At 61.2% G+C, this 54,520-nt stretch carries 64 protein-coding genes and 1 tRNA gene (1 of these 65 cut by a window edge); 34 read left to right on the top strand and 31 right to left on the bottom strand.

What is annotated here, in order from left to right:
• The 3 genes from IT775_RS13610 to IT775_RS13600 form a co-directional block, all read right to left on the bottom strand.
• A protein-coding gene (locus tag IT775_RS13610; RefSeq protein WP_212701665.1) for a microcin C ABC transporter permease YejB crosses the window boundary here: on the bottom strand, window positions 1-170 show its start. It extends 919 nt beyond the left edge of the window; 170 of the gene's 1,089 nt are visible here — the first part of the coding sequence; the start codon lies at window positions 168-170; its stop codon lies off the left edge, out of view.
• A gap of 9 nt (window positions 171-179) precedes the next feature.
• Complete coding sequence (locus IT775_RS13605; protein WP_343231148.1) at window positions 180-2,093, bottom strand: extracellular solute-binding protein; 1,914 nt, start codon at window positions 2,091-2,093, stop codon at window positions 180-182.
• Window positions 2,094-2,262: 169 nt separating this feature from the next.
• A complete protein-coding gene (locus tag IT775_RS13600; RefSeq protein ID WP_212701664.1) occupies window positions 2,263-2,787 on the bottom strand; it encodes a c-type cytochrome in 525 nt (174 codons plus the stop codon).
• Window positions 2,788-2,906: 119 nt separating this feature from the next.
• On the opposite strand from IT775_RS13600, the gene IT775_RS13595 reads away from it, so the two are divergent.
• Entirely contained in the window at window positions 2,907-3,740 is an 834-nt protein-coding gene (locus tag IT775_RS13595) for a prephenate dehydratase (protein WP_212701663.1), read from the top strand.
• A gap of 114 nt (window positions 3,741-3,854) precedes the next feature.
• Here the strand turns inward: IT775_RS13595 and IT775_RS13590 are convergent, their stop codons facing one another.
• The 5 genes from IT775_RS13590 to IT775_RS13570 form a co-directional block, all read right to left on the bottom strand.
• On the bottom strand, window positions 3,855-4,412 hold the full coding sequence (locus IT775_RS13590) for a F0F1 ATP synthase subunit B (protein ID WP_212701662.1): 558 nt from the start codon (window positions 4,410-4,412) through the stop codon (window positions 3,855-3,857).
• Window positions 4,413-4,417: 5 nt separating this feature from the next.
• Window positions 4,418-4,984: a F0F1 ATP synthase subunit B' gene (locus IT775_RS13585; protein WP_212701661.1), complete on the bottom strand. Its 567-nt coding sequence runs from the start codon at window positions 4,982-4,984 to the stop codon at window positions 4,418-4,420.
• Window positions 4,985-5,064: 80 nt separating this feature from the next.
• The gene (locus tag IT775_RS13580; protein WP_136340256.1) at window positions 5,065-5,289 is read right to left on the bottom strand and encodes a F0F1 ATP synthase subunit C; all 225 of its coding nucleotides are present in this window, start codon (window positions 5,287-5,289) and stop codon (window positions 5,065-5,067) included.
• 53 nt (window positions 5,290-5,342) lie between these two features.
• Window positions 5,343-6,101 (bottom strand): F0F1 ATP synthase subunit A, encoded by a 759-nt coding sequence (locus tag IT775_RS13575; RefSeq protein WP_212701660.1) that lies wholly within the window; start codon window positions 6,099-6,101, stop codon window positions 5,343-5,345.
• A gap of 2 nt (window positions 6,102-6,103) precedes the next feature.
• The gene (locus IT775_RS13570) at window positions 6,104-6,433 is read right to left on the bottom strand and encodes an AtpZ/AtpI family protein (protein ID WP_212701659.1); all 330 of its coding nucleotides are present in this window, start codon (window positions 6,431-6,433) and stop codon (window positions 6,104-6,106) included.
• 252 nt (window positions 6,434-6,685) lie between these two features.
• On the opposite strand from IT775_RS13570, the gene IT775_RS13565 reads away from it, so the two are divergent.
• Window positions 6,686-7,024: an ArsR/SmtB family transcription factor gene (locus IT775_RS13565; protein ID WP_212701658.1), complete on the top strand. Its 339-nt coding sequence runs from the start codon at window positions 6,686-6,688 to the stop codon at window positions 7,022-7,024.
• A gap of 103 nt (window positions 7,025-7,127) precedes the next feature.
• On the opposite strand, the gene IT775_RS13560 is transcribed toward IT775_RS13565, so the two are convergent.
• The 3 genes from IT775_RS13560 to IT775_RS13550 form a co-directional block, all read right to left on the bottom strand.
• Window positions 7,128-8,009 (bottom strand): DMT family transporter, encoded by an 882-nt coding sequence (locus IT775_RS13560; protein WP_343231147.1) that lies wholly within the window; start codon window positions 8,007-8,009, stop codon window positions 7,128-7,130.
• Window position 8,010: 1 nt separating this feature from the next.
• On the bottom strand, window positions 8,011-8,886 hold the full coding sequence (locus IT775_RS13555; RefSeq protein WP_212701657.1) for a LysR family transcriptional regulator: 876 nt from the start codon (window positions 8,884-8,886) through the stop codon (window positions 8,011-8,013).
• A gap of 138 nt (window positions 8,887-9,024) precedes the next feature.
• Window positions 9,025-9,237 carry a hypothetical protein gene (locus tag IT775_RS13550; RefSeq protein WP_212701656.1) on the bottom strand — a complete coding sequence of 71 codons (213 nt, stop codon included), beginning with the start codon at window positions 9,235-9,237 and terminating at the stop codon, window positions 9,025-9,027.
• Between the two features lie 358 nt (window positions 9,238-9,595).
• Here IT775_RS13550 and IT775_RS13545 point away from each other — a divergent pair, with 358 nt between their 5' ends.
• From IT775_RS13545 to rimM, 11 genes are all read left to right on the top strand, one after another.
• Window positions 9,596-10,192: an FMN-dependent NADH-azoreductase gene (locus IT775_RS13545; protein ID WP_212701655.1), complete on the top strand. Its 597-nt coding sequence runs from the start codon at window positions 9,596-9,598 to the stop codon at window positions 10,190-10,192.
• A 303-nt stretch (window positions 10,193-10,495) separates the two neighbouring features.
• A complete protein-coding gene (locus IT775_RS13540) occupies window positions 10,496-11,719 on the top strand; it encodes a hypothetical protein (protein WP_212701654.1) in 1,224 nt (407 codons plus the stop codon).
• 204 nt (window positions 11,720-11,923) lie between these two features.
• A complete protein-coding gene (ffh, locus tag IT775_RS13535) occupies window positions 11,924-13,447 on the top strand; it encodes a signal recognition particle protein (RefSeq protein ID WP_212701653.1) in 1,524 nt (507 codons plus the stop codon).
• A gap of 4 nt (window positions 13,448-13,451) precedes the next feature.
• Window positions 13,452-14,009, top strand: a complete 558-nt coding sequence (locus IT775_RS13530; RefSeq protein ID WP_212701652.1) for a GNAT family N-acetyltransferase — start codon at window positions 13,452-13,454, stop codon at window positions 14,007-14,009.
• Window positions 14,006-14,530 (top strand): GNAT family N-acetyltransferase, encoded by a 525-nt coding sequence (locus tag IT775_RS13525; RefSeq protein WP_212701651.1) that lies wholly within the window; start codon window positions 14,006-14,008, stop codon window positions 14,528-14,530. Before IT775_RS13530 ends, IT775_RS13525 begins: the two co-directional genes overlap by 4 nt.
• Entirely contained in the window at window positions 14,527-15,129 is a 603-nt protein-coding gene (locus IT775_RS13520) for a GNAT family N-acetyltransferase (RefSeq protein ID WP_212701650.1), read from the top strand. Before IT775_RS13525 ends, IT775_RS13520 begins: the two co-directional genes overlap by 4 nt.
• Window positions 15,122-15,418, top strand: coding sequence for a chorismate mutase (locus IT775_RS13515; RefSeq protein ID WP_212701649.1), 297 nt, complete (start codon window positions 15,122-15,124; stop codon window positions 15,416-15,418). The genes IT775_RS13520 and IT775_RS13515 overlap by 8 nt, the downstream gene beginning before the upstream one ends.
• A 43-nt stretch (window positions 15,419-15,461) precedes the next feature.
• On the top strand, window positions 15,462-15,842 hold the full coding sequence (rpsP, locus tag IT775_RS13510) for a 30S ribosomal protein S16 (RefSeq protein WP_212701648.1): 381 nt from the start codon (window positions 15,462-15,464) through the stop codon (window positions 15,840-15,842).
• Between the two features lie 17 nt (window positions 15,843-15,859).
• Window positions 15,860-16,489 carry a 5,6-dimethylbenzimidazole synthase gene (gene bluB / locus IT775_RS13505; protein WP_212701647.1) on the top strand — a complete coding sequence of 210 codons (630 nt, stop codon included), beginning with the start codon at window positions 15,860-15,862 and terminating at the stop codon, window positions 16,487-16,489.
• Between the two features lie 125 nt (window positions 16,490-16,614).
• Window positions 16,615-17,322 carry a dienelactone hydrolase family protein gene (locus tag IT775_RS13500; RefSeq protein WP_212701646.1) on the top strand — a complete coding sequence of 236 codons (708 nt, stop codon included), beginning with the start codon at window positions 16,615-16,617 and terminating at the stop codon, window positions 17,320-17,322.
• An 81-nt stretch (window positions 17,323-17,403) separates the two neighbouring features.
• Window positions 17,404-17,916: a ribosome maturation factor RimM gene (rimM, locus tag IT775_RS13495; RefSeq protein WP_212701645.1), complete on the top strand. Its 513-nt coding sequence runs from the start codon at window positions 17,404-17,406 to the stop codon at window positions 17,914-17,916.
• Here the strand turns inward: rimM and IT775_RS13490 are convergent.
• Window positions 17,908-18,201 (bottom strand): hypothetical protein, encoded by a 294-nt coding sequence (locus IT775_RS13490; RefSeq protein ID WP_212701644.1) that lies wholly within the window; start codon window positions 18,199-18,201, stop codon window positions 17,908-17,910. The two genes, rimM and IT775_RS13490, sit on opposite strands and share 9 nt — an antisense overlap.
• 8 nt (window positions 18,202-18,209) lie before the next feature.
• Window positions 18,210-18,860, bottom strand: coding sequence for a phosphotransferase (locus tag IT775_RS13485; protein ID WP_212701643.1), 651 nt, complete (start codon window positions 18,858-18,860; stop codon window positions 18,210-18,212).
• Between the two features lie 88 nt (window positions 18,861-18,948).
• On the opposite strand from IT775_RS13485, the gene trmD reads away from it, so the two are divergent.
• From trmD to IT775_RS13455, 6 genes are all read left to right on the top strand, one after another.
• The gene (gene trmD, locus IT775_RS13480; RefSeq protein WP_212701642.1) at window positions 18,949-19,782 is read left to right on the top strand and encodes a tRNA (guanosine(37)-N1)-methyltransferase TrmD; all 834 of its coding nucleotides are present in this window, start codon (window positions 18,949-18,951) and stop codon (window positions 19,780-19,782) included.
• A 64-nt stretch (window positions 19,783-19,846) separates the two neighbouring features.
• Complete coding sequence (locus IT775_RS13475; RefSeq protein ID WP_212701641.1) at window positions 19,847-20,164, top strand: MafI2 family immunity protein; 318 nt, start codon at window positions 19,847-19,849, stop codon at window positions 20,162-20,164.
• A 103-nt stretch (window positions 20,165-20,267) separates the two neighbouring features.
• Window positions 20,268-20,603 (top strand): YegP family protein, encoded by a 336-nt coding sequence (locus tag IT775_RS13470; protein ID WP_212701640.1) that lies wholly within the window; start codon window positions 20,268-20,270, stop codon window positions 20,601-20,603.
• Between the two features lie 308 nt (window positions 20,604-20,911).
• Window positions 20,912-21,295, top strand: a complete 384-nt coding sequence (gene rplS, locus IT775_RS13465; RefSeq protein ID WP_212701639.1) for a 50S ribosomal protein L19 — start codon at window positions 20,912-20,914, stop codon at window positions 21,293-21,295.
• An 11-nt stretch (window positions 21,296-21,306) separates the two neighbouring features.
• Window positions 21,307-21,528 (top strand): 50S ribosomal protein L31, encoded by a 222-nt coding sequence (gene rpmE / locus IT775_RS13460; RefSeq protein WP_212701638.1) that lies wholly within the window; start codon window positions 21,307-21,309, stop codon window positions 21,526-21,528.
• Between the two features lie 386 nt (window positions 21,529-21,914).
• On the top strand, window positions 21,915-22,724 hold the full coding sequence (locus IT775_RS13455) for a division plane positioning ATPase MipZ (RefSeq protein ID WP_212701637.1): 810 nt from the start codon (window positions 21,915-21,917) through the stop codon (window positions 22,722-22,724).
• Window positions 22,725-22,778: 54 nt separating this feature from the next.
• On the opposite strand, the gene IT775_RS13450 is transcribed toward IT775_RS13455, so the two are convergent.
• Window positions 22,779-23,225: a MarR family winged helix-turn-helix transcriptional regulator gene (locus tag IT775_RS13450; protein ID WP_212701636.1), complete on the bottom strand. Its 447-nt coding sequence runs from the start codon at window positions 23,223-23,225 to the stop codon at window positions 22,779-22,781.
• 69 nt (window positions 23,226-23,294) lie between these two features.
• On the opposite strand from IT775_RS13450, the gene hmgA reads away from it, so the two are divergent.
• The 8 genes from hmgA to IT775_RS13410 all read left to right on the top strand — a co-directional run bounded on the left by hmgA (window position 23,295) and on the right by IT775_RS13410 (window position 31,847).
• Window positions 23,295-24,650 (top strand): homogentisate 1,2-dioxygenase, encoded by a 1,356-nt coding sequence (hmgA, locus tag IT775_RS13445; protein WP_212701635.1) that lies wholly within the window; start codon window positions 23,295-23,297, stop codon window positions 24,648-24,650.
• 49 nt (window positions 24,651-24,699) lie between these two features.
• Complete coding sequence (fahA, locus tag IT775_RS13440; RefSeq protein ID WP_212701634.1) at window positions 24,700-25,956, top strand: fumarylacetoacetase; 1,257 nt, start codon at window positions 24,700-24,702, stop codon at window positions 25,954-25,956.
• A gap of 12 nt (window positions 25,957-25,968) precedes the next feature.
• The gene (locus tag IT775_RS13435) at window positions 25,969-26,919 is read left to right on the top strand and encodes an MBL fold metallo-hydrolase (protein ID WP_212701633.1); all 951 of its coding nucleotides are present in this window, start codon (window positions 25,969-25,971) and stop codon (window positions 26,917-26,919) included.
• A 118-nt stretch (window positions 26,920-27,037) separates the two neighbouring features.
• The gene (locus tag IT775_RS13430; protein ID WP_212701632.1) at window positions 27,038-28,648 is read left to right on the top strand and encodes an FAD-dependent oxidoreductase; all 1,611 of its coding nucleotides are present in this window, start codon (window positions 27,038-27,040) and stop codon (window positions 28,646-28,648) included.
• 4 nt (window positions 28,649-28,652) lie between these two features.
• Window positions 28,653-28,862 (top strand): DUF2783 domain-containing protein, encoded by a 210-nt coding sequence (locus tag IT775_RS13425; protein WP_212701631.1) that lies wholly within the window; start codon window positions 28,653-28,655, stop codon window positions 28,860-28,862.
• 145 nt (window positions 28,863-29,007) lie between these two features.
• On the top strand, window positions 29,008-30,423 hold the full coding sequence (locus IT775_RS13420) for a pyridoxal phosphate-dependent decarboxylase family protein (RefSeq protein WP_212701630.1): 1,416 nt from the start codon (window positions 29,008-29,010) through the stop codon (window positions 30,421-30,423).
• Window position 30,424: 1 nt separating this feature from the next.
• Window positions 30,425-31,189 carry an aldolase/citrate lyase family protein gene (locus tag IT775_RS13415; RefSeq protein WP_212701629.1) on the top strand — a complete coding sequence of 255 codons (765 nt, stop codon included), beginning with the start codon at window positions 30,425-30,427 and terminating at the stop codon, window positions 31,187-31,189.
• Between the two features lie 7 nt (window positions 31,190-31,196).
• Window positions 31,197-31,847: a GntR family transcriptional regulator gene (locus tag IT775_RS13410; protein WP_212701628.1), complete on the top strand. Its 651-nt coding sequence runs from the start codon at window positions 31,197-31,199 to the stop codon at window positions 31,845-31,847.
• 63 nt (window positions 31,848-31,910) lie between these two features.
• On the opposite strand, the gene IT775_RS13405 is transcribed toward IT775_RS13410, so the two are convergent.
• Window positions 31,911-32,600, bottom strand: a complete 690-nt coding sequence (locus IT775_RS13405) for a type 1 glutamine amidotransferase (RefSeq protein ID WP_246525581.1) — start codon at window positions 32,598-32,600, stop codon at window positions 31,911-31,913.
• A 100-nt stretch (window positions 32,601-32,700) separates the two neighbouring features.
• Between IT775_RS13405 and IT775_RS13400 the strand changes: the two genes are divergently transcribed.
• From IT775_RS13400 to IT775_RS13390, 3 genes are read left to right on the top strand one after another with little or no spacing between them, the layout of a single operon-like run.
• Window positions 32,701-33,957, top strand: a complete 1,257-nt coding sequence (locus IT775_RS13400) for a cytochrome P450 (protein WP_212701626.1) — start codon at window positions 32,701-32,703, stop codon at window positions 33,955-33,957.
• 10 nt (window positions 33,958-33,967) lie between these two features.
• Window positions 33,968-35,257: a type I glutamate--ammonia ligase gene (locus IT775_RS13395; RefSeq protein ID WP_212701625.1), complete on the top strand. Its 1,290-nt coding sequence runs from the start codon at window positions 33,968-33,970 to the stop codon at window positions 35,255-35,257.
• Between the two features lie 11 nt (window positions 35,258-35,268).
• The gene (locus IT775_RS13390; RefSeq protein WP_212701624.1) at window positions 35,269-35,583 is read left to right on the top strand and encodes a 2Fe-2S iron-sulfur cluster-binding protein; all 315 of its coding nucleotides are present in this window, start codon (window positions 35,269-35,271) and stop codon (window positions 35,581-35,583) included.
• Here IT775_RS13390 and IT775_RS13385 read toward each other — a convergent pair whose 3' ends face one another.
• From IT775_RS13385 to pgsA, 3 genes are read right to left on the bottom strand one after another with little or no spacing between them, the layout of a single operon-like run.
• On the bottom strand, window positions 35,584-36,027 hold the full coding sequence (locus IT775_RS13385) for a molybdenum cofactor biosynthesis protein MoaE (protein ID WP_212701623.1): 444 nt from the start codon (window positions 36,025-36,027) through the stop codon (window positions 35,584-35,586). It abuts the gene before it with no gap.
• A 1-nt stretch (window position 36,028) separates the two neighbouring features.
• Window positions 36,029-36,274, bottom strand: coding sequence for a molybdopterin converting factor subunit 1 (gene moaD, locus IT775_RS13380; RefSeq protein ID WP_212701622.1), 246 nt, complete (start codon window positions 36,272-36,274; stop codon window positions 36,029-36,031).
• Window position 36,275: 1 nt separating this feature from the next.
• The gene (gene pgsA, locus IT775_RS13375; RefSeq protein WP_212701621.1) at window positions 36,276-36,938 is read right to left on the bottom strand and encodes a CDP-diacylglycerol--glycerol-3-phosphate 3-phosphatidyltransferase; all 663 of its coding nucleotides are present in this window, start codon (window positions 36,936-36,938) and stop codon (window positions 36,276-36,278) included.
• A gap of 132 nt (window positions 36,939-37,070) precedes the next feature.
• Between pgsA and IT775_RS13370 the strand changes: the two genes are divergently transcribed.
• Complete coding sequence (locus IT775_RS13370) at window positions 37,071-37,400, top strand: hypothetical protein (RefSeq protein ID WP_212701620.1); 330 nt, start codon at window positions 37,071-37,073, stop codon at window positions 37,398-37,400.
• 101 nt (window positions 37,401-37,501) lie between these two features.
• Here IT775_RS13370 and IT775_RS13365 read toward each other — a convergent pair whose 3' ends face one another.
• The 9 genes from IT775_RS13365 to IT775_RS13325 all read right to left on the bottom strand — a co-directional run bounded on the left by IT775_RS13365 (window position 37,502) and on the right by IT775_RS13325 (window position 47,914).
• On the bottom strand, window positions 37,502-39,688 hold the full coding sequence (locus tag IT775_RS13365; protein ID WP_212701619.1) for an ATP-binding protein: 2,187 nt from the start codon (window positions 39,686-39,688) through the stop codon (window positions 37,502-37,504).
• Window positions 39,685-40,227 carry a hypothetical protein gene (locus IT775_RS13360; protein WP_212701618.1) on the bottom strand — a complete coding sequence of 181 codons (543 nt, stop codon included), beginning with the start codon at window positions 40,225-40,227 and terminating at the stop codon, window positions 39,685-39,687. The genes IT775_RS13365 and IT775_RS13360 overlap by 4 nt, the downstream gene beginning before the upstream one ends.
• 144 nt (window positions 40,228-40,371) lie before the next feature.
• Complete coding sequence (gene uvrC, locus IT775_RS13355; RefSeq protein ID WP_212701617.1) at window positions 40,372-42,237, bottom strand: excinuclease ABC subunit UvrC; 1,866 nt, start codon at window positions 42,235-42,237, stop codon at window positions 40,372-40,374.
• Window positions 42,238-42,531: 294 nt separating this feature from the next.
• Entirely contained in the window at window positions 42,532-43,314 is a 783-nt protein-coding gene (locus tag IT775_RS13350; protein WP_212701616.1) for an SDR family oxidoreductase, read from the bottom strand.
• A 21-nt stretch (window positions 43,315-43,335) separates the two neighbouring features.
• Window positions 43,336-44,283: a calcium/sodium antiporter gene (locus IT775_RS13345; RefSeq protein ID WP_212701615.1), complete on the bottom strand. Its 948-nt coding sequence runs from the start codon at window positions 44,281-44,283 to the stop codon at window positions 43,336-43,338.
• Window positions 44,284-44,454: 171 nt separating this feature from the next.
• A complete protein-coding gene (locus tag IT775_RS13340; protein WP_212701614.1) occupies window positions 44,455-45,252 on the bottom strand; it encodes a S49 family peptidase in 798 nt (265 codons plus the stop codon).
• Window positions 45,253-45,347: 95 nt separating this feature from the next.
• Complete coding sequence (locus IT775_RS13335) at window positions 45,348-46,532, bottom strand: cation:proton antiporter (RefSeq protein WP_246525579.1); 1,185 nt, start codon at window positions 46,530-46,532, stop codon at window positions 45,348-45,350.
• Window positions 46,533-46,539: 7 nt separating this feature from the next.
• The gene (locus IT775_RS13330; protein WP_212701613.1) at window positions 46,540-47,190 is read right to left on the bottom strand and encodes a GntR family transcriptional regulator; all 651 of its coding nucleotides are present in this window, start codon (window positions 47,188-47,190) and stop codon (window positions 46,540-46,542) included.
• Between the two features lie 31 nt (window positions 47,191-47,221).
• The gene (locus IT775_RS13325; RefSeq protein WP_212701612.1) at window positions 47,222-47,914 is read right to left on the bottom strand and encodes a M48 family metallopeptidase; all 693 of its coding nucleotides are present in this window, start codon (window positions 47,912-47,914) and stop codon (window positions 47,222-47,224) included.
• Between the two features lie 116 nt (window positions 47,915-48,030).
• Here IT775_RS13325 and IT775_RS13320 point away from each other — a divergent pair, with 116 nt between their 5' ends.
• Window positions 48,031-48,351 carry a TIGR02300 family protein gene (locus tag IT775_RS13320; RefSeq protein ID WP_212701611.1) on the top strand — a complete coding sequence of 107 codons (321 nt, stop codon included), beginning with the start codon at window positions 48,031-48,033 and terminating at the stop codon, window positions 48,349-48,351.
• A gap of 91 nt (window positions 48,352-48,442) precedes the next feature.
• Window positions 48,443-48,518 (top strand) — tRNA-Ala (locus IT775_RS13315).
• Between the two features lie 105 nt (window positions 48,519-48,623).
• Here the strand turns inward: IT775_RS13315 and IT775_RS13310 are convergent.
• The 3 genes from IT775_RS13310 to IT775_RS13300 all read right to left on the bottom strand — a co-directional run bounded on the left by IT775_RS13310 (window position 48,624) and on the right by IT775_RS13300 (window position 50,020).
• The gene (locus IT775_RS13310; protein ID WP_212701610.1) at window positions 48,624-48,800 is read right to left on the bottom strand and encodes a hypothetical protein; all 177 of its coding nucleotides are present in this window, start codon (window positions 48,798-48,800) and stop codon (window positions 48,624-48,626) included.
• Entirely contained in the window at window positions 48,801-49,178 is a 378-nt protein-coding gene (locus IT775_RS13305; RefSeq protein ID WP_212701609.1) for a hypothetical protein, read from the bottom strand.
• A gap of 227 nt (window positions 49,179-49,405) precedes the next feature.
• The gene (locus IT775_RS13300) at window positions 49,406-50,020 is read right to left on the bottom strand and encodes a hypothetical protein (RefSeq protein ID WP_212701608.1); all 615 of its coding nucleotides are present in this window, start codon (window positions 50,018-50,020) and stop codon (window positions 49,406-49,408) included.
• A gap of 127 nt (window positions 50,021-50,147) precedes the next feature.
• On the opposite strand from IT775_RS13300, the gene IT775_RS13295 reads away from it, so the two are divergent.
• Window positions 50,148-50,489, top strand: coding sequence for a helix-turn-helix transcriptional regulator (locus IT775_RS13295; protein WP_212701607.1), 342 nt, complete (start codon window positions 50,148-50,150; stop codon window positions 50,487-50,489).
• Window positions 50,490-50,596: 107 nt separating this feature from the next.
• Here IT775_RS13295 and upx read toward each other — a convergent pair whose 3' ends face one another.
• Window positions 50,597-54,409: an anti-phage protein Upx gene (gene upx, locus IT775_RS13290; protein ID WP_212701606.1), complete on the bottom strand. Its 3,813-nt coding sequence runs from the start codon at window positions 54,407-54,409 to the stop codon at window positions 50,597-50,599.
• Between the last annotated feature and the right edge of the window lie 111 nt (window positions 54,410-54,520).

Genomic DNA, 54,520 nt, shown 5'->3' with positions numbered 1-54,520 from the left:
TCACCGCCCCCGGCAATGCCTTCGAAAACGTCGCCCTGTCCCCGGACCTGGGCGATGATCTGTTCGACCGGTCCGCCCGGCACGAACTGCACCAGCGTGAAGTTGATCACCATGATCCCGATCAGCGTCGGAATCACCAGCAACAGGCGGCGAAGAATATAGGCTCCCATGTTGCTGCCTTACCGGATTGCCCCGGCGTCTTTCAACGCCTGATATTTTTCTGGGTTGAACCACCACAGACCCATTTCCCCCAATGCGGTTTTCGGCGGGGTATCGGTGTAGGGACGGTCATACATGTCGAAATAGGCGATGTTATGCACCGGCTTGTACCATTGCGGCACCCAGATATGCATCGCCCGTAAAACCCGGTCCAGCGCCTTGACCGCCGTTGTCAGTTCTTCGCGCGACTTGGCGTTTTCGATCACCCTGATCAGCGCATCGACCGCTTCGTTCTGCACCCCGGCGATGTTGTTGGAGCCCTGCACATCGGCGGTTTCCGATCCGAAGATACCGCGCAGTTCGTTGCCCGGCGTCTGCGACATCGAATAGCGGCGCACGGTGATGTCGAATTCGAAATTCTTCTCGCGCTCCTGCAGCTGCGCATTGTCGATACGGTTGTAGACGGCTTCAACCCCCAGCCGCTTCAGGTTCTCGACAAATGGATTGAAGATGCGCTCAAAAGACGGGCTGTCGTTCAGCATCTCGACTCTGAGCCGTTCGCCCTTGGCGTTCACCCGGATGCCGTCGTCGCCCACGGTCCACCCGGCATCCTCCAGCAGCTTTCCGGCCCGGCGCAACACCCGGCGGTCGGCCACTTTGTCGGGCTTGGACACGGCGGGCACGAAGGCCGGTTCGGTGAACACGGTTTCCGGCACGAATTCGCGCAGCGGCTCCAGCAGCGCCAGTTCGGCCTCCGACGGCATGCCTTCGGCCTGCATGTCCGAGTTTTCCCAGAAACTGTCGGTGCGCTCGTACAGCCCGTAGAACAGGCTTTCGTTCGACCATTCGAAGTTGAACGCCATCGAAATCGCTTCCCGCACGCGCGGGTCGGCAAAGATCGGTCGGCGCAAATTGAACCACCAGCCCTGCGTCCCCGCCGGCCGGCCATCGGGCAGCGTTTCCACCTTCACCCAACCCTTCTCGATCGCCGGGAAATCATAGGCCGTCCCCCACAGCAGCGACAGGAATTCCTCGCGGTAGCTATAGGCGCCGCCCTTGAACGCTTCGAAAGCCGAGGTGTAATCGGTGTAGTATTCCACGGTCAGGACATCGAAATTGTTCTGACCGACATTCACGTTCAGGTCCTTGGCCCAGTAATCGTCGCGCCGCTTGTAGCTGACCGACCGGCCCGGATCGACCGCCAGCAATTCGTAGGCCCCCGATCCCAGTGGCGGCTCCAGCGTGGATTCGGCGAAATCCCGGGTTGCGTAGTAGGCCTTGGAAAAGATCGGCAGGCCGCCGACGGTCGTGACCAGTTCGCGCAGCGGGCCGTCCGGGTCGAAGGTGTATTTAACCGTGGCGTCGTCCAGCGCCTCGACATTCTGGATGTCCTTCAGCAGGACCTTGTAGACCGGCACGCCCTTGTCGCGCAGCACCTCAAAGGAAAACACCACGTCCTGCGCGGTGATGGCGGTGCCGTCCCAGAAACGCGCTTCGGGCCGGATGTGAAAAGTCACCCATTCGCGGCTTTCTGGATATTCCAGCCAATCGGCGACGAGGCCATAGGCAGCGTCCGGTTCATCCAGGTTCCCGGTCAGCAGGCTGTCGAAGAACACCGAGGATAGCGCAGCCGCGTTGCCCTTCAGGACATAGGGCGACAGGCTGTCGAACGTTCCGAAGGCCCAGGTCGAAAATTCTCCGCCCTTGGGCGCGTCGGGATTGACGTAATCGAAATGGGAAAATCCGGCGTCATATTTAAGATCCCCGAAGGCGGAAATGCCATGCGAACGGATAATCTTCTCCTCTGCCCGCAGCGGCAGCGCCAAGAGCGTCAGGCACAACACCAACATCATCGTCAGCGCGTGCCGCAGGTTCGGCAGCGGGGCGGCTTTCAGGGCGGATCGTTTCGCTTCTTCACGGCGGGTTCGGATCATCTCGGTCGCTCCTGCGGGGATTTCTTTGTTTTCCAGCCAAGCTATAGGGACCGCAGAGAGGTTCAAGACAAGAATTCCTGAACAATCCGTGAATTCCTCCATTCGCCAAAGAAAAAGCCGCCGCCCGGGCGGGCAACGGCTTCAAAGCTCATCTCGGCAGCGGTCGGACTTAGTCGTCCAGGCTGTCCAGATAGGCCACCAGGTTGGCGCGGTCCGTGATCTTCTTCAGGCCCGAGAACGACATCTTGGTGCCGGGCGCGAAGCCTTTCGGGTCGGCCAGGAAGTGGTCCAGGTTTTCCGGTGTCCAGACATCGGCGACTGCAACCAGCTTACCCGAATAGCCGAAACCCTCCATCGCCCCGACATTCCGGCCGACGACGCCGTAAAGGCTCGGGCCGGTCGCGTTCGCGCCTTCCTCAAGCTTATGGCAGGCCTTGCACTTCGAAAAGACTTTGGCGCCCTTGTCGACATCAGCTTCGGCCAGCAGTTCTTCGAAGCTGGGGCCTTCCTCAACGGCCGCGCCGCCTTCGCCTTCGGATTCGCCGGTATCAATGACATAGGCCTGTTCATGGCCTTCGCCGTGGCCGCCTTCCATCGAATAAAGCGTCTCTGCCGCCCAATTGCCGAGCAGGAACACCAGGAGCGTGCCGCAGAGCGCGCCACCAGCCTTCGTAAGGGTCATCGTATCAAGCATGGGAGCCCATCCGTTTCGTGTCTGTCGGCGCGTATGTATCCGCTTCCCCTTGTCTTGTGCAAGGTGTAGTTTGCGCGACCAGACGCCTAAGTGGCGCAAAGTGACAGGAAAAACAACATATGACCAAGCGGATTGCATTCCAGGGCGAACCCGGCGCCTATTCCCACGAAGCCTGCCACCAGGCCCGCCCCGATATGGAAGCATTGCCCTGCCGCACCTTCGAAGACGTGATCGGCGCGGTCCGCAGCGGCGAGGCCGAGCTTGCCATGCTTCCGATCGAGAACTCCACTTATGGCCGGGTCGCCGATATCCACCGTCTGCTGCCGGAAAGCGGCCTGCATATCGTCGACGAAACCTTCGTGCGGGTGCGGATCGCCCTGATGGCGAATCCCGGCGTTACACTGGATCAGATCAAGACGGTGCGCGCGCATCTGGTTCTGTTGCCGCAAAGCGCGAATTTCCTGAAGCTGCACGGCATTCACGGCGAGGCCTACGCCGACAGCGCTGGCGCAGCGGCGGACCTGGCAGCAAGCGGCGCCACCGATCTTGGGGTTCTGGCCTCTGAATTGGCCGCCGATATCTACGGGCTGAACGTTCTGGCGCGCGATATCGAGGATCATGGCCACAACACCACGCGTTTCCTTGTCATGTCGCGCGACCCCAATCACGACCGACGCGGCGACAGGGGGATGGTCACAACCTTCGTGTTCCAGGTGCGCAACATTCCCGCAGCGCTTTACAAGGCAATGGGCGGGTTTGCCACCAACGGCGTGAACATGACCAAGCTGGAAAGCTACATGGTCGGGGGGTCCTTCACTGCGACCCAGTTCTATGCCGATGTCGAGGGCCATCCCGACGATCCGAACGTCAAGCTGGCGCTGGAAGAACTGGAATACTTCACCACCCACCTGAAGATCTTGGGCGTCTACCCGGCCGAACAGCGCCACCACTGAGCCCGGCACGACGCCTGCATCCGGACGGCCGGCAAACGCCGGCGGCTCCTCCGAAACGAAAACACCCCGCCAATGGCGGGGTGTTTTGATTCTGATGGATTGCGAAGCGGCTTATTAGTGCAGCTTGGCGTCCACTTCCGCGATCGCCGCGTCGATCAGCTTGTTGCCTGCGGCTGCGGTCATCTTCTTGGCGATCACGTCATTGGCTGCGCCAATGGCGATCCCGATCGCTGCATCCCGAACATCCTTGACAGCGGATGCTTCGGCCGACGCGATCTGGTCCTGTGCTGCCTGCAATCGGCGAGCAATGGTTTTTTCCAGTTCGGCCTTGGCCTGTTCGGCGAAGATGGCGGCCTCGTCCTTGGCATGCGCCACGATACGATCGGCCTGTTCCTGAACTTCCTGCTGCTTGCGCTCGTAGGAGGCCAGGACAGCCTGTGCCTCTTCACGCAGGGCGCGGGCTTCGTCCAGTTCCGACTTGATGCCTTCGGCGCGCTTGTCCAGCATTCCACCCAGCAGCCCCGGCACTTTGAAATAGACCAGAACCGCAAGAAACAGGATGAACGCCAGCAACACGATGAAGTTCGTGTTGTGCAGCGAGAAGAACGGACCCGAAGCCGCGAAGGCGGGGCTGGCCGCGGTCAGGGCGAAAAGAATTGCCAGTTTACGCATATCCCTTACCCCTTGATCCGGGCAGCCACGGCTGCGTCGACGGTTTTGGCATCGGCTTCGCTGCCCAGGGCGGCGATGATTTCAGCGGCGGTATCGTTGGCAACATCCTTGATGCTGTCCAGCGCACTGGCGCGGATTTCTCCGATGGCTTTTTCGCTTTCGGTCAGCTTGACAGCAATATCGGCGTCGGCCTTGGCGGTCGCCGCGTCAAGTTCAGCTTGCATTGCGGCCTTGGTTTCTGCGGCGATGCGCTGCGCCTCGGCACGTGCCTCGGCCAGAGCCTTGTTGTAAGCCTCTTCCGCTTCGACCGCTTTCGCCTTCAGCTCTTCAGCCTTGGCGATGTCATTTGTGATGGTCCCCTGACGCTCGGCCAGAACCGCAGCAATGCGGGGCAGCGCGATGCGCGACAGGACGAAATAGATCACGACCAGCGTGACCAGAAGCCAGAAAATCTGGTTGCCCCAGTTCGTAAAATCCAGCTGCGGCATGCCCGGTGCAGAAGCAGCTGCTTCATGCGCCGCTTGGGCGGCCTCAGCGGCGTGTTCTGCGGCTTCGTGCGTTTCAGTCGCCATGACGTCCTCCTTGGGAACTTCCGGTTACACCGGGCGGGCGCGCTGCGCCCACCCGGCCGTAAGGATGTGTTCCGTAAGGATTAGACGGCGAACATCAGCAGCAGAGCGACGAGGAACGAGAAGATCCCCAGAGCTTCTGCAAACGCGATGCCGATGAACAGGGTCGCGGTCTGCGACGCGGCTGCCGACGGGTTGCGCAGAGCGCCTGCCAGGTAGTTACCTGCAACGTTGCCAACACCGATTGCGGCTGCGCCCGAACCGATTGCTGCCAGGCCTGCGCCGATGTGTGCCAGATCGCCTTCCATGATGTATCTCCTTACGATTGGAAGTTGGATAGATAGAGTTCTTGGGTTTGACCTTAGTGCGACGGATGCAGCGCATCCTTCAGATACACGCAGGTCAGAATGGTGAACACGTAGGCCTGGATGAAGGCCACCAGGACCTCGAGACCGTACATGGCGGTGATCGCGACCACCGAAACCGGGCTGACGACAGCGATCGCTGCGAAACCGGCGAAAACCTTGATCACCGCGTGGCCTGCCATCACGTTGCCAGCAAGACGAATGCTGTGGCTGACGGGGCGCACGAAGTAGGAAATCAGTTCGATCACGGCCAGGATCGGGCGCAGCGCCAGCGGTGCCGAGCTGACCCAGAACAGGCCGAGGAAACCAACACCGTTCTTGACGAAACCAACGATGGTCACGGTCAGGAAGACCAGCAGCGCCAGCACCACGGTGACGGCGAAATGCGAGGTGGTGGTGAAGCTCATCGGGATCAGGCCAAGGAAGTTGGCGAAAACAATGAACATGAACAGCGTCATGATGTAGGGGAAGAACTTCAGCGCGTCCTTGCCGGCGACGTCTTCGACCATCTTGTAGACGAAGCCGTAGGCCAGTTCGCCCACCGACTGGCTGCGCGACGGGATCATGGCGCGGCGCGAGGTGCCCAGCACCATCATCGCGATCACGGCCAGAACGGCGATGGCCATCCACAGGGTCACGTTGGTGATGGTGTACCACTCGATCGTGTCGCCGCCGAACAGCGGCTTGACGATGAACTGATCCATCGGGTGGAAAACCAGACCACCGGTTTCAGCGCCATGTGCTTCGCTTGCCACGTCTATGCCCTCTCGTCCTTCTCGGCCTCTTCGGCCAATGTCTGTTCCTGGATTTCCCTGGAGGTACGGATCATCGTCTTGATCCCCGCCGCCAAGCCCAGCAATGTGAAAATGACAAGGAAGATCGGGATCGTCCCGAACAGGCTGTCCAGCCCGTATCCTATGCCAAACCCGATCCCGAGACCGGAAACCATTTCGATCACCATGCGCCAGGCCTGATTGGCCATCGAATAGTGTTCGTCCGCGCGGGGCTTGGGTGCCTGGGCCTTCTTGGCCGCTGCGATCTTGTCCTCAAGCTGCTTGAGCTGCTGCTTTTGGTCGGGATCGGTCACGCGCAAAACCCCCTGCGGATAGTCGCCGACTTGCTATGCCGTGGGGGGCACCGAGTCAAGCGCGCAAAACGCGCCGCCCCGACATTGATAACACATTGTTTTAACGATTATTTTTGGCAACGCAAGAATACAGACGGCGCGCCCGGATATGCCTGTTAGCGCCATCGGGGGCGAAAACCCATATTCAACCATCCGGTTGATCTTTGCTTGAGCGCAGTTGACCGCCGCGCTGGGCGCGCCTAGGCAAGGCGCATGAGCACACCCGCCGACCTAGACACCGTATTCGCCGCGCTGGCCGATCCGACCCGTCGGCGGATCCTGTCGATGCTGCTGGAGGACGACATGGCGGTGACCGACGTGGCCGCCCCGTTCGAGATGTCTCTGGCGGCGATTTCAAAGCACCTGGTGATCTTGGCCAATGCCGGGCTTATCAGCCAGGAAAAGCGTGGCCGGGTGAAATGGTGCAAGCTGGAACCCGATGCGTTGCGCGATGCAAGTATCTGGATGCAGGGCTTCGGCCAGTTCGAAGCGATCAACCTCGATGCATTCGAACGGTTTCTGGAACGCGAACTGGGCGAAGGCGAAGGCTAGAACCGCGCCCTGTAAACCGGCAACGCGACGGGAAAGGCCGGCAACGCGCCGGCGGGCCGACTGCAATGTCTGCCCTCTCCCGGATGCGATTGCCGCCGTAACGCTAGTGTTCGTTGCGCAGCAACAGCAGCAACGCCACCACCGTCAGTATCACGCCCCCCAGCACCCAGACCGTCGGCACGCCGTGACCAAGCGCAAGTTCCCAGATCAGCACCCAGCTGGGGGTCAGGTAGGTATAGGCCATGACCTTCGCCGCCGGCAGCCGGAGCGTTGCATACTGCGCCAGAACGAAGGTCATCGCGCTGGCGAAAACCGCCGTGTAAAGAATGGCGGCCCAGACGACCCCCGGCAGCGCGGTCCAGTCGGTCGCCGTTATGTCGCCCCAGCCGACAATGGTGATCGCGCCGCAGCACGCCAGAAGTGTGCCGAAAGTGAAGGCCATCGCCGATTCGCCCCGGTTCAGCATCCGCACCATCGGGATATAGATCGCATGGGCGGCACAGCCCCAGAAATAGATCACCTCGCCCTGCCCGACCTGGAACCGTAGCAACGCGGCCACGTCGGCGCGGAAGATGACCCAAAGCGCGCCCGCCCCGCCGATGCTCAGCGCCAGCGCCATGCGCGAGGTGGTCACCTGCCGCAGCAGGACAAAACCCGCCAGCGCGCTCATGATCGGGGTCAGGGTGAACACCGCCGCGGCCGAAACCGGCTGCGCGGTCTTCAGCCCGTAAAACATCAGCACGAAGTAGGTGGCGAAAACCCCGCCGAGCACGAGGTAGCGCCAGGGCGCCCGGAAGGTACTGCGCGGAATGCCGGTGCTCAGCCCCCCCGCCGCGCCGACCAGCAGGGCGGCGATGGCGAATCGGACGGCATTCAGCGCCATCGGCGTGATGTGATCCATCGCCAGCGAGCCAAGCGAAAACGACCCGGCCACGAGGGCCGAGAACATCAGCATGGCCAGATGGCCGCGGGCAGCCTGCGTCACGTCATTGCCACTCCTTGGCCCGTTCCTTCAGGAATTTGACGAAGGCCTGGACCTTGGTGGTGCGATGCAGGTCGACATGGGTCACCAGCCACAATGCGCTGCGCCAGTCGTCGCGGTCGGTGCAAATCTCGACCAGCTCGTCATGTTTCGACGCTTCCCATTCGGGCAAGAAACCGATGCCAATCCCCTGCAACACGGCAAAGACAAGGGCACGCGGGTCGACGCTGCGGAAGATGATGTTTTCCTCCGGCACGCTTTCCCACAGCCATTTGAAATAGGGGGCGCGGGAATCGCGGTTGTCCGATCCGACAAACAGGTGCCCCTCGAAGTCGGACGGGCAATCGGGCATCCCCATTCTGTCGATGTAGGACTGCGTCGCGTAAAGCGCGGTGCGTTGTTCCAGCAGCGGCTGAACCACGTTGTCGGGTTCTTCCGGTGCGCGACCGGCGCGGATCGCGACATGCGCTTCGCCGTATTCCAGCCGGAACAGGCGGTCACCGGTTAGAAAGCGCAGGATGACGTCGGGATAGGCGAGCCGGAAATCGGCCATCACCGGCATCAGCAGCGGCGACACAGCGGAGAGCGAAGTGACGACCAGTTCGCCCGACACCTCGTCGCCCTGCCCCTTGATGCGCCCTGACAATTGGTTGAACTGATCGTCGGTGGCCTGCGCCACCCGCATCAGGTCCTGCCCGGCCTCGGTCGGGGTGTAGCCGCGCGCATGACGCTGGAACAGCTTGACGCCAAGCTGGGCCTCCAACGCATCGATATGTCGGATCACCGTGGCGTGGTGCACGCCCAGAACCTCGGCCGCGCCGCTGACCGTTCCCATACGCGCCACTTGGTAGGCGGTGCGGATTTCATCCCAGTTTTCCATGGAAGACCGTCCCGATCAGATCATTGCCCCGGCTGTGCCCGGCAGGTGACACCATCACCCAGGCGATCACAACCACTTGCGGATAAAAAAAGCGCACCCAGAGCGGGCGCGCTTTTTCGATTCTCTATGTCGAACGACTTATTCGGTCGTAGTCGACGAGCTCGAAGCAGCCAGAGCCGCTGCAGCAGCCACTGCGGCAATGGCGACCGCGCCGCCACCCAGGCCGAAGCTGCCAACCGGCGGCGGGGCCAGGACATCATCATCCTCAGGAGCAGCAACCGGGCTGCCAGCAGTAGCTGCGAGCGGCGAAAGTGCGAGGAGTGCGGCAACCGCAACAGTCGTAAATTTCATGGGAAACCCCCTTCTAGAATAAAACCTCGCCCCAAATAACCCTTCGGAGGTGGGAGTTGTCAATAACAAGCAGGGTACAATTTTCGCTAGCCCACAAACTATTGCACTATTGCAATACACCTTTGCGCCGATCGCACAGAACCCGGGCAGTTGCTCATTCGGCCACCCTCATACCCCCCTGGACAGACCGGTCCCGAATCCGGTCGGCGCGGCCGCCCTTTCCTCTACGCGCGTCGCCGAGAATCGCTCGATCTATGCATTTGCGCACGCTTTCAATGCATTTTTTCGCAATTCCCACGGATTTCGCACACTCGTATTTATTGGCGGCGAAACACACACCGGAAACAGGACAACTGACATGACCCATTCCATTCTGCATATCGACACCAGCATCAAACCCGAAGGTTCGATGTCCAAATCCCTGACCAGCGACATCGTCGCCCGTCTGCGCGCTGCCCATCCCGAATCGTCGGTGACCTATCGTGATCTGGCCGCGCATCCGCTGCCGGAAACCGATGCCGCCTGGTTCGCCGCGATCTCGGTCCCGGCCGAAGACCGCAGCCCCGAACAGACCGACATCGCGGCGCTGTCCGACCGTCTGATCGCCGAGGTCCGGAATGCCGACACCATCGTGATCGGTCTGCCGGTCTACAATTTCAACGTGCCCAGCCAGCTGAAAACCTGGATCGACCTGCTGGCGCAGCCCGGCGTCACCTTTCGCTATACCGAAGACGGGCCGGAAGGGCTAATCCAAGGCACCCGCGCAATCATCGCCTATGCCTCGAACGGCACCCGGATGGGGTCGGAGATCGACTTCGCCTCGGCCTACATGCGCCACATCCTGGGCTTCTTCGGCATCACCGATGTGCAATTCGTCGCCTCCGACCACTTCGCCATCGACGCCGAAAGCTCGGTGAAGGCGGCCAATGACGGCATCGCCGGACTGGCGGCGTAATCCGCCCCGCAAAACGGCAAGCCCGGCAAAACGGGCTTGCCGACGCGGCTGAGCGCCGCCATGGGGGCGCGCCCCTCCATCCACCAATCCCCTTCCAGCGTCGTGCGCTCCAGCGCGCGCCCTGCCCGCGCAGATGCTGCAGCCGCCGGTGCGGATGCACGATCGCCGGCACCGCACCCATCTGCTTCCATACATCCGGCATCGTTCCCCCGCGCGGCCCGACGTCCGGGATTCCTGACTATCTAAGGTTGCCGATCTTGCCTATCGTTCCACAACACCCCTAGCCGCAATAAGACCGGTCACATGTTTGTCGTTGCAGATACCGAAGAATTGGTGGCGGATGGCGTCATCACCACCGACCAGGCCAAGGAGATCAAACGGCGCGCCCGCGACGCGATGATTTCACTCGCCGTGAACACGGTGCTCTGCCTTGGCATCTTGGCTGCGACGGCCGGGTTCGTCTTCTGGCTGGCCGATCCGATCGCGGTACTGCTGCTGGGGTCGGCGCTGCTGGCAGGAGGGATCGCCATCCTGTCGCGTGGCGCCGACATGTTCCGCATGTTCGGCAATGCGGCCGCCCTGATCGGCGCCGGCATGTTGATCGGGGGCGGCGCCGCCGAATTGCTGAGCCATTACGAAGACAGTGCGGGATGGATCATGACGGCCGCGGGGGCGGTCACCACCGGCCTGTCCGGATATGCCCTGACCCGCGAAAGCGCCGCTGCCGGTTTCGTGGTCGGGGCCATCCTGCTGATGGGAGTCGCGCTGCACCTTTTCGGGCTTGGGTTCCTGCTGGATCAGCACGACCTGTTCGGCGCGGGCAAGGCCGCCTTCTTCCTCTATGCCTTCGCCGCGATCGCGGCGGCGGGCTGGTTCACCGACATCCGGCTGATCACTGCGCTATCCATCATTCCCTTCGCCCAGGCGCTGGATACCGGGACCGCCTACTTTCATGCCGCATACGTGTTCTATTCACCTGAACCGACGCTTTCGATCCTGCAAATGACGGCGCTGATCGCGCTCTGTCTCTGGGTCGCGGCCCCCAGCCCGCAACGGCTGGCGCGCCATACCGGTATTCTCGCGATCCTTGCCTTCGTGGTGGCCAACATGTCCGCATTGGTCGGGTCGCTCTGGGGCGATGTGGTGGGGGAAACGATCTGGGGGCCCGAATATTTCGATTTCTCCGACACGGGCCCCGACAGCTACCCAAGCCAGTCGGATCGCTACTTGGCCGCGAAGGAAGCCTTTCGCGCCTCGACGCTGGAGATTTCCGCAAACGTCTTCTCGGTGCTGTGGGCCATCACGCTCGTGGCGATCGTGTTCTGGGCCGCGCACCGCAACAAACGCGGCCTGTTCAACGCCGCGATGACTTTTGGCGCGATTCATGCCTATACCCAGTTCTTCGAAAACTTTTCCGATGAACCGCTGGCCTATGTCATTGGCGGGTTGGCGGCGATTCCGCTGGCTTGGGGCATGTGGCGGCTGAACGGGATGATGATCGCCAGATCCGCGGCCCCATCCGCCTAGCGGTTTTCAACTGTGAAACTTGACTCTGGCGCCCCCCGCATCTAAACGCAGCCTCAATTCCGGGAGTCTGTCATGCTTCCGGTCCTTTGCATTGTGCAAGGATCGCCCCCCGTCAGCGCGTCGCGCCCACGGGGGCAGTTGGCATTTGGGCCGGTTCTACCTACCTGTAGAACCAAGTGAAACGGGGTTAAAGGAGCCGCGGGAATGTTTGAAAATCTATCCGAACGCCTGGGCGGAGTCTTTGACCGCCTGACGAAACAGGGCGCGCTGTCCGAAGACGACGTCAAAACCGCCCTGCGCGAAGTCCGCGTGGCGCTGCTCGAAGCAGACGTATCGCTGCCCGTCGCCCGCGATTTCGTCAAGAAGGTGCAGGAACAGGCCACCGGCCAGGCGGTGACCAAATCGGTCACCCCCGGCCAGCAGGTCGTCAAAATCGTGCATGACGCGCTGATCGACGTTCTGGCCGGCGAAGGCGAACCCGGCGCGCTGAAGGTCGACAACCCGCCGGCGCCGATCCTGATGGTCGGTTTGCAGGGGTCGGGTAAAACCACCACCACCGGTAAGCTGGCCAAGCGGCTGAAGGAAAAGGACGGCAAGCGGGTGCTGCTCGCCTCGCTCGACGTCTACCGCCCGGCGGCTATGGATCAGCTGGCGGTTCTGGGCGCCCAGATCGGCGTCGACACCCTGCCGATCGTGCCCGGTCAGAAACCGGTCGACATCGCCAAGCGCGCCAAGCAGCAGGCGACGATGGGCGGCTATGACGTCTACATGCTCGACACCGCCGGCCGGCTGCATATCGACGAAGTCCTGATGGACGAGGTCGAACAGGTCCGCAACGAAGTCAACCCGCGCGAAACCCTGCTGGTGGTCGACGGGCTGACCGGTCAGGTCGCCGTCGAGGTGGCTGAGGAATTCGATGCCAAGGTCGGCATCTCCGGCGTCGTTCTGACCCGGATGGACGGCGACGGGCGCGGTGGCGCCGCGCTGTCGATGCGCGCCGTCACCGGCAAGCCGATCAAATATGTCGGTCTCGGCGAAAAGATGGACGCGCTGGAAACGTTCGAACCGGAACGTATCGCCGGCCGCATCCTCGGCATGGGCGACATCGTGGCCCTGGTCGAAAAGGCGCAGGAAACCATCGAGGCCGAACAGGCCGAACGGATGATGAAGCGGTTCCAGAAGGGTCAGTTCAACATGAACGACCTGAAGATGCAGCTGGAACAGATGATGAAGATGGGCGGCATGGAAGGCATCATGGGCATGATGCCGGGCATGGGCAAGATGGCCAAGCAGGTGCAGGAAGCCGGGTTCGACGACAAGATCATCACCCGCCAGATCGCGCTGATCCAGTCGATGACCAAGAAGGAACGCGCCAATCCCAAGCTGTTGCAGGCCAGCCGCAAGAAACGCATCGCCAAGGGCGCCGGGCAGGATGTCAGCGACCTGAACAAGCTGCTGAAAATGCATCGGCAGATGGCCGACATGATGAAGAAGATGGGCAAGATGGGCAAAGGCGGCATGCTGAAACAGGCCATGAAAGGCATGTTCGGCAAGGGCGGCATGCCCGCCGACATGGCCGGCATGGACCCGTCGCAGATGGACCCCAAGGCGCTGGAAGCGGCGGCCAAGGCGATGGGCGGCGGCAAGGGCCTGCCCGGCGGTCTGCCGGGTCTTGGCGGTGGCATGGGCCTGCCCGGCGGGCTCAGCGGTCTGGGCAAGAAGAAGTAAACCGATGCTGACCCAGGCCCCCACCCTTGAAACCGAGCGCTTGATCCTGCGCGGCCCCGAACACCGGGATGCCGAGCCGGTGATCGCCTTCCTGTGCGATCAGGAACGCGCGGCCGGTTTCGGGGCCTCCCCCGACCGACACGACGCGTGGCGCTGGTTCGGGCTGATGGTGGGGCATTGGCATATCCGCGGCTACGGCTATTTCGCGATCGAGGAAAAGGCGACGGGCAAGACCGCAGGCATCTGCGGCATCTGGAACCCCGATGGCTGGCCGGAACCGGAACTGGGCTGGGTCGTGTTCGACGGGTTCGAGGGCAAGGGCATCGCCTATGAGGCTGCCCTGCGCGCCCGCGAATGGGCCTATGCGCCCGACGGGCTGGGATTTACCACGCTGACCTCGAACATCGTGCCGTCGAACGCACGCTCCATCGCGCTGGCCGAACGGCTGGGCGCCTGGGCTGAACGCACCTACACCAACGTCCACATGGGCGAAGACATCCTTTATCGCCACCCCGGTCCCGACGCGCTGGACAAGGACGGATCGGTGGAGGCCTACGCATGAGCCTGTCGCTGAACATCCCCACCGTTGAAACCGAACGCCTGATCCTGCGCGAAATGCGCGAAAGCGATCTGGACGTGATCGCCGAATTCTTCGAAAGCGACCGCAGTCATTTCGTGGGCGGCCCCAAAAGCCGGGGCGAAAGCTGGCGGGTGATCTCGGGCGTGCTGGGGCATTGGCTGCTGCGCGGTTACGGCATGTGGCTGGTCGAAGAGCGCGTCAGCGGGCAACCCGTGGGCGGCGTCGGCCACCTGAACCCCGAAGGCTGGGACGAACCGGAACTGGGCTGGCACCTGTATACCGGCCATGAGGGCAAGGGATACGCCTATGAGGCGGCGTTGGCCGCGCGCGAATACGGCGCGCGTCATTTCGGCCTGACCGCCCCGATCAGCTATATCGACCCGGCCAACACCCGATCCAAGGCGCTGGCCGAACGGCTGGGCGCGCGGTTCGAGCGCGAGGGCGAAGTGCTGGGCCATGCTTGCCACGTCTACCGCTATCCGGAAACGGAGGGCGCGCGATGACCATCGACATCCCCGTCCTGGAAACCAAGCGCTTGGTCCTGCGCGGACCCGAGGCCAAGGACTACCCGAACTTCAAATCGACCTTCGCCAGCTACCGCGCCCGGTTCATGGGCGGGCCGCTGAACGATTATGAAACCTGGATGCTCTATGCCGCCGAAATCGGCCATTGGCAGATCCGCGGCTTCGGCATGTGGATGATCCACGACAAGGAAACCGACAAACCGCTGGGCATGGCGGGCGGCTGGAAACCGGCGAAATGGCCGGAACCGGAACTGGCCTGGATCATCTGGCCGGAAACCGCCGGGCGCGGCTATGCGCTGGAAGCGACCGACGCGGTGCGCAAATACCTCTACAATACGCTGGGCTGGGAAACCGCGGTGTCCTATCTGGACCCCAAGAACCTCGATTCGATCCGTCTGGCCGAACGGCTGGGCGCCAAGAAGGACCCGCAGGCCGCGACCGTCGACGGCCATGACGTGGTCTATCGCCACCCCTCGCCCGCGCAGCTGAAGGACACCCAGATTTCCCACGGCATCGCGATGGAAATCGCCAATTACGCCGACCCGCTGTTCAAACCGAAAGGATTCGCCCTTGACTGACGCCGCTACCCGCGCCGCGGAAATCCTGAAGGAACACCGCGAAAGCATCGACCGTCTGGATGCGATTCTCGTCTATACTCTGGGCGAGCGGTTCAAGCACACCCAGGCGGTGGGCCGTCTCAAGGCCGAACACGACCTTCCCCCGTCCGATCCGGCCCGCGAGGCCAAGCAGATCGCGCGGCTTGAAGATTTGGCAAACCGGGCTGACCTGGACCCCGATTTCGCCAAGAAGTTTCTGAACTTCATCATCGCTGAAGTCATTCAGCACCATAAGAAACATCAGGAATAACCGGTCCCAAGACCGGTCAACGCCATCTGAAGGAGAAAACAAAATGGCTATGAAAATCCGTCTGGCCCGTGGTGGGTCGAAAAAGCGCCCGTTCTACCGTGTTGTCGCAGCCGACTCGCGCATGCCGCGCGACGGCCGCTTCATCGAAAAGCTGGGCACCTACAACCCGCTGCTGCCGAAAGACAGCGAAGAGCGCGTGAAGCTCGACATGGAACGCATCCAGTTCTGGCTGGATCAGGGCGCGCAGCCGACCGACCGTGTTGCACGTTTCCTAGAAGCCGCCGGCACCCTGGCGAAGACCGAGCGCAACAACCCCAAGAAAGCCGTCCCCGGCAAGAAAGCCCAGGACCGCGCCGAGGAAAAGGCCGCCAAGGCCGCCGAAGCTGCAGAAGCCCCGGCCGAAGAAGCAGCGGCTGAAGAGTAAGCACGGGGAGCGTTGGAATGCAGGCCTTTCCGACCTCTTTTCAACGCGACCTTGCCGATCTGATGCGGTGGCGGCGCGACGTGCGCCGCTTCCGTACCGATCCCGTGGACGAGGCATTGCTGCGGCAATGCCTCGACGCGTTTCTGATGGCCCCCTCGGTGGGGCTGTCGGAACCCTGGCGGGTGATCCGGGTGCAAAGCGAAACCGCCCGGCACGCCGCCCTTGAGAATTTCAAAGCCGCCAATGCCGAGGCCCTGGCGGGCTATGACGGCGACAAGGCGAAACTCTATGCCGGGTTGAAACTGACCGGGATGGAAAACGCCCCGGTGCAATTGGCCGTGTTCTGCGACGGCTCCACCGGCAAGGGTGCCGGGCTGGGTGCGGCCACGATGCCGGAAACCCGGCGCTACTCCGTCGTTTCGGCGATCAACCTGTTCTGGCTGGCGGCGCGGGCGCGCGGTATCGGCGTGGGCTGGGTGTCGATCCTCGATCCCGGGAAGCTGTGCCGCGACCTCGACGCGCCGGACGACTGGACGCTGGTCGGGTACCTCTGCGTCGGCTGGCCCGAAGAAACAAGCGACACGCCGGAACTGGAACAGGCCGGCTGGGACGCGCGGCGCGGGCATCTGCCGATTGAGACGCGCTGAACGTTCTTAGAGACACCCGGGCGCGTCCCAACGCCTGCCAGCCCCTGAACGAATTTCCCGATCGGTATTGCCACGGGATCAAGCGGCACTAACCTTGCCGAAACGCCGCAAGTCAGGGACATCCAATGCACAGCACTCCGCATCATTATTCGAATGGAGAAACCGAATTCATCGGCCGTCTGGTCTGGGATCCCGCCCATGGCGACAGCCAACCGGGCGTGCTGATCGCCCCGGCCTTCGGCGGGCTTGGCCCGTTTGAAATCGCCCGTGCCGAGGAACTCGCGGCATTGGGCTATGCGGTTCTTGCGGTCGATTACTACGGCGACGGTAAACGCGCCGGGTCGACCGAGGAAGCTTTCGCGCTGATGGGACAGTTGAACGACGACCGTCCACTTCTGACGCGCCGGATGAACTGTGCCCTTGACGCGTTGGGGTCGCTGCCGATGGTCAACGGGCGGCTGGGCGCGATGGGCTATTGCTTCGGCGGAAAATGCGTACTCGATCTGGCCCGCAGCGGGGCCGGATTGCAGGCGGCGGTGTCGATCCACGGCGTCTATGATCCGCCTGCAGAAATCCATGACATCAAGCCCTCGGTTCTGATCCTGCATGGCTGGGACGATCCGCTGGCTAAACCCGACGACCTTCTGGCCCTGACCGGGGAACTGACCCACCATTGTCAGGATTGGCAGGTCCTCGCCTTCGGCCATACGGGGCACGCGTTCACCAATCCCGCGGCGCAAGCACCGGAACAGGGAATGTTCTACAGCCCCCGTGCCGCAGACCGGTCCTGGGAAAGTCTGACACGCTTCCTGAGCGAAAGACTGAAAGGTTAGCCGCTGACACGATCAGCCGAATTGCCCCCGTCCCTGCAAAACGCTATCACAATAGCGAAACGGCAAAGGACACCCCGAAACATGGACAATCCCGACGATCTGATCTGTGTCGGCGCCATCGCGGGCGCTTATGGCGTGCATGGCGAAGTGCGGCTGAAAAGCTATACCGCCGACCCCGAGGCGATCGAGGATTACAATCCCCTGACCACCGAAGACGGCAGCCGCAGCTTCGATGTCGGCATCATCCGCCCGATCAAGAACGGGTTGTCGGTACGGCTGTCCACCGTCACCAGCAAGGAAGAAGCCGACGCGCTGAAAGGCGTCAAGCTCTACGTGCCGCGCGACCGGCTGCCATCGCTGCCCGACGGCGAATACTACCATGCCGACCTGATCGGGCTGGAGGTTTTCGACACCGGCGGCACGAAGCTGGGCAGCGTGAAATCGGTGCTGAACCACGGTGCCGGCGACCTGCTGGAAATCCACGGGCCGGGATTGAAAACGACCGTGCTGCTGCCCTTCACGCTCGAGGCGGTACCGACCGTGGATCTGGCCAAGGGCCGCATCGTCACCGACCCGCCCGAGGGGCTATTCTGAGGCGGCGGCGCGCCCTTCCTGCGACTGGAGCGCGCCCAGCATGCCCCTGAGCGCCCTTGCCCTGCGCTGCTCAGGCAGCGAACGCGCCTCGCGCTCAGACGGCAACGCCACCCAATCCGTGAGCATTTGTTGCGCGAGATAGACGGCAAAAACCGGATCGCTGCTCACCGGCCGGCCATAACCTTCTTCCAGAGCCAGCCAGTCGGAGACGCCGAGCCCGGCGAACCCGCGACCGGGCTCCGGCCCTGCCTCGGACAGGCCAAAAGCATAGGCCAGACGGCTCATCAACCGCGCTACGTCGAATTGCGCGGCTGCGGATCACCATGAAGCCGGACCAAGCGCTGCGCCCCGCTCTCCGCGGCATGCACAAGACGATGTATCAACGCGCAGAGACCAAGAAACCGCTTGGCAAAGACTACATCACGCTTGCCATTGCGCACCGCGCGCGCCAGGCGACGGGTGCGGCGCAGCAAGGCAGCCCCGTCAAACGTCATTACCTCACTCTCGGTCGCCGCATGCGCTTGCGCCAGCCAAGCACCGCACCGCCGCAGCACCTCCGTCCTGTCGTCCATTCCCAACTCGGCCGCTTCAAGCCGGGCAAAGGCCGTCAAGCCGGAAACATACTCCATGACCAGCACGCGCCCGGCGTCCCGGCAGTGCAGCAGCGGCACGATCCGGTTCGCCCCGGTCTCTCCCAAAGCGGCCGAAAGCGCCTGGTAATTCTCCACCACGTGGGCGAACTCAGCCTCCGACACGGCTGGTTCGGATTTCACGATCAAGCTGGTCCGCCCCGGCACCGAGACCCGAAAGACTTGCCGCCTGCCGACGGCTTGCCGCGCCTCCTTGATCAGATGGATCGTCATATCCGCAGGAAGCAGCCCAAGAATCTCTGCAATATCCGACGGCGCCAAACCTGCCGGTCTGGCCAAGCCATCATGTCTCATGCCGTTCTCCTGTCTCTCGCCTTCATTCTAGATCGAAAGCTGTAAATTACTATTGCAAAGCCCCCTCAGGGGCGGCAAGCACAGCGATATGAGTGATGCGCCCTCCAAATCCAATCCTGCCCAATCCGCTCCGGCGAAATCCCACGGCCGCAAATCCATCAAGCTGTCGCGCAAGCCGCAGGCGCTGATGACCCATAACCCGGTTCTGGCCGGCGTCTGGACCGCGCGGATCATCACGCTGTTCCCGCAGGCCTTCCCCGGCGTTCTGGGCGAAAGCCTGACCGGCAAGGCGCTGAAGGACGGCAAGTGGCAGCTCGAAACCACCGACCTGCGCGACTACGGTATCGGCAAGCATCGCAACGTCGATGACACCCCCGCCGGCGGTGGCGCCGGAATGGTTCTGCGCGCCGACGTTCTGGGCAACGCGATCGACCACACGATGACGGGAACGCGCGGGCGCTGGCCGCTGGTCTACCTGTCGCCGCGCGGTCGGCGCTTCGATCAGGCGATGGCGCGGGACTGGTCGCAATTCGATGGCGTAACGCTGCTCTGCGGCCGGTTCGAAGGGGTCGATCAGCGGGTGCTGGATCACTACGACATCCAGGAGATCTCCTTGGGCGATTTCGTCCTCACTGGCGGCGAGATCGCGGCGCAGGCGATGATCGACGCCACGGTGCGTCTGCTGCCCTCGGTGCTGGGCAATGCCGAAAGCATCGAGGAGGAAAGCCATTCCAACGGATTGCTGGAACACCCGCAATACACCCGCCCCGCCGAATGGAAGGGGATGGAGATTCCCGAGGTGCTGATGTCGGGCCATCACGGCAAGATCGAGGAATGGCGCCACGAGATGTCCGAGAAGCTGACCCAAGATCGCCGCCCCGACATGTGGGATGCCTATTGCAAGAAACGCGGTGAGAGATGAGGCTTCGCCGATATCTGCTCTGAATGGAGGCTGCGCCAGCGCCAGATCGCGCGGAGGAGAGACGATGAAACCGACCGAGACAACGAATTCCGTTCCGGATGACATAATTGTTTTGGCAATCAGGGCTATCAGCGGCGAGGTCACGCCCAATATGAGACTGATTGCCTTCTCCTATGGCGAGAGACAGGCGAAGTTTCGGTTCTATATGTCCGAAGACCCCACCGACGACGAAAGAGAGATCGGAGAGATCGTTGCCGTGAACTTCGACTCGGGCCTTTCGCAGAATCTCGACAGGCTTGATGTGGAGTTTGTTGTCACAGAAGAACCGCTTGGCCGACTTGACCCATTGGACTTCGGTCTTTTCCGCCGTTGGGAGGGCTGAGGCGGACCTGGCCACGAGGTAGGAAAGCATAACAAAATATTGCAGCCCGCCCTCCGGTGGTGAATAGTTCGAGCAGACGACTTTCATTGAAGGAGATTGAGCAGTGGCTGGCAAATTCGAACTCTACACCGACAAGGCCGGTGAATTCCGCTTCCGCCTGAAGGCGGGCAATGGCGAAATCATCCTGGCCAGCGAAGGCTACAAACAGCGCGCCAGCGCCGAGAACGGCATCGAGTCGGTCAAGAAAAACGCCCCCGAGGACGCGCGTTACGAGCGCAAGGAAACCAAGGCGGGCAAGCACATGTTCAACCTCAAGGCCACCAACGGCCAAGTGATCGGCACCTCGGAAAGCTATGAAAGCGAAGCGGGCCGCGACAACGGCATCGAGTCGGTCAAGAAGAACGCGCCGGACGCGGACGTCAAAGACCTGACCGCCTGATCCGAACCGCCCACGAAACCACCCCAAGGCCTTTCTGTCCAAGGGCAGAAAGGCCTTGATCCTTTTGCCCCCTCCCCCTATACACCGCCCGTTCGCGGTCGGAATCGGCCTGCGGGCCTGTTGGGTATTTTTCCGGGTGCTTCTTCGGCATCCACGACGGATCGCCCCGGCAGCGGAATAAGAAACACGACCTGAACTCTGGCGGGCGCCCCGGTAATCGGAACAGGCGGACCCGGTCGAAGGCCGAGAGCTCTGAGGACGGACATCACCTTTGCGGGGCAACCGCAAGCAAGATAGGAGAAGATCAGATGGATCTGATCGCACAGCTGGAGGCGGAACAAATCGCCGCCCTGGGGAAAACCATCCCCGATTTCAAAGCCGGTGACACCATCCGCGTCGGCTACAAGGTGACCGAAGGGTCGCGCACCCGTGTGCAGAACTACGAAGGCGTCTGCATCAGCCGCAAGAACGGTTCGGGCATCGCGGGTTCGTTCACCGTCCGCAAGATTTCCTTCGGCGAAGGCGTGGAACGTGTGTTCCCGCTCTACTCGACCAACATCGAATCCATCGAAGTTGTCCGCCGTGGCCGCGTCCGTCGCGCCAAACTGTACTACCTGCGTTCGCGCCGCGGTAAATCCGCCCGTATCGCAGAGGTTGCCAACTACAAGCCCAAGTCGGGCGCAGAAGCGTAAGGAGCGGAACGATGAAAGAAGGTATCCACCCCGAATATCACTTCATCGAAGTGAAGATGACCGACGGCACCATGTTGACCATGCGCTCGACCTGGGGCGCCGAAGGCGACACCCTGGCGCTGGACATCGACCCGACCGTGCACCCCGCATGGACCGGCGGCACCTCGCGCCTGCTGGACGCCGGCGGCCGCGTGTCCAAGTTCAAGAACAAATATGCAGGTCTGGGCTTCTGATCCCTTTCCGCATCGACAAAGAAAAGCCCCGCCAAACGGCGGGGCTTTTTTTGTGAACGATGGTCCCGATCCTTCTCGGGCGAGATTGGTTTCAGGCTTGAAATCCGCAGTTTCCTCCCCGTCGCCCCGGCCGGAAACCCGCGAATGCGCATTGGCAGACAGGCCAAGCCATCCCGATTTTCACCTCTGGACCGACCCAATTCCAAGTATACGATCCCGGATGCCCCCAAGCAGGTTTTGCCGCGCTCTCGCGACCCCTTCCATATTTCTGCAACAGATGTCATTGAAGCCGTCCAAACGGATCAACAAGGCTTTGCAAATGACCGCGGCAACCATATCCTGTGGCAAAGCGGCCGGAACAAGGCAGGTATAGGGGACATCTTTCAATGGCGCATATTATTGTCGTCGGGAACGAGAAGGGCGGCGCGGGAAAATCCACCGTTTCAATGCATATCGCCACGGCTCTGGCCCGGATGGGCTTCAAGGTTGGCGTGCTCGACCTCGACCTGCGCCAGAAATCCTTCGGCCGCTATGTCGAAAACCGCAAGAAGTTCATGGAAAAATCGGGCCTGGACCTGCCCAGCCCCGATTATCATGACCTGCCCCAGGCCGATCCGGCACAGCTGAAGCCCGGTGAAAATCCGTATGATCAACGCCTGTCCGCGGCCATCGCTTCGCTGGAACCCGGCCACGATTTCATCATGATCGACTGCCCCGGGTCGCATACGCGGCTCAGCCAAGTGGCGCATTCGCTAGCGGATACCCTGGTGACGCCGCTGAACGACAGTTTCGTCGATTTCGACCTGCTGGCCAAGATCGACGAGGACGGCAAGAAAATCCTTGGACCCTCGGTCTATTCCGAAATGGTGTGGAACGCGCGGCAACTCAGGGCGCAGGCAGGGCTGAAGCCGATCGACTGGATCGTACTGCGCAACCGTCTGGGCGCCCAGCACATGGTGAACAAGGAAAAGATGGGCAAGGCGCTGGACAACCTTGCCAAGCGGATCGGCTTCCGCGTCGCGCCGGGGTTCAACGAACGGGTCATTTTCCGCGAACTGTTCCCGCGCGGGTTGACCCTGCTGGATCTGAAGGATATCGGCGTGACCAGCCTGAACATTTCCAACGTCGCGGCGCGGCAGGAATTGCGCGACCTGATCAAGGCGCTGGACCTGCCCGGTGTCGAACCGAATTTCTAACACGCACGACCCAAACACGGACCGCAACAGCGGCTGCCGGGATACCCGCAGCCCCTAGTCGGCCGTATCGAAACTGGCCAGCTTGCGCAGCACACTGCGCAGCACCCTGTCCTCTTCCGCGCTCAGGCTGGCCGACAGTTTCGCATCATAGGTTTTCGCCACCCCCAGCAGGTCGCGATAGGCCGTCTGCCCCAGATTGGTCAGTTCCAGGTATTCCAGCCGCCGGTCCCTGTCATCCTGCTGCCGGGTCAGGAAGCGGCGTTCGCCCAGACGCGCCACCGCCCGGCTGATCTTGGTCTTGTGCATTTTCGACCGCTGGCCGATTTCCTTTGCCGTCATCCGGCCATAGATGCCAAGATGAAACAGCACCCGCCATTCGGTACGCAACATGCCGTAGCGGTCCTTGTAAACCTGCTGGAACGCAAGGCTGCTTTCCTCTGCCGCCTGATTCAGCAGGTAAGGCAGAAAATTTTGCAAATCGAAGTCATGTTTTTCGGTCATTTCCGGCCTCCATCGGTTGTTAGTTACAAAATCAACTATTAACAGCACAAGCGAAAAGGAGAACGCGCCATGAATCAGCAGATGAAACCGCATGGTTTCGTGCAGGCTCCGACGCCGCACGGGACCACCCCGGGATACATGCCGGGCTTCGGCAACGATTTCGAGACCGAAGCGCTGCCCGATGCACTGCCGCAGGGCATGAACAGCCCGCAGAAATGCAATTACGGCCTTTATGGTGAACAGCTTTCGGGAACAGCTTTCACCGCCAACCCACCCGAACGGACCTGGTGTTATCGCATCCGGCCGTCGGTAAAGCATTCGCACCGCTACGAAAAGATCGACCTGCCCTATTGGAAATCGGCGCCCAATGTCGATCCCGACGTCGCCTCGCTGGGACAATACCGCTGGAATCCGGTCGCCCATAGCGGCGAGGACCTGACATGGCTCACCGGCATGCGCACCATGACCACCGCCGGCGACGTCAACACCCAGGTCGGCATGGCCAGCCATGTCTATCTGGTCACCGCCTCGATGCAGGACGAATATTTCTTCTCGGCCGATTCCGAACTTCTGGTCGTGCCGCAGGAAGGCCGGCTGCGTTTCGCCACCGAACTGGGCATCATCGACCTGGAACCGAAGGAAATCGCCATCATCCCGCGCGGCCTGGTGTACCGGGTCGAGGTTCTGGAAGGCCCCTGCCGCGGCTTCGTCTGCGAAAACTACGGCCAGAAATTCGAACTGCCGGGCCGCGGCCCGATCGGCGCCAACTGCATGGCCAACCCGCGCGACTTCAAGGCGCCGGTGGCGGCCTATGAAGACCGCGAGGTGCCTTCGACCGTGACCGTGAAGTGGTGCGGCCAGTTCCATCAGACCAAGATCGGCCAGTCGCCGCTCGACGTCGTCGCATGGCACGGCAATTACGCGCCGTACAAATACGACCTGCGCAACTACTGCCCGGTCGGCGCGATCCTGTTCGACCATCCCGACCCGTCGATCTTCACCGTGCTGACCGCGCCCTCGGGCGTGCCGGGCACCGCGAACATCGATTTCGTGCTGTTCCGCGAACGCTGGATGGTGGCCGAAGACACGTTCCGTCCGCCGTGGTATCACAAGAACATCATGTCGGAACTGATGGGCAACATTTACGGCCAGTATGACGCCAAGCCGCAGGGCTTCGTTCCCGGCGGCATGAGCCTGCACAACATGATGTTGCCGCACGGGCCGGACAAGAACGCCTTCGAGGGCGCGTCGAATGCCGACCTGGGGCCCGAGAAGCTGGACAACACCATGTCCTTCATGTTCGAAACCCGCTTCCCGCAGCACCTGACCGGCTTCGCCGCGAACGAGGCGCCGCTGCAGGACGACTACATCGACTGCTGGACCGATCTCGAAAAGAAATTCGACGGCACACCCGGCAAGAAATAATCGTGGCCGGTGGGGGATGCCCCACCGCCCGCGCGAAAAGGAAACGCGAATGACCCTGATGAAATCCTGGGTGGACAGCGCCAACGACGCCAACCATCCCTTCCCGCTCAACAACCTGCCCTATGGCGTGTTTTCCGTCTCCGACGACGATCCGCACTGCGGCGTCGCCATCGGCGACATGATCTTCGACTGCGCCGCCGCCGAAGAATCCGGTCTGATCGACCTCGGCGTCGGTTCCGTTTTCGATGTTCCGTTCTGGAACGAAGTGATGGAACTGGGGGCCGACAAATGGGCCGAACTGCGCGCCCGCCTGACCGCGATCCTGTCCGAGGGCAGCGCCGATCAGGACGCCGCAAAGGACATGCTGGTGGCGCAATCCGATGCCACCATGCACATGCCCTTCCTGGTGTCGGAATACACCGATTTCTATGCCGGCAAGAACCACGCCTTCAACGTCGGCACCATGTTCCGCGGCCCCGAAAACGCGCTGCCGCCGAACTGGCTGCATATCCCGATCGGCTATAACGGCCGGGCCTCGTCGGTCGTCGTCTCGGGCACCGATGTGCGCCGCCCCTGGGGCCAGCTGAAGGGCCCCAATGACGCCGCGCCGCGTTTCGCCCCCTGTGCCCGCTTCGACATCGAACTGGAAGTGGGCGCCATCGTCGGTACCGCGTCCGACGGTCCGATCACCGTGCAGGAAGCCGACGACAACATCTTCGGCTACGTGCTGCTGAACGACTGGTCGGCGCGCGACATCCAAGCCTGGGAATACCAGCCGCTGGGGCCGTTCCAGGCCAAGGCGACGGCGACCACGATCAGCCCCTGGATCGTGACCAAGGCAGCACTGAACCCGTTCCGCTGCGACACCCCCGCGCGCGAGGTCGAACTGCTCGACCACCTGAAGGATTGCGGCCCGATGCTCTATGACATCGACCTCGAAGTCACGCTGCGGCCCGAAGGCGGTTCCGAAAGCACCATCGCGCGGACCAACTACAAGGAAATGTACTATTCCGCTGCGCAGCAACTCGCGCATCACACCACGAGCGGATGCCCGATGAACACCGGCGACCTGCTCGGCTCGGGCACCATTTCGGGCCCGACCAAGGAAAGCCGCGGCTCGCTTCTGGAACTCAGCTGGGGCGGCAAGGAACCGCTCGAACTGGCATCGGGCGAAACCCGCAACTTCATCGAAGACAATGACACGCTGACGCTGAAAGGCGCGGCAAAGGGCGATGGCTACACCATCGGCTTCGGCGATTGCGTGGGCAAGGTTCTGCCCGCCCTCGACGACCCTTACAAACGCTAAAGGAACAGCAAAATGGCAAAGGCATTCGCGTCCCAGGGGGACATGACCGAAAAAACCATCAGCTTCACCGAAGTCGGCGAAGGGCTCTACGCCTTCACCGCCGAGGGCGATCCGAACTCGGGCGTGATCATCGGTGACGACAGCGTGATGATCGTCGAGGCACAGGCCACCCCGCGGCTGGCCAACAAGGTGATCGAATGCGTCCGCAGCGTGACCGACAAACCGATCACCCACGTCGCGCTGACCCATTACCACGCGGTCCGCGTGCTGGGCGCGTCGGCTTTCGGCGCGCAACAGATCCTGATGTCCGACACCGCCCGTTCGATGGTGGTGGAACGCGGGCAGGAAGACTGGGACAGCGAATTCCAGCGCTTCCCGCGCCTGTTCGAAGGCCATGAAAGCATCCCCGGCCTGACCTGGCCGACCACCACGTTCAGCGATTCGATGACCGTCTATCTGGGCAACCGCCGTGTCGACCTGATGCATCTGGGCCGCGCCCATACCGCGGGCGACATCGTGATCCACGTGCCCGATCAGAACGTGATGTTCACCGGCGATATCGTCGAATACCATTCGGCCTGCTACTGCGGCGACGGCCATTTCAACGACTGGGGCGACACCCTGGACGCGATCAAGTGGTTCGATGTCGACGCCATCGCGCCGGGCCGCGGCGACGCGCTTGTGGGCCGGGAAATGGTCAACGCCGCGATCGAGAATACCCGCGATTTCGTAGAAAGCACCTACCGCCCGGCCGCCAAGGTCGCCGCGCGCGGCGGGTCTCTGAAGGAAGCCTGGGACGCGGTGCGCGCCGAATGCGATCCGAAGTTCAGCGACTACGCGATCTACGAACATTGCCTGCCGTTCAACGTGGCGCGCGCCTATGACGAAGCGCGCGGCATCGACACGCCGCGGATCTGGACCGCGCAGCGCGATCTGGAAATGTGGGAGGCCCTGCAGGGCTGATCCCAAAGGTCATGGGATCGCCCCGGCAACGGGGCGGTCCGGCGGGTTCATCCCGCACCCCCTTGGGCGGACGCCCGAGGGGAACAGCAGAGATTTGTTTGCAGCTGGGAGGAACCAGATGAACAAGATTTTCGAAATCCCCCTCTACCCCTATGCCCGCAGCGCCGATCAGGACGCGGCAAAGCCGGTGCGGCGCAAGGTCGTGGTGGTGGGCGCGGGCCCGATCGGGCTGGCCGCCGCCATCGACCTGGCGCAGCAGGGGATCGAGGCGATCGTCGTCGACGACAACGACAAGGTCAGCTTCGGCAGCCGGGCGATCTGTTTCGCCAAGCGGCCACTGGAAATCCTCGACCGGCTTGGCTGCGGCCACCCGATGGTCGACAAGGGCGTGGTGTGGGACACCGGCAAGGTGTTCTTCGACGACCGCAAGGTCTATGAATTCAACTTGCTGCCGGAAACCGGCCACGAATTCCCCGCCTTCATCAACCTGCAGCAATACTATTTCGAAGAATACCTGGTGAACCGCGCCCGCGAACTGGAAGCCGAAGGCGCGCCGATCGAAATCCGCGGCGGCAACAAGGTTCTGAAGGTCACGGACAAGGGCGATCACACCGAGATCCTGATCGACACGCCCGAAGGCCAGTACACGCTTGAAGCCGACTGGCTGATCGCCTGCGACGGCGCCGCGTCGCCGATCCGCGCGATGATGGGGCTGGATTTCGTCGGCCGCGTCTTCGAGGACAACTTCCTTATCGCCGACGTGATCATGGAGGCCGACTTCCCGACCGAACGCTGGTTCTGGTTCGACCCGCCCTTCAACAAGGGGCAGTCGGCGCTTCTGCACAAGCAGCCCGACGGGGTCTGGCGCATCGACCTGCAGCTGGGCTGGGACATCGACAAGGAAGAGGAAAAGAAACCCGAAAACGTCATTCCCCGGCTCAAGGCGATGCTGGGCGAGGATGTCAAATTCGACCTGGAATGGGTGTCGATCTACACCTTCCAGTGCCGCCGGATGGAACAGTTCCGTCACAACCGGGTGATCTTTGCCGGCGACGCGGCGCATCAGGTGTCGCCCTTCGGCGCCCGCGGTGCGAATTCCGGGCTTCAGGATACAGACAACCTGATCTGGAAACTGAAACTGGTGATGGAAGGTCTCGCCCCGGAGAGCCTGCTCGACAGCTACGATGTCGAACGGATCCACGGCGCCGATGAAAACATCCTCAATTCGTCGCGTTCGACCGATTTCATCACGCCGAAATCGGAAACCAGCCGTCTGTTCCGCGATGCCGTTCTGGACCTGTCGGAACATTACGAATTCGCCCGCCCGTTGGTGAACTCGGGCCGCTTGTCGGTGCCCTGCACCTATGACAGATCGGCGCTGAACACGCCGGATGCGCTGCCCGGCGGTCCAGCCCGCACGCGCCCCGGATCGCCCTGCCCCGATGCGCCGCTGGACGAAGGTTTCCTGCTGCACCGGCTGGGCAACGACTTCACCCTGCTGACGATCAACACCGACGTCCCGGCGGAGCTGGAAGAAAGCGGCATCAAGGTGGGCAGCCTGTCGCTTTACAGCGAAGCGCTCGACCCGGCGCTGGCCGAACGGTACCTGGGCGAGGCGGAAACCGCCGTCTACCTGATCCGCCCGGATCAGCACGTCGCCGCCCGCTGGGAAAAATTCGACGAAACCGCAACCCGCGCCGCGATCCGCCGCGCCATTGGCAAGGAGTGAACAGATGTCCCTGACCCTGACCCTGACGCCGAATATCGACAATGCCGATGACTTCTATGCTGACCTGCTGGCCGTCCACGAAGGGCTGAGCAAGGCCGAAAGCGACGCTCTGAACGCCCGGCTGATCCTGATCCTGGCCAACCAGATCGGCGATCGCGAGGTGCTGGTCGCGGCGCTGAAGGCTGCGAAGGAATCGACACATCAACCCGGTTGATCCTCGTCGGTAGAAAAGTCGGAAGCGGCCCTCTCGGGGGCCGCTTCTTTGATTCTTGACCTTCCCCCAGACCGGTGTTCGATTGCCCTTGCCGCAAATACGGCACGCATGTTAATTAACATGTTAATATAAAGAGGAGGCAATCATGCGGTGGAGCGAATTCCCCAAATGGGGCAAATGGGCGGCAGATTGGGCGGCCAAGTACCACGCGGGCCTGCGCGACCGGCCGGTGCGGGCGCAGACCAAGCCGGGCGAGGTGATGGCGCAACTGCCCGCATCGCCCCCCGACGCACCGCAGCCGATCGAGGATATCGTCGCCGATTTCGAATCCATCGTGATGCCCGGCATCACCCATTGGCAGCATCCCCGCTTCTTCGCCTATTTCCCCTCCAACGCCTCGCCCGCCGCGGTTCTGGCCGACAACCTTGTCACCGCGATGGCGCCGCAATGCATGCTGTGGCAGACCTCGCCCGCCGCGACCGAGATGGAAACCCGCATGATGGACTGGCTGCGCCAGTCGCTGGGCCTGCCCACCGGCTTTTCCGGCGTCATCCAGGACAGCGCGTCCTCGGCCACCCTTGCCGCCGTGCTGGTGATGCGCGAACGCGTGCTGAACTGGGACGGCAACGCCAACGGGCTGCCGGGTCAGAAACCGCTGCGGGTCTATTGTTCGAACGAGGTTCATACCTCGGTCGACCGGGCGATCTGGATCGCCGGGATCGGCCAGGCCAACCTGGTGCGCATTCCCACCCGGGGGCCGCTGCGGTCGATGGATACGGCAGCGCTGGAAGACGCGATCAAGGCCGATATCGAGGCCGGTTACCTGCCCGCGGGCGTGGTCGCCTGCACCGGCGGCACCGGCACCGGCGCCTGCGATGACATCGCCGCCACCATCGCGGTGGCGAAGAAATACGACCTCTATACCCATGTCGACGCGGCCTGGGCCGGGGCGGCGATGATCTGCCCCGAATACCGCGAGTTGTGGCAAGGGGTGGAAGCCGCCGATTCCATCGTCTTCAACCCGCATAAATGGCTGGGCACCCAGTTCGACCTGTCGGCCCATTTCGTCAAATCGCCCGAGGACCTGACCCGCACGCTCGCGATCCAGCCGGAATACCTTAAAACCCACGGCGCCGACGGGATCATCAACTATTCCGAATGGTCTGTGCCGCTGGGCCGCCGGTTCCGGGCGCTGAAATTGTGGTTCCTGATCCGCGCCTATGGCCTGGACGGGCTGCGCCGGATGATCCGCAACCACGTGACGTGGTCGCAAGGATTGGCCGAAAGGCTGCGCGCGGTGCCCGATATCGAAATCGTCACCGACCCGGTTCTGTCGCTGTTCACCTTCCGCTTCACGCCCGAAGGGCAGGACGCGGACGACGCCACGCTGGCGCTGATCAACGCGATCAACGACGGTGGCCGCATCTACCTGACCCAGACCCGCACCGACGGCAAACTGGTGATCCGCTTCCAGGCCGGGCAATTTGATTGTACCCAAGACGATATCGACACCGCTTTCGACGTGATCGTGGAAACCGCCAACCGACTGAAGGACGCCTGACATGCCCGCACCACTCAACACCTTCAAGGCCGCGCTGAAGCGGGGCGACATGCAGTACGGCTGCTGGGCCGGGTTTGCCGATCCTTATGCGACCGAAATCCTCGCCACCGCGAATTTCGACTGGCTGGTGATCGACGGCGAACACGCGCCCAACGACCTGCGCAGCATAATGCACCAGCTGCAGATCCTCGACGGCAAACATTCCGAGGGCGTGGTGCGCCTGCCCATCGGCAACGAGTGGCTGATCAAGCAGGCGCTGGACGTCGGCGCGCAGACGCTGCTGATCCCGATGGTGGAAACCGCCGAGCAGGCCCGCGATCTGGTCCGTGCCTGCCGCTACCCGCCCGAGGGCATTCGTGGATCGGGCGCAGCATTGGCCCGCGCTTCGCGCTTTTCCGACATTCCCGATTACATCCAGACCGCCAACGCACAGATCTGCCTGCTACTGCAGGTCGAAACCCGCAAGGGGGTGGAAAACCTCGATGCGATCCTCGCCGTCGAGGGCGTCGACGGTGTCTTCATCGGCCCGTCCGACCTGGCCGCCGATCTGGGTCATTCGGGCCAGAGCGGCCATGACGAGGTGCGCGCGGTGATCAAGGACTGCCTGGGCAAAATCGCGGCGTCGGACAAGGCCGCCGGCATCCTGGCGGTGGATCAGGCCGTGGCATCCGAATACCGCGACTGGGGCGCGCAGTTCCTGGCCGTGGGCATCGACGTCGTCATGCTGGCCAAGGCGGCGCGGGCAACCATGGCGCAGTGGAAATAACAGACGGATGGCGGGGCAGACCGACACGATCATCACCGCGATCCTCGACGCGATCGAAAGCGGCGCGCTGAATCCCGGCGGCGTGATCGAGGAACAGACCCTGATCAACACCCACAACGTGTCGCGCACCCCGGTGCGCGAGGCGTTGATCCAGCTGGAAACCGCCGGCCTGATCCGCCGCACCCCGCGCAAGGGCGCGGTGGTGTTCAAGCCGACGCTGGAGGAATTCCTCGCCATCCTCGAGGTCCACGCCAAGCTGGAAGGCCAGGCGGCGGGACTGGCCGCGCGCCGCCTGTCGCCCAGCCACCGCGCCGCGCTAGAAGCGGCGGTGGTCGCCTGCGAGGACCATGCCGCGCGGCTGGGCGACGCGGAACCGGACCAGTATTACCAGCTCAACCTCGATTTCCACCGGGTAGTAGCCGAAGCGGCGGGCAATCCCTTCCTGCTGGACATGATCAAGATGAACGCGCGCAAGCTGATGGCCTACTACCGGGCGCGTTATCACTATGCCGGGGTGATCGCGGCCTCGGCCCGCGAACACCGGCAGATCGCCGACCTGATCACCGCGCGCAAATCGGCAGAAGCCGAGGCCGCGATGGAGGCGCATGTGCATTTCGACCATGTGACCGCGCTGGATCTTCTGGCCGCACTGGGGTGAAGGGGGCTGCCGCCCCCGCCCCTGCGGGGCTCCCCCGCGGGTATTTCTGCCAAGAAAAAGCGGTTATTGCGCCTGTTCGAAGAACAGCGCCAGGCTTTCGGCGAAGGCTTCGGTGTCGGCGCGGGCGGAGAGCGAGGCGCGGGCCTTTGCCAGCACGTCCCCGGGCAGCTTGCCCTGCATTTCCTCAGTCAGGGCGGCGATGAAATTGGGGGTCATTTCCGGGTGGTACTGGGTGGTGTAGACCCGGTCGCCGATGGCGAAGGCGCCGGCGGCGCACTCGGCGTTTGCGCTCAGGATGCGGGCGCCGTCGGGCAGTTTCGTGACCTGTTCGACATGGGCGGCATAGAGACCGATCCGGTCGGGCAACCCTTGCATCCACGCGGCGCGGTCGGTCACTTCGGTTTCGGTCCGGCCGAACACCCAGCCTCCGGGGTTCCGTTCGACCTTGCCGCCAAGCGCCAGCGCGATCGCCTGATGGCCGAAACAGGCGCCGAACAGCGGCAGGCCCTTTGCCACGATTTCGCGGATCAGGTCCAAGAGCCGCCCCACCCAGGGATCGCAGTCATGAACCGAGGCCGGGCTGCCGGTGATCAGCACACCATCGAAACCTTCGAGCAATTCGGGAAAGATCCCGTCTTTGACCGCGAAGACCTGCGTCCGCCAGTCCGGCCGGGCGAGCTGCAAAAGGGCGGTGAATTTTTCACCATCCTTCTGATGCTGTTCGGCAAATTCGCTTTCATCGGTGTTCGTCATCAAGATCGCGATACGCATTCCGGTCCCGCCTGAGATTTTTCTTTACATATTTATAGCGCTTTTTAATATACGTAACAAGTTAACAACAAGAGGTATGATGATGACGGTCTGGACCCCCACCGACGACGGTTTCGCCGACCTGACCAGCCACGATACCTTTGTGACCGGCGCGCCGCACAACACCTTTGCCCGGCTGCGCCGCGACGACCCGGTGCACTGGACAGACTGGGACGGCGGCGAAGGGTTCTGGTCGATCACCCGCCATGCCGACATTTCCGAAATGAACCGCCAGCCGCAGATTTTCTCCTCTGCCCGCGGCATCCGGATGGAGGACCAGACCTACGAGGAATACCTCGCCCGGCGCACCTTCCAGGAAACCGACCCGCCGGAACACATGATGACCCGGATCAAGGTGGCCAAGGCGTTTTCCAAGCCGGTCATCGCCGAATTCGAGAACGATATCCGCGCGCTTTGCGACGACATCCTCGACGTGGCGCTGGAAAAGGGCAGCTTCGACGCCACCAAGGACATCGCGCGGCAATTGCCGATGCGGATGCTGGGCCGGATCCTTGGCCTGCCCGAGGAAGACCTGCCTTGGCTGGTGGAAAAGGGCGATGCGCTGATCGCCAATACCGACCCGGATTTCACCGATCACGTGCTCGACAAGATGACGACGGACGAATTCCGCCTGATGCCGTTCAATTCGCCCGCGGGGGCCGAGCTTTACAACTATGCCAAGGAGCTGATGGCGAGGAAGGACGCGGCCGGCGACACCAGCGGCGTCCTGCACCTGATCCTGCAACCGGCCAAGGATGGCAGCGTGATCACCGAAGAAGAATTCCGCAACTTCTTCTGCCTGCTGGTCGCCGCCGGCAACGACACCACCCGCTATTCCATCGCCGCAGGCATTCAGGCGATGTGCCACCAGCCCGAATTGCTGGCCCAGATGCAAACCGAAGACATCTGGGACACCGCGCCGGATGAAATCATCCGCTGGGCCACGCCCGCGCTCTATTTCCGCCGCACCGCCACTAGGGACGTCGAAATGCACGGCAAGACCATCCGGGAAGGCGACAAGGTGCTGTACTGGTGGTCCTCGGCCAACCGCGATGAAACCGTGTTCGACGATCCCTTCCGGGTGAACCTGAAACGCACGCCCAACAAACATTTGTCCTTTGGCCAGGGCGGCCCGCATGTTTGTCTGGGCATGTGGCTGGCCCGGCTGGAGGTCCGTGTGCTGTTCCCGGAACTCGCCAAGCGGATCAGATCAATAGAGGCCAACGGCCCGCATAAATTCCTGCGCTCGAATTTCGTGGGCGGGATCAAGGAACTGCCGGTCAAGGTAGTCGCCAAATAGGGAGCCAACGATGAACACACGCCTGCGCGCGTTATTTTGCGATCACCTGTCGATCATGCGGGGCAAATACCTGCCCGGATCGAAGATCGGCGATGGCACGACCCGGTTCTGCCGGTCCACCTTCGGGGTGCATTACGACAAGGATCTGCTCGACGCGCCCGGCGCGATGATGATGCAGGGCCTGCCGGACATGGAACTGCACTGGCACGGCGAGGAAATCCGCGACAGCTGGGAACGGGCCACCAAGATCGTGGTGGGCGACCTGTACGACACCGACGGACAGCCCCTGCCCTTGTGCGGACGGCAGGCGCTGAAACGGGCCGTGAAGGATTGGCAGGCACTGGGGCTGACGCCCAAGGTCGGGCTGGAACTGGAGGCCTATGCGCTGGTCGCCGATGAAAACGGCCGGCTTGTGCCCTATGACACCCCCGGCGCGCATGTCTACGGCACCGGCAACTTCACCGACCCGATGCGGTTCAACGACGCGATCTGGGAAAAGGCGGACGAACTGGGCTTCCGGCTCGACATGATCACCGCCGAATATGACAGCCCGCAATTCGAATACACGCTGACCTTCGACGAAGCGGTCAGGGCGGTGGACGATATCGTGCTGTTCCGCCTGATGGCGCGCGAGATAGCGCTGGAACACGGCATCGTTCTGTCCTTCCTGCCCAAACCGATCGCCGAGGCCAGCGGATCGGGGCTGCATGTGAATTTCTCCTTCCTGGACGAAGCCGGCGGCAACGCGCTGTCGAGCGGCGAAAAGGGCGGGCCGGAGCGCATGAACGACCTGGCGCGCGGCTGCGTTGCGGGACTGATGCACCATCACAAGGGGCTGGCCGGGCTGATCGCGCCCACCGCCAATTCCTACCAGCGGCTGCAGCCGGGATCGCTGTCGGGATTCTGGTGCAACTGGGGCGGCGACCATCGCAACGTGACCACGCGGATATCCTCCGAAGGCGGCGCCAAGGCGCGGCTGGAACACCGCACCGCCGATGCCTCGGCCAATCCCTATACCGCCACCGCCGCGGTGCTGCAGGCCGCGCGTCTGGGCGTGGTGAACAAATACGATCTGGGACCGATCGAAACCGGCGACGGGTTCGAAAACTGGGACGCCAAGGACAGCGCCGCCGTTACCCTGAAGGGCGCGATTGCCGATCTGAAGACCGACACGGTGCTGGGCGACGCGGTGGGGGCGGAACTGGTCGCCAACCACGTCTTCATGAAGGAAAAGGAAGTCAAGAAAACCAAGGATCTGGAAGGCGACCAATTGCGCGACTTCTATGTCTGGTTCGTCTGAGGAACATGCCGATGAAAGTGACCTGGAAACTGCCCGATGGCGGCGAAATCACCGCTGATGTCGATGACGGGCTGAACATGATGGAGGCCGCCGTCGCCAACAACGTGCCGAACGTGATCGGCGAATGCGGCGGCAATCTCAGCTGCGCCACCTGCCACGTCTATGTCGAAGCGGCATGGGCCGGCAAAACCGGAACGGCGGACGATTTCGAAGACGCCATGCTCGACGCGGCCGAAGCCCCCCGGCAGGACAATTCGCGCCTGTCCTGCCAGATCACCGCGCGCGGCGATCTCGACGGTCTGGTACTGATCGTGCCGGAAGTCTGATCACCAGCGGTCCAGCGCCGCTTCGTCCGCATCCTTGGCGGCGACCCATTCGGCGCCCGAGGCGGTGAATTCCTTTTTCCAGAACGGGGCGCGGGATTTCAGATAATCCATCAGGAATTCCGCCGCCTCGAAGGCATGGACACGGTGGCGCGACGATGTCGCCACCATCATGATCCGGTCATCCGCCTTCAGGTTCCCATAGCGGTGGATGATCAGAACGTCGCCCAGGTCCCACCGCTCCGACGCCTGTTGCGCGATCTTCTCAAGCGCCTTTTCGGTCATGCCGGGATAATGTTCGATTTCCATCCGGTCCAGACCTTCACCCGGCAGGTCGCGCACGATGCCGGTGAAGGTCACCACCGCGCCCATGCCATTCTGCGCATCGGCGAAGGCGTTGGTTTCCGCGCCAAGATCGAACGGTTCGGACTGTACCCGGATAATCATTTCAGCCCCCGGTCATGGGCGGGAAGAAAGCCACTTCCCGCGCGCCATCCAGCGATGCGTCGAAATCGGTCAGTTCCTGATCGACCGCGACGCGCAGCGCGCTGAGGTCGGAAAAGGCCACCTCGTAGCGTTCTTCGCGGGTGCGCAGTTCCGCGACCAGATCGGCCACCGTCGCGGCCGAGGTTTCGACCTTTTCCCGCGGGATGCCGATACGTTCGCGAACCCAGGCGAAATACAAAACGTCCATGTCAGTCGTCCTTCAGATGCGGCAGGGCCTTGCGGAAATAGTCATACCCGGTGATCAGCGTCAGCAGAGCCGCGACCCAGAGCAGGACAAGCCCCAGATTGGCGGACCAGATCATGCCGCGCATTTTCCAGCCCAGGCCAACAACGTCTTCTTCGCGCCCGGCAAGGATGTCTTCGACGATGCCCGCATCCATGCCAAGGCTGCTCATTCCGAAATAGTGCTCGAACACGCCGTGGGCAAACAGGGTCGCGATGGCAAACATCTGGAGAGTGGTTTTCCACTTGGCCAGCTTGGTCACTTTCAGCGTGCCGGCGGTATCGCCCAGATATTCGCGCAGGCCCGACACGAAGATTTCGCGGAACAGGATGAAGGTCGCCGGCAGCACCAGCCAGGGCGACATCGACGAATAGCCCACGATTACCATCAGCGCGATCACCACCATCGCCTTGTCCGCGATCGGGTCGAGCATCGCGCCGATCTTGCTTTCCTGCCCCCAAAGCCGGGCTAGGTAGCCGTCGAACCAATCGGTCACCGCCGCACCGATGAACAGCAGCAGCGCGAACCAATCGGCATAGGGCCGGGCGAAATACAGGAACATCACGGCCACGCCGGGCGCGGCGGCAAGCCGGATAACGGTCAGGATATTGGGGATCGTCCAGTTCATAACGCCTTGAATAGCCTGTCTTCCGACCGGGGGGAAGCAGGCGTTTCACCACATTCTGTGCTATGATGGGTTTATCCCGGGGCCGACCCGATGGAAAAACCTATCCGCCCCGGGACAGGTAAGGAGGAGGAAATGAATCCCGTAGTGCTTCTGGTGGGCAAACTGCCCAATGTCATCGGCGATGTGGCCAGGGAACTGGACCACCTGCCGATCCGCTGGCTCGGCGCGCATGATCATGGCGAAGTGATCCGGCAACTGGACACCGAACCCGACATCTGCTGCGTCATCATGGGCGGCAGCCTTGACGACGAGATGCGCGGCGACCTGATCAGCGTGATCGCGATGAAACGCCCGGATGTCTGCATCCATATCAAGGACCGCGAATCCGGCCCCGAAGGGATGGCGCCCTTTGTCCGCCGTGTCGTCGACGGCGGGCTTCTGGGGTCTGTTCAGACGGCCTGACCAGGGACAAAGAAGTTCACCGGTGCGTCACGCCCACCCCCGTGCGGGGCCGGACCGGCAACCGTGCTTCGCGGCAATGCCCAGACGTTTCGCGCCGCGTCTCAGGCGTCGAGTGGCGGTTCGGAACCGCTTCGGCGATGCCATTTCCGCAACGCCTGTTCCAATGCCGCGGTCTGCACCGGCTTGGTCAGGTAATCGCTGACCCCGGCCTCGAAACTGCGCTCGGCCTCTTCTTTCAGGGCGCTGGCCGAAATCGCGATGATCGCGGTTTTCCGGTCGCCGCCGTCGGCCTCGAAAGCGCGTATTTTCCGCGTCATTTCCAACCCGTCCATCACCGGCATCTGGCAATCGGTCAGCACCATGTCGAAACCGTTTTCCCGCCACTTCGAAAACCCTTCCGCACCGTTCGTCGCGGTTTCGAAACCGACGCCCAGCAATTCCAACTGCCGGGACAGAACGGCCATGTTCAGCGGATTGTCTTCGACGACCAGCACCGGCCCCGGATTTGGCATCCGCGCCTTGGCGGACAGGGCGGCGGACGGCGCCTCCCCGTTCACGGCATCGCGCGCAATCCGGCCGGTCAGCATGGCGATGCCGCGCACGGTGTCCGTCAACTGCATCGGGAACCGGTAGGAAATATAGAGCCGCTTCTTGATCAGCCCCTTCGGATTTTCGCGGGTCGGGTCGAGCACCAGAATGTTGCAGTCCGGATTGCATTCGATGACCCGGTCGACAAGATCAAGGTTTTCTTCCAGCGTTTCAAGCGCCAGCATCAGCACCGCTTCGTCATCCGCTTCGGCAGCGGCAGCCAACAGCTCTTCTCGACTGTTCGGCACGATAACATCGGCCCCGCGATATTCATAAAAACGGGCGATCCGTTCGTTATAGATCGGCTTGTCCATCTGCAGGATCAGCTTGGTCCCTTCGATCCGGGCCGTACCTGCCCCGCCGTCCTTCCGGGCAAACGGCAGGCGAACCGTGAAGGTCGTGCCCCGGCCGACTTTGCTCTTCACCTCAAGCTCGCCGCCCATCAGGTCGATCAGGTTGCGGGTGATCACGAGGCCAAGCCCGGTCCCGCCGAAGCGGCGGGTCGTGGATTGCTCGGCCTGCTGGAACGGCCTGAACACGGTCCTTATCGTTTCGTCGGTCATGCCGATGCCGTGGTCGATCACCCGGAACCGGATGAAGCCCTCTTCGCTGTCGCGGTCGACCCAAAGCTGGACGAAGCCCCGCTTGTCTTCGGTTTCGCCCCAATTGGAAAACTTGATCGCGTTACTGAGAAGGTTCAGCAGAATCTGGCGCAACCGCAAGGGATCGCCTTCGACCCAGTCCGGCACATCCGCGTCCACAACGATCAGGAACTGCACATTGCTCTTTTGCGCCTGCAATGCCAGCGATTCCGCGGCCTTTTCGACCGCTTCGATCAGCGCAAATTCGGTTCTTTCGATCTCGAGCTTGCCCGCCTCGATCTTCGACGCATCCAGAATGTCGTCGATGATCCGCATCAGGAAATACGAAGAATCGCGGACAACCTCGATCATCCGCCTCTGGTCGTCGTTCAGTTCGGTGGTTTTCTGCAACAGCTCGATCATGCCGACGATGCCGTTTATCGGCGTCCGGATTTCGTGGCTCATATTCGCCAGGAAGGCCGATTTCGCCTTGCTGGCATATTCGGCCTCGACCCGCTTGTTATGCTGCACCTGTTCGGCCCGCAAGAACAGAGCGATGACCCCGAAGACGACCAGCGCCACCAGCAGCGCCACCAGCAATGTCCGCATGCCAAGAGACGCCTTGAGGTTCTCTGTCTGCCCCTTGCTGTATTCGGTCATGTAGGCCGAATAGATGCCCTGTTCGTATTGCGCGGTAATCCGGTCGATCTGTGCGACCCTGCGGCGCAGTTCGGCCAACTGCTCGGGGCTTGGCGAAAGCCCCGCTTCTTCTATCAAGCGCCGGCTCTCCTCGATATGGCCGATCACCACCTGCAACTCTTCGTACCGGTACAGGTAGGGGCTGTTCACAAAGCCCTTTGCGCCAAGCAGATAGTTCAAGGCCTCGTCCAGGCCCGCCTCGTTCTGCGTCAGCACCGCGTTTTGATAGGCTTCCTGCGCCCTGCCGCTCAGCTTGTCGATCTTGAAGGTCAGGCGCGCAGAATTGATGATCTGGACGACGCGGCGGGAATTCTCCTGGCTCAGATGCCCGTTGCGATATTCGTAGGTCGCATAGCCGGCGACAGCGGCAATCCCCAGAAGGATGACGACAATGTATCTGGCATTCCAGAATCGGGTCACTTTTTGAATTCGATCCGGGTGATCATCCAAATCCATTTGGGCAGTGTTTCCTGATATTCGAGTTTGGCGCCGTCATAATCGGGGAATACGACGCGCATCGGGCCTTTCATGTCAAAGCCGAAGTAATCGCCGTTCATGCGCGTAGACAGAACGATGCCGAAATCATCCCACTCCTCCCGGCTGAAATCTATCGTGTAGTCGTCGAGTGCGATCAGCGTGACCGACCGCGCCCCTTCGGCACCAAACTTTTCAACCAGATCCGAAATGAAAACGCCTGCGTACAGGTCTTCACGCTGATCATAGGGATTGAACAGGGTGAACTCGTGCAGTCCCGCCGCCTCGATTTCGCTTATCGTAGCGCTTCCTTCCTGCCCTTCGGCCAGCGCACCGGACAGGCTGATCCTCTGGCTGCCGTCCTCCTGCGCGACGGCAAGCGATGCGTACAGACCCGCAATGACCAGAGGCATCACCCGTGACAGACCACCGAAACACTTCATCATCCGATCAGTCTTCCTCCGACCCAAATCGATCCGGCCCACCGTCGAACCGGACGGCGATCGGCTTGACCAAAACACATGCTTATATTTGAAGCTATTTTACCGTTTCGTTTTAATCAACGTGAACGACGCCCGCCGGCGCAAAAAAGCGCGAAGCGGCAACATGCCTTCGGGATCCTGCGCCCGTCAGCCTTTTTCGTGGAAGAAATCGTAGATGGTTTCGGCCAGGGCACCGGAAATGCCGTCGACCGCCTTCAGGTCCGCCAACGCCGCGCGGCTGACCGCCTTGGCCGATCCGAAATGCGCCAGCAGCGCGCGCTTGCGCGTCGCCCCCACCCCCGGCACATCGTCCAGCGGCGTGGCACCGATCGTCTTGGCCCGCTTGGCCCGGTGGGTACCGATGGCAAAACGGTGCGCCTCGTCGCGCAGGCGCTGGATGAAATACAGCACCGGATCGTTCATCTTCAGCGCAAAGGGCCTGCCGCCGGGGCGGTGGAATTCCTCCTTGCCGTGATCGCGGTCGACGCCCTTGGCGACGCCCACCATCGGGATATCCTCGACCCCGAATTCCTCCATGATCTCGTAGACGGCCGAGACCTGCCCGGCACCGCCATCGATCAGCAGAAGGTCGGGCCACAGTCCCTTGTCACGGTCCGGGTCTTCTTTCAGCAGGCGCTTGAAGCGACGGGTCAGCACCTCTTTCATCATGCCGAAATCGTCGCCCGGGGTCAGGTCTTCGCCCTTGATGTTGAACTTGCGGTACTGGTTCTTCATGAACCCGTCCGGCCCGGCGACGATCATGCCGCCCACCGCGTTGGTGCCCTGGATATGGCTGTTGTCGTAAACCTCGATCCGCTGCGGCGCCCCGTCGAGGCCGAAGGCTTCGCCCAGCCCCGCCAGCAGCTTCGCCTGCGTCGCGCTTTCCGACATTTTGCGGGCCAGGCTTTCGCGGGCGTTGCGCGCGGCCCCGGCGACCAGTTCGGCCTTTTCGCCCCGTTTCGGCACCAGAAGTTCGACCTTGCGGCCAAGCTTCTGGCTCAATGCCTGTTCCATCAGGTCGGCGTTTTCAATCGGATGCGACAGGATGATCTGGCGCGGCGGGTCCTTGCTGTCGTAGAACTGGCCAAGGAACGCCTCCAGCACCTCGGGCGCCTCGATCTCGGCCCCGACCCGGGGATAGAAATCGCGGTTGCCCCAGTTCTGCCCGGCGCGGATGAAGAACACCTGCACGCAGGCCTGACCCTTTTCCAAATGCAGCGCGACGATATCGGCCTCGGTCACGGTGCGCGGGTTGATCCCCTGCACCGTCTGCACCTGGGTCAGCGCCTTGATCCGGTCGCGCAAGGCGGCGGCGCGTTCGAAATTCATCGCGTCGCTGGCCGTCATCATTTCCGCCGCCAGCTTCTCCTGGATATCGGTCGACTTGCCCGACAGGAACCGTTTGGCGTCGGCCACCGTGGCGGCATAGTCGGCCTCGCTGATCTTGCCGACGCAGGGACCCGAACAGCGCTTGATCTGGTACAACAGGCAGGGCCGCGACCGGCTGGAAAACATCGCGTCGGAACAGTTGCGCAGCTGGAACACCCGCTGCAGCTGGTTCAGCGTCCGGTTCACCGCGCCCGCGCTGGCGAAGGGGCCGTAATAGCTGCCTTTCTGTTTCTTCGCGCCGCGGTGTTTCTTGATCTGCGGAAACGGGTGATCGCCGGTCACCAATATGTTGGGGAAGGATTTGTCATCCCTCAACAGCACGTTGTAATGCGGCTTCAACTGCTTGATCAGGTTCTGTTCCAGCAGCAGCGCCTCGGTTTCCGTCCGCGTGGTCAGGAACATCATCGAAGCGGTTTCGGAAATCATCCGCGCGATCCGCCCCGAATGGCCGGTCGGACGGGCATAGTTCGACACCCGCGCCTTCAGGTTCCGCGCCTTGCCGACATAGAGAACCCGCGCCTGCGCATCCAGCATCCGATACACGCCGGGCGAGGCATCCAGGGTCTTCAGATAGGACTGAATCAGCGCGTGGCCGGTCAGCGATTCGGGTGTCGGATCAGGCATGTTAACCAGATATGATTCTCAGGCGGCCGCTGCAATCTTTGGTATCAAAGGGCAAGAGAAAAGCTTTCCACCGTTTCTGTGGATAACTCTGCCGATAACTTCCGGGCATGTGGAAATTCTCCTTGTTTTTAACCCGGTTCAACGATTTGCATAAAAAATAGGCACTATCGCAACACATTGATATTGCACGATATTTTTTGACGTCTCGGACAAGTATTTGAAAGAATTACATATTTTGTAACACTACTGTGACAGGACAGTGACCGGTGCACAACTTCAGGCGCAAGGCCCGGTTTACTCCTCGACACCCAACACGTCAGGCGTCTGCCAGCCCAGGTGCTGACCACCATCGGTACATATCAGTTGCCCGGTAACCGCTGGCGAATCTAGGAAAAATCCAAGCGCCGCATTCACATCGGATGGGTTCGAACCGCGGCCCAGAATCGTGGCGTTGCGCTGCCCCTTGAAATGGATTTCGGACTGGCGCGCGCCCTTCAATGTCGGGCCCGGCCCGATGGCGTTCACGCGCAGCCTCGGGGCCAATCCCTGCGCCGCGGTCTGGGTAAAGGCCCAAAGCCCCATCTTGGCCAGAGTATAGGTCATGAATTCCGGCGTCAGCTTGCGCACCCGCTGGTCGATCATGTTTACCACGACGCCCTGCGCCACCGGTTCGTCCATGTCATCCATCACCGGATCGGGTATCTGCGCCGCCATTGCCTGGGTCAGGACGAAAGGCGCGCGCAGATTGGATTCGAAATGCCGGTCCCAGCTTTTGCGGGTCGCGGTTTCCAGCCGGTCATGTTCGAACACCGAGGCGTTGTTCACCAGGCAGGTCACCGGGCCGTCGAAAGCATCGAGGACCTTCGGGAACAGCGCCTGGGTATCCGCCTCGGACAGCAGGTCGGCCTGGAACCCGACCGCCTTGCGGCCCATGGCGCGGATATCGTCGATCAGGCTTTGCGCGTCGTGCACGGAACTGCCGTAATGCACCGCCACGTCGAAACCGCGCCCGGCCAGATAGGCCGCCATCGACCGCCCCAGGCGTTTTCCCGCCCCCGTGACCAATGCAACTGCCATTCGATGCCCCCTGCGATCGGATCAGTTCAGAACCAGAACGATATAACCTGCGTAAGCCGCCGACAACAAAACACCCCAGGACCGGGTGATATCGATCTTGAAAAACACGAACGGGATCAGCAGCAAAGACGCCCCCAGCATCACCCACAGGTCAAACCGCAGGAAGGCCGGGTCGACCGGGATCGGGCTGACCAGGGACGCCACGCCGATGATCGCCAGAAGGTTGAACATGTTCGACCCGATCACGTTACCCAAGGCCACGTCGGCCTGACGCCGCAGCGCCGCCATCACGGTGGTCGCCAGTTCCGGCAGCGAAGTGCCCACCGCGACCATGGTCAACCCGATCACGGTTTCGGAAATGTCGAACATCCGCGCGATCGTCACCGCGCTGTCCAGCAGCAGGTCCGCGCCCAGCGGCAGCCCGATCAGCCCCAGCACGATATAAAGCGTGATCTTCCACCACGGCATGTCGGGATCGGCGCCTTCGGGGTCTTCCAGTTCGTCCTCTTCCCCCATCGCCATATGCGCCCGCGCCTTGTGGAAGGAATGGAACAACACGCCGCTCAGGGCCGCCAGCAGCACCAGGCCGCTGATCCAGGTGAACCGGCCGATGAAACACAGCGCGATGAACAGGACCGAGGCGCCGATCATCAGCAGGAAACTTTCGCGGCTGTCGCATTCGCTGGTGTGCATCCGCGCCAGCAGCGCCGGAATCCCCAGCACCATCAGGATATTCGCGGTGTTCGATCCCACCACGTTGCCAAGCGCGATGCCCGGCACACCTTCCATCGCGGCGGTGATCGAAATCAGCAATTCGGGCGCCGAGGTGCCGAAGGCCACGATGGTCAGGCTGACGATCAGCGCCGGGATCCCGATCCGCAGGCTTAGGTTGACCGCGCCCTTGACCAGCGCATCGCCGGCCAGCAGCAGGATCACCAGCCCGAGGGAGGCATAAAGCCATTCAGCCATGTTCAGCGTTTCCCCTTTTCGCAGGGGCACGGGCCCTTGCCGATCTTGAAGCGCCCGCAGCGCGGACATTTCGCTGCGTTCAGACGACGCTGTCCGGGAAACCGGAATTTTCCGAACATCGCCAGAACCGCCATACCGACAAGAAAAAGGGAAATGATCTTGAAAATCATGTCAGAGCCCAAAGCGCGCGTAAGCGGCCCGTTCCTCGATCGCGTTCACGGCGTCGCCCATCAACGACAGGCCGAACCGCTGCATGATGCCGCGGCGGCGGTCGTAGCGGATGAACCGAACCTTGTCGCCGTAGAGCTCCTTCAGCCTGGGCTCGGCCCGGGCCAACCCGTCGACCAGGCCCAGTTCCATCGCCTTCTGCCCCATCCAGACACGGCCGCTGAACAGGTCGGGATCGTTCTGGAGCTTGTCGCCCCGGCGATCCCTGACATAGGCTTCGAAAACCGTGTGCATGTCGCCGAGAATTTCCTTCAGCCGCGCCACGTCCTCGGGTTTTTCCGGCTGGAACGGGTCCAGCATGGATTTCGACTTGACCGAGGTATAGACGCGGCGCTCGATACCGTGGCGGCTGATGAAATCATGCGCGCCGAAACCGGCGGAAATCACCCCGATGGACCCGACGATCGACGCCGGATCGGCATGGATATCGTCCGCCGCCGCGGCCAGCCAATAGCCGCCCGAGGCCGCCACGTCTTCGACGAAGGCATGGACGGGGATGTTCTTTTCCTGCGACAGGCGGCGGATGCGGTCCGCGATCAGCGCCGATTGCACCGGCGATCCGCCGGGCGAGTTGATGATCAGAGCCACCGCCGCCGGCTTACCCTTGCGAAACGCCTTTTCGATCATCGGCGCCAGGGCCGCGTCGTTCAAAGGCGCGCGCGGTCCGGTTGCGATCATCCCCTGCAAACGGATGACGGCCACGCGCGGACGGGATTTCAGAAAGGGCAGCTTCAAACTCATAAGGCCCATTTAGACACCGGTTGCAGGGCAGACAAGGCGCAGCCCCGTCCGGCCCCGCATTTCGTGACCAAAATAGCGCGAAACCAGCCAGAGGATCACTCTTCGCGCCCCTCGGCCCGTTGCAGCGCCACCATCGTCGTCAGCGGTCCGACCAGTTCGAACAGAACCGTGGTGCCGATCACCAGCGTCAGCAGAACCTCGGCATATGCCGGGAATTCCTGCGCCGCGACCAGCGCCATGCCGACGGCGACCCCCGCCTGCGGCAGCAGCGCCAACCCGAACCAGGGGCGCTGCGATCGCGGCACCCCGCCGACCGCGCCGCCGATCACGCCACCGACCACCCGCGCCGCGATCCGCAGCAGGAAATAGCCCGCGCCGATCACCCCGATCCCGGCGAGGTTGGACAGATCCAGCGACGCCCCGGCGAGAACGAAGAACAGGATCATGAACGGCCAGCGGATGTGTTCGATTTCGTGAAAGGCGTAATCGTGATGTTTCGCCCGGCTGGCGATGACCGCGCCGACCACCATGCCGGTCAACAGGAACGACACCTCCAGCCACAGCGAAATCCCGGCGGTCAGAAACACGATGCCCAAGGCCTCGGATTGCAGCGGCTCGCCCTTTCTGACCCGTCCGGTCAGCATCGCGGCAGGCCAGCCGATCACTACGCCCAGCACCAGCGCACCGCCGATTTCCCACCCCGCATCGTACAGCAGCGCGCCATCCATCGCGCCCTGCGACAGCGCCTTTGCCACGACGACCGCTAGGCTGAAGGCGATCATCCCCCAGGCATCGTCGATCGCCACGATACCGCGCAGCGTGTCGGGGAAACCGCCCTTGGCGCCGGACTGGCGAATGGTGTCCTCGGTCGCGGCGGGATCGGTGGCGCAGGCGATCGCGCCGCAAACCAGCGCCAGCGCCGGATCGATCCCGACCAGCCACAGCCCACCGGCGACGCAGGTCACCGTCGACAGCACCACCACCAGCGAAACGCTCATGATCGCGCGGCCATTGGAACGCAGGTTTTCCGGCGTCATGCCGCCGCCAAGCAGGAAGGCCACCATGGTCAGCGCCATCGCGGACAGGAATTCATACCAGTCCCGCACCTCCTGCGGGATCAGGTCCAACCCCGCCCCACCGACCAGAACGCCGCAGGAAAGCAGCAAGGTCACACGCGGCAAATGGGTCCGCTGCCCGATCTCGTCTGCTGCCAGTCCGACCAGGAACAGCGCCCCGAGGACGACCAGAACCTGCGCCATGTCCATCTGCACGCCCTGCATCACGCGCCTACCCGGCCAACATCTTCAGACCCTGGGTCACGTCCGAACGCACCGCCAGCCGCAGCCCCGGTTCGTCGCCGGCGCGCAACGCGGCAATGATCAGCCGGTGGTAATGCGGCGGCTCCTTGCGCCGCAACCGACCATAGAGCGCCCGCATCGTCGGCCCCAGTTGCAGCCAGACGGTTTCGGCCATCGCCAGCATCGCCGGCGCCTGCGCCCGCAGGTACAGCGTGCGGTGAAATTCCAGGTTGGTGCGGATGTAGCCCACCGCATCCTGCCGCGCGACCATTTCGGCCACCGAACTGTTGATCGTCTGCAACCGTTCGATCAGCGCCATATGCGCCCGCGGCAGCGCCCGGCTGGCCAGTTCCACCTCGATCAGCGACCGCAGCGCGGCCAGCTCCTCGATCCTCTCGTTGCTCAGCTCGGGCGTCGACACCCGCCCGCTCGTCGACAGCGTCAGAGCGCCCTCGGCGACCAGCCGCCGCAGGGCTTCGCGCGCCGGCGTCATCGAAACGTCGAATTCCTTGCCGATGCCGCGCAGCGTCAACGCCTGGGCGGGTTCGATCTCGCCATGCATGATTCTGCTGCGCAGGCCGCGATAGACCCGGTCATGAGCGGCGCTCGGGGTGGATTCGGTGCGTGACGAGATCAACATGCGTCACTTGTGATCACAAAATCGGCCGCGGTCAATCACCAAACCGGTAGCGATGCAGTTCGGACCCGTTTTCGCGCAACCACAGGCGCGGCGCCTCGTAATCTCCATAGAGGTTTTCCACCTCCTCCCAGAACCGGGCCGAATGGTTCATGTGACGCAGATGCGCGACCTCGTGCGCCGCGACGTACTCCAGCACCCCGGGCGGCGCCATGATCAGGCGCCAGGAATACATCAGCGCCCCGGCCGACGAACACGATCCCCAGCGCGACCGCGTATCGCGCATCGATATCCGGGCATATTCGCGCCCCAGGGCGATGCTGTAGCGATCCGACGCCCCGGCCAGCCGCGCGCGCGCCAGCTGTTTCAGAATCCCGGCGATCCGCCGCCCCGCGGTTGCGGGATCGCCCGGCACCCGGATTTCCCCGTCGCCCCAGACAACGCCACGCCCGGCTCCCGCCACGACGTTCAGATAACGCCCCTCCACCGGCAGGCTGGTGCCAAGCCCCACGGGTTCCAGCGCGGGCCGGTCACGCAATTGCAGGCGCAGCCAGTCGGCCTTTTCCTCGGCAAAGGCGATTCCCTCCGACGCCGGAATGCCGCGCGGCAGGGTCAGCGTGACCTTGGCATCCAGCCCCGACACCCGCAAGGACAACCGCCGCGCCCTCGCGGAACGGCGGAAATGCACGCGAACCGGGGGGTTGCCATCAAGAATATGTTGCCCCATATCGCCTTTGTTCGAAATCACGCGCATGCTATCCTTTAAAGCCTTTGACACCCATGGCCCGTTATGGCAGTTGGCGCAGATCGTCGACAAGACCACAAGATTTGAAAGGACCGCAAATGGCCAAGGAAGAATGGGGTGTAAAACGCGTTTGCCCGACCACCGGCAAGCGGTTTTACGACCTGAACAAAGACCCGATCGTCAGCCCCTATACCGGTGAAGTGCTCGAACTGGACAGCGGCAAGAGCCGCATGATCGCAGCCGACGCCGAAGACGCCGCCACCAAGAAGGCCAAGGCCGTCGACGCGGACGCCGATACCGATCTGGTGGATGACGCCGATGTCGATGTCGATCTGGACGACGACCTGCTGGACGAAGACGAAGACGACAACGTTTCGCTGGACGAACTGGCCGATGTTCCGGCCGAAGACGACGAATAACAAAAACATGTCTGCGGGCGGAATTTTCCGCTTGATCCCGCCCGCAGCATTGCCTAAGTAGCGGCGCACAGGCCGGAACGGTCTGAGATTTGGGGCCTTAGCTCAGCTGGGAGAGCGCTTGCATGGCATGCAAGAGGTCAGGGGTTCGATCCCCCTAGGCTCCACCAAATCCCCACCCATATTATGAATATTTTCGAAGGGGTTGCGAGGTATTCGCTTACCTTCAGACTATCCAGTCACCGTTTTGCATACAGTCCCCGGTCACTGCTCGGTCACTTGTTCTGGTGACCGTATTCAGCAGTGAGATCCACAAAACGTGCCAGGAAAGCCTCTTTAGCATTGTCCGGCTCCCAACATTGAATTCGGTCTGGTTCCTTAACTAAAGGCGCGTTCGGCGGCCAAGGCTCAAGCTCGGCGACCATCAGTGCGGCCTTCTCATCCAACAGCATTTAGATGTCGGCCCGCTTGAGCTCTTTACAACTGAATAGGCTGGCGTCGACCCCAAAACATTCGCCGATAGCCAACTCCATCTTGTGCTCAAATTCACTGAACTGAGAAAGTTGCTTCTTGAGCGGGGAAGGAACGTCCCCAAGGTAAGCTTCGGCGGCATCATGAAGGAGCCCAATCAGGGCCAGTTCAGGAGCGACCTCATGGGAAACATGGACGCTGTGTTCCGCCACCGAATAGAACCGCGTGCAATGCCCGTTGAACCTGACCAACAGAGACAATGCGTGGGCGATGTCCTCAATGTCGATCTGCTCCGGGTCGGGTTCACCGACGGGGAACTTGCGCCCACTGATGGTCTGTATCCATGCGTCGTCTGTCATTTCTCGGCCCCATGTTGCGCCTCACCATCAAAACCGCGGGCGGGTTAGCTGTCCAGTTCCAACAGGAAGGCAAGAGAAATAGTGGCCATCGGTTCGTTAATTGCGATCAGTTCGATGATCAGACTTCTTTAAACCGGATGTCCCTGCGGAGAACCTAGCGAGCGCCGAACAGCGGCACAACACACCGAGGCAGATTTTTCAGGCGCAGTGCGGCTTTCGAATCCTAATCAGGGCCGGATCACCAGGCAGCTTTCCTCAAGCAAAGCGACGTGATCGCTCCACCCGGTCCGCAACATGCAGGCGCCGACGAGGGACAACACGTCTGGTTCCAGCACTGCGTTGGCCGCATCCAGGTCGTTCAGCGCAACTCTGAACCCTTCTGCCGCATTCAGAGCATCCTTCCAATGTTCACCGGGGCCGGCGTGATTGTCGCCGCTAACAAAGGCTTCGAACAAAAGGATGTCATCGCCCTTGGGCCATTGACGCCAATCAAGGATGGCCCGCCGATCTGGCTGAAGCGAACGGAGCTCGCTCAGCACATGGCAGACAATAGCCAGTCCAATCGTGGTGACTGTTGCACCTGCTCCTGCTGACCATGGCCGTCCGTTCTCGCCGTTACGCTGCCCCGTCAGTTTCTCAACTGGCCGTCCATGCGGAATGAACAAGGGTGCCTCGAACCCCAGCGCAGACGGCTGCCCCTTCGAACGCTCAGCAAAGCGAGCCACGAAGTCATCCAGATTCAAACCGTGCTCCAAATCCCCGCCGCCAAGCACAGCCCAGCCGATGTTCTTGGGAGCGCCGACATCAACAGCACCAATGACGATATTGTCTTCGAAACTCACCAAATGGACAAAGCCTAGTTCGAGAAAACTCCGTTATCTTCCCAAATACGAAGTCTGCTCCTAATTATCAAAACTTTTCAAAGCTCACTCGGTTTATCGGCTTGCCGTCCGAAGCCTAGTTCGGGCGATGGAACACGTTCTGAAGACCTATTTGGCCGGGCAACTGCGCAGCTTTCGTAAGGAAGCTAAGCTGACCCAGGAGGAACTGGGGGCTCGCGTCGAGCGCACCAGCGAAGCCATTTCCAACATCGAGCGAGCGAAAAGCCTGCCGACCATCGAGACCCTGATGGCGCTGTCGGAAGCACTCGACCGGCCGTTGCGCGAGTTCTTCCCCGCCGGAAAGATCGAGGACAAGGTTAGCCCGAACCGCCTGAAACTTGAGGCCGAAGCGGCCACACTGTTGCGCAGCCTGAAGGATGATCAGCTACGCATTGCCATCAGGCAAATCGAAGCGCTGAAGGAAGGGTGAAGAAGGCGGAAAGCCGACTTTCGCTGCTCTCGAAAACAACAATCAAAAGCATGACGAAGAGGACATTTGGGAGCCCCTTTGAAATCCGAAGTCGACCGTGAATGGGTTCAATTTCCGCTGCGTGCTATCAGATCACAAACCGAACCGACCCACGTTTTTTCAAGCGTTTCGATTTTAGCAAACTGCATCGGAACTGTGCCGTGGCAGCACAAACATGAAACTACCTGAACGCTATCTTTCCCTATGTAGCGCCCAAGTTCGACACTGTTCGCGGATAGCAAGTCTACCCGGTCCAAATGACGTTTCAGCTTGTCCCGTTTCCCAGCTTTCGTTTCGCCTTGGTACTCTGACAGCATTGCCGCAATCTCAGAGTAATTTCTAGCAGACTGAAGGTTTTTACATTCGACAATTAAGACCTCCTGCATATCTGCACGCCAAGCCAGAACATCCACGTCGCCGTAGTCAATGTCGAGCTTTCTGTTTAGGATTTTGGTTAGCGGCACGTTGCCTTCAACATGCCAACCGTTTTTTGAAAGCTCTTCCTTAACGGACGCTTCAAACTGTTGACCCTCATTCGCAGACCCCCACCAGTCATTTCGCATCTCGCCTGTTTGAAAAAAGCTCTGATCAAGACTGCCTGAGTGGGCTCCGTCGAAGAGATAAGCAAAACCCTTTCGCAAAGAGTATGGGGGGATAAGAAGAAGAGGATCATCAGCCTCATCGACCTGAACGATAGGACGCACAACAAAAGACAATCTGCGTCCAAATCGCCACGGATAGATGTCCTTGATATCGAAACCTTTTGGCACTCGATCCCATCTCTTTCGTGGCTTAAGACAAAACTGTTCCAAGAAGGCGTCTGCCACATTTTGATCAACTGAACCGCTGACCACCGCTTGGATGACTTCTGATCTTCTCAATTCGAGTGTGGGCATCTGTTTTTCAACAGCGATGTCTTCAAGGCTCCCTATGATGTTGCGCGCTTGATCAAGGTCGAAGCCCATCTCGGCAGTCCAAATATCCCAAAACTTCTGATCAATTGCGCCTTTTGTCTCGGGAACAACCTCTGGCGCCTCATAGTTCTGCTTTTGCCTTGGTGCGATTTCAACAAAGCGGTCGCCTAAAACTCTTTCAAGCAGTGGCTCAACAACCAAGTCGCCAAAGTCGTTCTTGAAAAGGATGTCCCCAAGCGCTGAAAGGGTCAATTCAGGTTGGAGCGCGTTATACCTAATTGCATCAGATAACCCCCCTAGACGCACGACCAAAAGTGTTCTCGACACAAGCCTGGAGAGTGATAGTGCTGATGGTTGCACTGTGCCGTCAATCGGGCACATACAAACACTCATTTCCGCCAACACCCTGCTTGCGATACCCGCAGCGGCAAACTTCGAAGTCTGATGCACGTACTTGCGAAGTGTTTCCGGGGTCCGACCATGTAGTCCCAAAATGGCTGCGGATGTCCTCCGCCAGTGGTCTTCTTCGGCATTCGCTTTTTCAATATTTTGCACGAGCATGTTTAGAAATGAACGACGAGGCAGCAACTGAAGTTCCTCACTAATGTCGTCTACCAAGCAAGAAACGACACTATTCAGAAAGGATGTACATTCCTTTCTGCCCTCGACTTTCGCCCCATCAGCGGGGGTTCTGACGCGCCAAGCAAGACCAAGCTTGGCAATGCCATCGTCAACTTCGTCAACCGATACAACTTTCTTTGGTAGAAGTTGGCGTACATAGTCCATAAATCCCTGCGACTGGAAGAAATGAAAGCTTCTCGCATCGTCATTCGGAACCACAGTCTTCTCGAACTCATCGAGCATACCGTCTGGAAGTTCACCTAAGATCAACTCAAGAAAACCCGTCAGCATCGCTCTGACGACCGTACGCTCAGCGATGTTTTCAGCAACTCTAAAACCATCTATGAAGCCAGCTTCAAAAGTAACTGTCGCACACCGCTTTTCGTGCGAGACTGCAACAGACCATAGTTTTTCCAATTCTGACCGGTCCGGCTTTGCTTTATCTCCATCAGGAACAACAGCATCCAAGAAAACAAGGTTCGCCCGCATCGGAGCGATACCGATTTGGTCGGGATACTCTTTATCAACGACCGAACCAATCCGATGCAGCCATTCGCCAGCCATCTCCCAGAGTCGGTATTCGACGTTCTTGTCGGAGATGTTTGGTGTTTCTATGCCAAGCCAAAGCCGTGCAACCCCTTCGTAGCAGGATGTGAGCGTGCCATCGCGCACGTCTGTCATGGACGCGTAAAGCTTCCTTGAACCTTCGCTTTCGAAGAACGGGTCTGGGGATGGCCTCTGAATAACATGGTGTTTTCCAGCCTCATCGCGGGCACTATGCTTGTCATAACCACTATCGGCTTCCGCTCGGACGGTCCTAAGCATATTTAATGGTGGATTGAGCATAAGGGGCCGATCAGGTGTAATCGGGTCCGGCGGCAGTTGTGCATGTGGTACGAAATGACCGTCGTTTCGGCGCACCCATCCCAAAAGGTTCAAGACGCCATTTGGATTGATGATTTGTACACCTCTGCTCTCGACCGCTGACAAACCGTCCTGAATGCGCCAGAAATACTCTGGCTTCATGTCGGCCATCCAACTGACGCGAACTAGGTCAGCTATAGAGATGGACTCGAAGTGCCAGTTTTCCCGATGCACATCGAAGTGCTTTGTCGCGTAGCCTTTGCCCCAGCCACCACCAATCAAAAGTGTCATCCCTGCTTGGAAGCCTTCTTCCTTTTCGAAGCGATCCATTGACGCAAGCATGTCTTCCTGAAGCGCATCGGTTAAACCTCCATCGTCTTCAAAAATATCCGCAAATCCGCCTTCTGAATGTGTTCGAATGCTAGGCACAAAGAAGTGCAAAGAGATGAAGTGACCTTCGTCAAATTGAAAGCCGAATGAAGAGACACGGTGTTGACCAACCTTGCGCCAATAAACAGGGGCGTCTCTCGGGCCACCCAGCAAAGGTGTGTCATGTAGAAGGCCCGAAAATCTGTTGGTCAGCATTTTGTCAAACGCATCCTCCAGGCCGTGAGTGAAAATCTCTCCAATCACGTATTCTCGCATAGCCAGTGACAAACATGTTGGAAGCACGACAGTCACTGCCTCTCGATCAAGAACAGCGAGAGGCTTGAAGTGTAGAGCTGTTTGAGAGGCACGCTGATTTCCGATTTCGTCCTTACAGCAAGGGTCTATGAGGAATGGAGCGATGTCGTCGGGTTGAACGCCTCTTGCATCCAGCATTTCAAACGGAATGCGAGCCCTTTCAACCAGCGCGTTTCGACCCGGCAGGTGACGACTAGACAAGGATTTTTGTGGATCGTCGTCCCCCATCTGATAGCGTGAGAGGCCGGCATTCTGACAGATGATATCTGAAATACTTAGCACGGCATCGACGCACCTTTTGATCTCTGCCCAATGGCCTTCATTCGGCATCGTTTGCACAACGTCATACACCATCTGGGTATAAAACCCGGCGGATTCCCATAATCCTTCAATGATCCGAAAATCCCGATCAACACCAATCACCAGCGACGTAAAAACATCTTCTGCCGGGTCTTCTCCATAAGCACTTCGTGACTTTCCGATCGCGTGAAACCAACGCACGGCTTGGCCTATGTGTGCCTTTTTCTTACCCTTGCAGTGTCTCCATGCGAGCATTGCAAGCAACTCTAACCGAAGGCAGTTTGATTGGTATTTTGGTACTGTCGTGAGGCTGGCAATTAAGGGAACCGCGATCCGGGGATCGTAACCGCTCAAATCTCGAACAAGTGCCTTATTCTCTTTTGCCACGTCGTCCAAAGTTACAGAAAGAGAAGACCATTTTTGCTGTTCTGCAAAGATCTCATGAAACTTTTCGAATGCCTCGTTTTGCGTGAACTCTGGCTTTGGCTCGTTACTCACTGGGACACCACTTTGATTGATTGGAAGCACGGCACTAGGGTCAGGACCCATTGATTTCCGCCGGGTGGCGTGATTCACCGTTCGAAAAACGAGCGGTAAAATGTCTGACCT

The sequence above is a fragment of the Thalassovita aquimarina genome (assembly GCF_018219815.1).
Lineage (GTDB): Bacteria > Pseudomonadota > Alphaproteobacteria > Rhodobacterales > Rhodobacteraceae > Thalassobius > Thalassobius aquimarinus.
Note: the sequence above shows the minus strand (reverse complement) of the source record. Positions and strands in the feature narration are given on the sequence as shown.

Excerpts from the sequence above, each read along its gene's own strand:
- IT775_RS13605 (WP_343231148.1), bottom strand. The coding sequence starts at position 2,093 with ATGATCCGAACCCGCCGTGAAGAAGCGAAACGATCCGCCCTGAAAGCC.
- IT775_RS13600 (WP_212701664.1), bottom strand. The coding sequence starts at position 2,787 with ATGCTTGATACGATGACCCTTACGAAGGCTGGTGGCGCGCTCTGCGGC.
- IT775_RS13595 (WP_212701663.1), top strand. The coding sequence starts at position 2,907 with ATGACCAAGCGGATTGCATTCCAGGGCGAACCCGGCGCCTATTCCCAC.
- IT775_RS13590 (WP_212701662.1), bottom strand. The coding sequence starts at position 4,412 with ATGCGTAAACTGGCAATTCTTTTCGCCCTGACCGCGGCCAGCCCCGCC.
- IT775_RS13585 (WP_212701661.1), bottom strand. The coding sequence starts at position 4,984 with ATGGCGACTGAAACGCACGAAGCCGCAGAACACGCCGCTGAGGCCGCC.
- IT775_RS13580 (WP_136340256.1), bottom strand. The coding sequence starts at position 5,289 with ATGGAAGGCGATCTGGCACACATCGGCGCAGGCCTGGCAGCAATCGGT.
- IT775_RS13565 (WP_212701658.1), top strand. The coding sequence starts at position 6,686 with ATGAGCACACCCGCCGACCTAGACACCGTATTCGCCGCGCTGGCCGAT.
- IT775_RS13555 (WP_212701657.1), bottom strand. The coding sequence starts at position 8,886 with ATGGAAAACTGGGATGAAATCCGCACCGCCTACCAAGTGGCGCGTATG.
- IT775_RS13550 (WP_212701656.1), bottom strand. The coding sequence starts at position 9,237 with ATGAAATTTACGACTGTTGCGGTTGCCGCACTCCTCGCACTTTCGCCG.
- IT775_RS13545 (WP_212701655.1), top strand. The coding sequence starts at position 9,596 with ATGACCCATTCCATTCTGCATATCGACACCAGCATCAAACCCGAAGGT.
- IT775_RS13540 (WP_212701654.1), top strand. The coding sequence starts at position 10,496 with ATGTTTGTCGTTGCAGATACCGAAGAATTGGTGGCGGATGGCGTCATC.
- ffh (WP_212701653.1), top strand. The coding sequence starts at position 11,924 with ATGTTTGAAAATCTATCCGAACGCCTGGGCGGAGTCTTTGACCGCCTG.
- IT775_RS13530 (WP_212701652.1), top strand. The coding sequence starts at position 13,452 with ATGCTGACCCAGGCCCCCACCCTTGAAACCGAGCGCTTGATCCTGCGC.
- IT775_RS13525 (WP_212701651.1), top strand. The coding sequence starts at position 14,006 with ATGAGCCTGTCGCTGAACATCCCCACCGTTGAAACCGAACGCCTGATC.
- IT775_RS13520 (WP_212701650.1), top strand. The coding sequence starts at position 14,527 with ATGACCATCGACATCCCCGTCCTGGAAACCAAGCGCTTGGTCCTGCGC.
- rpsP (WP_212701648.1), top strand. The coding sequence starts at position 15,462 with ATGGCTATGAAAATCCGTCTGGCCCGTGGTGGGTCGAAAAAGCGCCCG.
- bluB (WP_212701647.1), top strand. The coding sequence starts at position 15,860 with ATGCAGGCCTTTCCGACCTCTTTTCAACGCGACCTTGCCGATCTGATG.
- IT775_RS13500 (WP_212701646.1), top strand. The coding sequence starts at position 16,615 with ATGCACAGCACTCCGCATCATTATTCGAATGGAGAAACCGAATTCATC.
- rimM (WP_212701645.1), top strand. The coding sequence starts at position 17,404 with ATGGACAATCCCGACGATCTGATCTGTGTCGGCGCCATCGCGGGCGCT.
- IT775_RS13490 (WP_212701644.1), bottom strand. The coding sequence starts at position 18,201 with ATGAGCCGTCTGGCCTATGCTTTTGGCCTGTCCGAGGCAGGGCCGGAG.
- IT775_RS13485 (WP_212701643.1), bottom strand. The coding sequence starts at position 18,860 with ATGAGACATGATGGCTTGGCCAGACCGGCAGGTTTGGCGCCGTCGGAT.
- trmD (WP_212701642.1), top strand. The coding sequence starts at position 18,949 with ATGAGTGATGCGCCCTCCAAATCCAATCCTGCCCAATCCGCTCCGGCG.
- IT775_RS13475 (WP_212701641.1), top strand. The coding sequence starts at position 19,847 with ATGAAACCGACCGAGACAACGAATTCCGTTCCGGATGACATAATTGTT.
- rplS (WP_212701639.1), top strand. The coding sequence starts at position 20,912 with ATGGATCTGATCGCACAGCTGGAGGCGGAACAAATCGCCGCCCTGGGG.
- rpmE (WP_212701638.1), top strand. The coding sequence starts at position 21,307 with ATGAAAGAAGGTATCCACCCCGAATATCACTTCATCGAAGTGAAGATG.
- IT775_RS13455 (WP_212701637.1), top strand. The coding sequence starts at position 21,915 with ATGGCGCATATTATTGTCGTCGGGAACGAGAAGGGCGGCGCGGGAAAA.
- IT775_RS13450 (WP_212701636.1), bottom strand. The coding sequence starts at position 23,225 with ATGACCGAAAAACATGACTTCGATTTGCAAAATTTTCTGCCTTACCTG.
- hmgA (WP_212701635.1), top strand. The coding sequence starts at position 23,295 with ATGAATCAGCAGATGAAACCGCATGGTTTCGTGCAGGCTCCGACGCCG.
- fahA (WP_212701634.1), top strand. The coding sequence starts at position 24,700 with ATGACCCTGATGAAATCCTGGGTGGACAGCGCCAACGACGCCAACCAT.
- IT775_RS13435 (WP_212701633.1), top strand. The coding sequence starts at position 25,969 with ATGGCAAAGGCATTCGCGTCCCAGGGGGACATGACCGAAAAAACCATC.
- IT775_RS13430 (WP_212701632.1), top strand. The coding sequence starts at position 27,038 with ATGAACAAGATTTTCGAAATCCCCCTCTACCCCTATGCCCGCAGCGCC.
- IT775_RS13425 (WP_212701631.1), top strand. The coding sequence starts at position 28,653 with ATGTCCCTGACCCTGACCCTGACGCCGAATATCGACAATGCCGATGAC.
- IT775_RS13420 (WP_212701630.1), top strand. The coding sequence starts at position 29,008 with ATGCGGTGGAGCGAATTCCCCAAATGGGGCAAATGGGCGGCAGATTGG.
- IT775_RS13415 (WP_212701629.1), top strand. The coding sequence starts at position 30,425 with ATGCCCGCACCACTCAACACCTTCAAGGCCGCGCTGAAGCGGGGCGAC.
- IT775_RS13410 (WP_212701628.1), top strand. The coding sequence starts at position 31,197 with ATGGCGGGGCAGACCGACACGATCATCACCGCGATCCTCGACGCGATC.
- IT775_RS13405 (WP_246525581.1), bottom strand. The coding sequence starts at position 32,600 with ATGACGAACACCGATGAAAGCGAATTTGCCGAACAGCATCAGAAGGAT.
- IT775_RS13400 (WP_212701626.1), top strand. The coding sequence starts at position 32,701 with ATGACGGTCTGGACCCCCACCGACGACGGTTTCGCCGACCTGACCAGC.
- IT775_RS13395 (WP_212701625.1), top strand. The coding sequence starts at position 33,968 with ATGAACACACGCCTGCGCGCGTTATTTTGCGATCACCTGTCGATCATG.
- IT775_RS13390 (WP_212701624.1), top strand. The coding sequence starts at position 35,269 with ATGAAAGTGACCTGGAAACTGCCCGATGGCGGCGAAATCACCGCTGAT.
- IT775_RS13385 (WP_212701623.1), bottom strand. The coding sequence starts at position 36,027 with ATGATTATCCGGGTACAGTCCGAACCGTTCGATCTTGGCGCGGAAACC.
- moaD (WP_212701622.1), bottom strand. The coding sequence starts at position 36,274 with ATGGACGTTTTGTATTTCGCCTGGGTTCGCGAACGTATCGGCATCCCG.
- pgsA (WP_212701621.1), bottom strand. The coding sequence starts at position 36,938 with ATGAACTGGACGATCCCCAATATCCTGACCGTTATCCGGCTTGCCGCC.
- IT775_RS13370 (WP_212701620.1), top strand. The coding sequence starts at position 37,071 with ATGAATCCCGTAGTGCTTCTGGTGGGCAAACTGCCCAATGTCATCGGC.
- uvrC (WP_212701617.1), bottom strand. The coding sequence starts at position 42,237 with ATGCCTGATCCGACACCCGAATCGCTGACCGGCCACGCGCTGATTCAG.
- IT775_RS13350 (WP_212701616.1), bottom strand. The coding sequence starts at position 43,314 with ATGGCAGTTGCATTGGTCACGGGGGCGGGAAAACGCCTGGGGCGGTCG.
- IT775_RS13345 (WP_212701615.1), bottom strand. The coding sequence starts at position 44,283 with ATGGCTGAATGGCTTTATGCCTCCCTCGGGCTGGTGATCCTGCTGCTG.
- IT775_RS13340 (WP_212701614.1), bottom strand. The coding sequence starts at position 45,252 with ATGAGTTTGAAGCTGCCCTTTCTGAAATCCCGTCCGCGCGTGGCCGTC.
- IT775_RS13335 (WP_246525579.1), bottom strand. The coding sequence starts at position 46,532 with ATGCAGGGCGTGCAGATGGACATGGCGCAGGTTCTGGTCGTCCTCGGG.
- IT775_RS13330 (WP_212701613.1), bottom strand. The coding sequence starts at position 47,190 with ATGTTGATCTCGTCACGCACCGAATCCACCCCGAGCGCCGCTCATGAC.
- IT775_RS13325 (WP_212701612.1), bottom strand. The coding sequence starts at position 47,914 with ATGGGGCAACATATTCTTGATGGCAACCCCCCGGTTCGCGTGCATTTC.
- IT775_RS13320 (WP_212701611.1), top strand. The coding sequence starts at position 48,031 with ATGGCCAAGGAAGAATGGGGTGTAAAACGCGTTTGCCCGACCACCGGC.
- IT775_RS13310 (WP_212701610.1), bottom strand. The coding sequence starts at position 48,800 with ATGCTGTTGGATGAGAAGGCCGCACTGATGGTCGCCGAGCTTGAGCCT.
- IT775_RS13305 (WP_212701609.1), bottom strand. The coding sequence starts at position 49,178 with ATGACAGACGACGCATGGATACAGACCATCAGTGGGCGCAAGTTCCCC.
- IT775_RS13295 (WP_212701607.1), top strand. The coding sequence starts at position 50,148 with ATGGAACACGTTCTGAAGACCTATTTGGCCGGGCAACTGCGCAGCTTT.